Source organism: Stenotrophomonas sp. STEN033 (assembly GCF_056856655.1).
On the sequence record NZ_JBXFWM010000019.1, the window covers coordinates 1 to 57,671 of the forward strand.

The 57,671-nt window shown below is 64.1% G+C and carries 39 protein-coding genes and 3 pseudogenes (1 of these 42 running past the window's edge); 19 read left to right on the plus strand and 23 right to left on the minus strand.

Annotation, left to right across the window (positions count from 1 at the left end; all coding sequences use genetic code 11):
- Positions 1-107: 107 nt before the first annotated feature.
- The 3 genes from AC1VXC_RS08680 to AC1VXC_RS08690 all read right to left on the minus strand — a co-directional run bounded on the left by AC1VXC_RS08680 (position 108) and on the right by AC1VXC_RS08690 (position 7,100).
- On the minus strand, positions 108-2,081 hold the full coding sequence (locus AC1VXC_RS08680; protein ID WP_481538708.1) for a hypothetical protein: 1,974 nt from the start codon (positions 2,079-2,081) through the stop codon (positions 108-110).
- 316 nt (positions 2,082-2,397) lie between these two features.
- Positions 2,398-4,047 carry a M28 family metallopeptidase gene (locus AC1VXC_RS08685; protein WP_481538707.1) on the minus strand — a complete coding sequence of 550 codons (1,650 nt, stop codon included), beginning with the start codon at positions 4,045-4,047 and terminating at the stop codon, positions 2,398-2,400.
- 143 nt (positions 4,048-4,190) lie between these two features.
- On the minus strand, positions 4,191-7,100 hold the full coding sequence (locus AC1VXC_RS08690) for a TonB-dependent receptor (protein WP_482995029.1): 2,910 nt from the start codon (positions 7,098-7,100) through the stop codon (positions 4,191-4,193).
- Between the two features lie 13 nt (positions 7,101-7,113).
- Between AC1VXC_RS08690 and AC1VXC_RS08695 the strand changes: the two genes are divergently transcribed.
- Positions 7,114-7,335 (plus strand): hypothetical protein, encoded by a 222-nt coding sequence (locus tag AC1VXC_RS08695; RefSeq protein ID WP_482995030.1) that lies wholly within the window; start codon positions 7,114-7,116, stop codon positions 7,333-7,335.
- 217 nt (positions 7,336-7,552) lie between these two features.
- Here the strand turns inward: AC1VXC_RS08695 and AC1VXC_RS08700 are convergent, their stop codons facing one another.
- The 5 genes from AC1VXC_RS08700 to AC1VXC_RS08720 form a co-directional block, all read right to left on the minus strand.
- Complete coding sequence (locus AC1VXC_RS08700; RefSeq protein WP_481527791.1) at positions 7,553-8,800, minus strand: RNA polymerase sigma factor; 1,248 nt, start codon at positions 8,798-8,800, stop codon at positions 7,553-7,555.
- A 167-nt stretch (positions 8,801-8,967) separates the two neighbouring features.
- A complete protein-coding gene (locus AC1VXC_RS08705) occupies positions 8,968-9,324 on the minus strand; it encodes a DUF1428 domain-containing protein (RefSeq protein WP_481538705.1) in 357 nt (118 codons plus the stop codon).
- 13 nt (positions 9,325-9,337) lie between these two features.
- On the minus strand, positions 9,338-9,745 hold the full coding sequence (locus AC1VXC_RS08710; RefSeq protein ID WP_313173983.1) for a VOC family protein: 408 nt from the start codon (positions 9,743-9,745) through the stop codon (positions 9,338-9,340).
- 3 nt (positions 9,746-9,748) lie between these two features.
- The gene (locus tag AC1VXC_RS08715) at positions 9,749-10,186 is read right to left on the minus strand and encodes a VOC family protein (RefSeq protein WP_313173984.1); all 438 of its coding nucleotides are present in this window, start codon (positions 10,184-10,186) and stop codon (positions 9,749-9,751) included.
- Positions 10,187-10,216: 30 nt separating this feature from the next.
- Positions 10,217-10,648: a YciI family protein gene (locus AC1VXC_RS08720; RefSeq protein WP_313173985.1), complete on the minus strand. Its 432-nt coding sequence runs from the start codon at positions 10,646-10,648 to the stop codon at positions 10,217-10,219.
- 164 nt (positions 10,649-10,812) lie between these two features.
- Between AC1VXC_RS08720 and AC1VXC_RS08725 the strand changes: the two genes are divergently transcribed.
- Complete coding sequence (locus AC1VXC_RS08725; protein ID WP_481538710.1) at positions 10,813-11,187, plus strand: YciI family protein; 375 nt, start codon at positions 10,813-10,815, stop codon at positions 11,185-11,187.
- A 389-nt stretch (positions 11,188-11,576) separates the two neighbouring features.
- Positions 11,577-14,603, plus strand: a complete 3,027-nt coding sequence (locus AC1VXC_RS08730; protein ID WP_481538704.1) for a TonB-dependent receptor — start codon at positions 11,577-11,579, stop codon at positions 14,601-14,603.
- An 82-nt stretch (positions 14,604-14,685) separates the two neighbouring features.
- On the opposite strand, the gene AC1VXC_RS08735 is transcribed toward AC1VXC_RS08730, so the two are convergent.
- Positions 14,686-16,767, minus strand: a complete 2,082-nt coding sequence (locus AC1VXC_RS08735) for a gluconolaconase (RefSeq protein WP_482995031.1) — start codon at positions 16,765-16,767, stop codon at positions 14,686-14,688.
- Positions 16,768-16,854: 87 nt separating this feature from the next.
- On the opposite strand from AC1VXC_RS08735, the gene AC1VXC_RS08740 reads away from it, so the two are divergent.
- Positions 16,855-17,322 carry a hypothetical protein gene (locus AC1VXC_RS08740; protein WP_481538702.1) on the plus strand — a complete coding sequence of 156 codons (468 nt, stop codon included), beginning with the start codon at positions 16,855-16,857 and terminating at the stop codon, positions 17,320-17,322.
- A gap of 159 nt (positions 17,323-17,481) precedes the next feature.
- On the opposite strand, the gene AC1VXC_RS08745 is transcribed toward AC1VXC_RS08740, so the two are convergent.
- Positions 17,482-18,255 carry a lytic transglycosylase domain-containing protein gene (locus tag AC1VXC_RS08745; protein WP_313173989.1) on the minus strand — a complete coding sequence of 258 codons (774 nt, stop codon included), beginning with the start codon at positions 18,253-18,255 and terminating at the stop codon, positions 17,482-17,484.
- Between the two features lie 121 nt (positions 18,256-18,376).
- Between AC1VXC_RS08745 and AC1VXC_RS08750 the strand changes: the two genes are divergently transcribed.
- On the plus strand, positions 18,377-18,685 hold the full coding sequence (locus tag AC1VXC_RS08750) for an ASCH domain-containing protein (RefSeq protein WP_313494652.1): 309 nt from the start codon (positions 18,377-18,379) through the stop codon (positions 18,683-18,685).
- A gap of 400 nt (positions 18,686-19,085) precedes the next feature.
- On the opposite strand, the gene AC1VXC_RS08755 is transcribed toward AC1VXC_RS08750, so the two are convergent.
- Entirely contained in the window at positions 19,086-20,156 is a 1,071-nt protein-coding gene (locus AC1VXC_RS08755; protein ID WP_481538701.1) for a chitinase, read from the minus strand.
- Positions 20,157-20,344: 188 nt separating this feature from the next.
- Positions 20,345-21,280: a hypothetical protein gene (locus tag AC1VXC_RS08760; RefSeq protein ID WP_481538700.1), complete on the minus strand. Its 936-nt coding sequence runs from the start codon at positions 21,278-21,280 to the stop codon at positions 20,345-20,347.
- Between the two features lie 186 nt (positions 21,281-21,466).
- Between AC1VXC_RS08760 and AC1VXC_RS08765 the strand changes: the two genes are divergently transcribed.
- The gene (locus tag AC1VXC_RS08765) at positions 21,467-23,215 is read left to right on the plus strand and encodes an acyl-CoA dehydrogenase family protein (RefSeq protein WP_481538699.1); all 1,749 of its coding nucleotides are present in this window, start codon (positions 21,467-21,469) and stop codon (positions 23,213-23,215) included.
- Positions 23,216-23,613: 398 nt separating this feature from the next.
- On the opposite strand, the gene AC1VXC_RS08770 is transcribed toward AC1VXC_RS08765, so the two are convergent.
- Positions 23,614-25,107: a SulP family inorganic anion transporter gene (locus AC1VXC_RS08770; RefSeq protein ID WP_481538698.1), complete on the minus strand. Its 1,494-nt coding sequence runs from the start codon at positions 25,105-25,107 to the stop codon at positions 23,614-23,616.
- Between the two features lie 304 nt (positions 25,108-25,411).
- On the opposite strand from AC1VXC_RS08770, the gene AC1VXC_RS08775 reads away from it, so the two are divergent.
- From AC1VXC_RS08775 to AC1VXC_RS08790, 4 genes are all read left to right on the plus strand, one after another.
- Positions 25,412-26,254 (plus strand): class I SAM-dependent methyltransferase, encoded by an 843-nt coding sequence (locus AC1VXC_RS08775; RefSeq protein ID WP_481538697.1) that lies wholly within the window; start codon positions 25,412-25,414, stop codon positions 26,252-26,254.
- 181 nt (positions 26,255-26,435) lie between these two features.
- Complete coding sequence (locus tag AC1VXC_RS08780) at positions 26,436-27,077, plus strand: CDGSH iron-sulfur domain-containing protein (protein WP_481538696.1); 642 nt, start codon at positions 26,436-26,438, stop codon at positions 27,075-27,077.
- A gap of 27 nt (positions 27,078-27,104) precedes the next feature.
- Positions 27,105-27,401, plus strand: coding sequence for a hypothetical protein (locus AC1VXC_RS08785; protein ID WP_481538695.1), 297 nt, complete (start codon positions 27,105-27,107; stop codon positions 27,399-27,401).
- 197 nt (positions 27,402-27,598) lie between these two features.
- A complete protein-coding gene (locus tag AC1VXC_RS08790; protein WP_481538694.1) occupies positions 27,599-28,663 on the plus strand; it encodes an alpha/beta fold hydrolase in 1,065 nt (354 codons plus the stop codon).
- A gap of 107 nt (positions 28,664-28,770) precedes the next feature.
- Here the strand turns inward: AC1VXC_RS08790 and AC1VXC_RS08795 are convergent, their stop codons facing one another.
- On the minus strand, positions 28,771-30,036 hold the full coding sequence (locus AC1VXC_RS08795) for a serine hydrolase domain-containing protein (RefSeq protein ID WP_481538693.1): 1,266 nt from the start codon (positions 30,034-30,036) through the stop codon (positions 28,771-28,773).
- A 186-nt stretch (positions 30,037-30,222) separates the two neighbouring features.
- On the opposite strand from AC1VXC_RS08795, the gene AC1VXC_RS08800 reads away from it, so the two are divergent.
- A complete protein-coding gene (locus AC1VXC_RS08800; RefSeq protein WP_449301993.1) occupies positions 30,223-31,968 on the plus strand; it encodes a transposase in 1,746 nt (581 codons plus the stop codon).
- Here the strand turns inward: AC1VXC_RS08800 and AC1VXC_RS08805 are convergent.
- Positions 31,965-32,876, minus strand: coding sequence for a BrxR family helix-turn-helix transcriptional regulator (locus AC1VXC_RS08805; protein ID WP_482995032.1), 912 nt, complete (start codon positions 32,874-32,876; stop codon positions 31,965-31,967). The two genes, AC1VXC_RS08800 and AC1VXC_RS08805, sit on opposite strands and share 4 nt — an antisense overlap.
- A 61-nt stretch (positions 32,877-32,937) precedes the next feature.
- Between AC1VXC_RS08805 and AC1VXC_RS08810 the strand changes: the two genes are divergently transcribed.
- Positions 32,938-35,973, plus strand: a complete 3,036-nt coding sequence (locus AC1VXC_RS08810) for an N-6 DNA methylase (RefSeq protein ID WP_449301995.1) — start codon at positions 32,938-32,940, stop codon at positions 35,971-35,973.
- Entirely contained in the window at positions 35,970-36,638 is a 669-nt protein-coding gene (locus AC1VXC_RS08815) for a hypothetical protein (RefSeq protein WP_449301996.1), read from the plus strand. Before AC1VXC_RS08810 ends, AC1VXC_RS08815 begins: the two co-directional genes overlap by 4 nt.
- Positions 36,639-36,852: 214 nt before the next feature.
- On the opposite strand, the gene AC1VXC_RS08820 is transcribed toward AC1VXC_RS08815, so the two are convergent.
- Both AC1VXC_RS08820 and AC1VXC_RS08825 read right to left on the minus strand, forming a co-directional pair.
- Positions 36,853-38,013 (minus strand): RES family NAD+ phosphorylase, encoded by a 1,161-nt coding sequence (locus AC1VXC_RS08820; RefSeq protein ID WP_449301997.1) that lies wholly within the window; start codon positions 38,011-38,013, stop codon positions 36,853-36,855.
- A gap of 81 nt (positions 38,014-38,094) precedes the next feature.
- A complete protein-coding gene (locus AC1VXC_RS08825; protein ID WP_449301998.1) occupies positions 38,095-38,691 on the minus strand; it encodes a hypothetical protein in 597 nt (198 codons plus the stop codon).
- Positions 38,692-39,036: 345 nt separating this feature from the next.
- Here AC1VXC_RS08825 and AC1VXC_RS08830 point away from each other — a divergent pair, with 345 nt between their 5' ends.
- Complete coding sequence (locus AC1VXC_RS08830; protein ID WP_449301999.1) at positions 39,037-45,264, plus strand: toxin TcdB middle/N-terminal domain-containing protein; 6,228 nt, start codon at positions 39,037-39,039, stop codon at positions 45,262-45,264.
- Positions 45,192-45,954, plus strand: a protein-coding gene (locus AC1VXC_RS08835) for an IS5 family transposase (protein ID WP_150359743.1) whose coding sequence is annotated in 2 segments (ribosomal slippage) — positions 45,192-45,517 and positions 45,516-45,954 — 765 coding nt in all. Because the reading frame shifts where the segments join, the coding sequence is not laid out codon by codon here. The genes AC1VXC_RS08830 and AC1VXC_RS08835 overlap by 73 nt, the downstream gene beginning before the upstream one ends.
- 315 nt (positions 45,955-46,269) lie before the next feature.
- On the opposite strand, the gene AC1VXC_RS08840 is transcribed toward AC1VXC_RS08835, so the two are convergent.
- A complete protein-coding gene (locus AC1VXC_RS08840) occupies positions 46,270-47,805 on the minus strand; it encodes an ISCR element clade Ia family transposase (RefSeq protein ID WP_449302000.1) in 1,536 nt (511 codons plus the stop codon).
- A gap of 254 nt (positions 47,806-48,059) precedes the next feature.
- On the opposite strand from AC1VXC_RS08840, the gene AC1VXC_RS08845 reads away from it, so the two are divergent.
- Positions 48,060-49,121: a GlxA family transcriptional regulator gene (locus AC1VXC_RS08845; protein WP_449302001.1), complete on the plus strand. Its 1,062-nt coding sequence runs from the start codon at positions 48,060-48,062 to the stop codon at positions 49,119-49,121.
- On the opposite strand, the gene AC1VXC_RS08850 is transcribed toward AC1VXC_RS08845, so the two are convergent.
- The 4 genes and pseudogenes from AC1VXC_RS08850 to AC1VXC_RS08865 form a co-directional block, all read right to left on the minus strand.
- Complete coding sequence (locus tag AC1VXC_RS08850; RefSeq protein ID WP_449302002.1) at positions 49,118-49,591, minus strand: DM13 domain-containing protein; 474 nt, start codon at positions 49,589-49,591, stop codon at positions 49,118-49,120. The two genes, AC1VXC_RS08845 and AC1VXC_RS08850, sit on opposite strands and share 4 nt — an antisense overlap.
- 256 nt (positions 49,592-49,847) lie before the next feature.
- Complete coding sequence (locus AC1VXC_RS08855; protein ID WP_482995033.1) at positions 49,848-51,371, minus strand: ISCR element clade Ia family transposase; 1,524 nt, start codon at positions 51,369-51,371, stop codon at positions 49,848-49,850.
- 188 nt (positions 51,372-51,559) lie between these two features.
- Positions 51,560-51,757, minus strand: a pseudogene (groEL, locus tag AC1VXC_RS08860) (chaperonin GroEL); the annotation flags it as partial.
- A pseudogene (locus AC1VXC_RS08865) lies at positions 51,758-52,798 on the minus strand (circularly permuted type 2 ATP-grasp protein); the annotation flags it as partial.
- Between the two features lie 156 nt (positions 52,799-52,954).
- On the opposite strand from AC1VXC_RS08865, the gene cax reads away from it, so the two are divergent.
- Positions 52,955-54,010 carry a calcium/proton exchanger gene (cax, locus tag AC1VXC_RS08870; RefSeq protein ID WP_481539985.1) on the plus strand — a complete coding sequence of 352 codons (1,056 nt, stop codon included), beginning with the start codon at positions 52,955-52,957 and terminating at the stop codon, positions 54,008-54,010.
- A 248-nt stretch (positions 54,011-54,258) separates the two neighbouring features.
- Here cax and AC1VXC_RS08875 read toward each other — a convergent pair whose 3' ends face one another.
- The gene (locus tag AC1VXC_RS08875; RefSeq protein WP_482995034.1) at positions 54,259-55,800 is read right to left on the minus strand and encodes an ISCR element clade Ia family transposase; all 1,542 of its coding nucleotides are present in this window, start codon (positions 55,798-55,800) and stop codon (positions 54,259-54,261) included.
- Between the two features lie 70 nt (positions 55,801-55,870).
- Between AC1VXC_RS08875 and AC1VXC_RS08880 the strand changes: the two are divergent.
- Positions 55,871-56,434 (plus strand): annotated as a pseudogene (locus tag AC1VXC_RS08880) (transposase); the annotation flags it as partial.
- 242 nt (positions 56,435-56,676) lie between these two features.
- A protein-coding gene (locus AC1VXC_RS08885) for an alpha/beta hydrolase (protein WP_079862784.1) crosses the window boundary here: on the plus strand, positions 56,677-57,671 show its 5' portion. It continues 751 nt past the right edge of the window; only the first 995 of its 1,746 coding nucleotides appear in the window; its start codon is at positions 56,677-56,679; its stop codon lies beyond the right edge, outside the window.

A 57,671-nucleotide genomic window follows, 5' to 3' on the forward strand; every position in this document is an offset into this window, starting at 1 on the left:
CCGAGCATGGCTCGGCACTACATGGATCTATCGGTAGAGCCCCTGCCGAGCATGGCTCGGCACTACATGGATCTATCGGTAGAGCCCCTGCCGAGCATGGCTCGGCACTACCTGGACCGCCATTCGCCGGGCAGCGCCCAGCGCGCCACGCCATCGCCGCACAGGCCGATCAACGCATCACCCTGCGGTGCCCAATGCAGCTGGCGCAGGTCCCAGCAGGCAGAGCCGCTGGGATTCAACGCCAGCGACTGCCCCGACTCGAGATTCCACACCGCCAGCACCGGGGTGCCGCCATCGTTGCCGCCAAGGGCCAGCAGGCGACCGTCGGCGGAGGCGGTTGCCACATTCAATGCGTTCAGCCCAGGCAACGCCAACGAATACCGCGGCTTGCCGCTGGCCAGATCAAGCACATGCATGCCCGGATCGCGCCGGTTTCCTTCCATCAGCACGAAGCCGACCGCAACCCATCCGCCTTTGGCCGAGCCCAGCGGCGCTGGCACCCACTGCGCCATGCCGGCGTCATCGTTGCCGTCCACCTTGCCGAAGCGGCGCGGCAAGGCCAGCACGCGCTTGACCCGCCCGGTGGTGCCATCCAGCTCGGTCAAGCCTGCCGGGTCCTCGATCCAGAAACCCTGCCCCGGTCCGTCCCAGCGCACCGGCTTGACCAGCGCGTTGCCCGGATAGCCGCCAACCACGCCTTGCCGGGGCGCATCGAAGCGCGGCGCATAGATCCACGGCTCGCCATCGGCCGAAGCCATCGCCTGCGGCTGCAGTACACGCAGCACATCGCGGATCGCACCGCCACCGTCCAGGGCATGGTCGTACGGCACCGGCCTGCCCTGCATGTCATGCGTCCATTTCCAGCCGCCGCTGATCGGTTGACGTACACCGGCCGCCCAACGCAGCGGATGCGCCAGCGCACGCTGCTGGTCCAGGCTGTACTCCACGATCTGTTGCTGTATCGCCAGCCAGGCGGTGCGACCCTGCGGGTCCACGCTCAAGCCGGCGCGACCCGCATCGGCGCTGGCCTGCCACAGGCGCTGCGGCTTGTCGCCCATTCCCGGCGCCCAACGCCACAAGGCCTCGGGATAACTGCTGAGCAACAGTACGCTGCCATCGGCCAATGGCCGCATGTCGTAGTAGTCGCCACTGCCGAAGGGCAGCAGACGTTGCGCTGCGGTCGCGTCCTTGTTGCCGCCCGGTGCCGTCAAGGTCGGTTCGACGATGCGGGCGTCTGCCTGCGCCGGCAGCTGCCAATCACTGGCGCCGACCCCGATCTGCAGGGCTGCACCGGGCAGCGTACGCACGGCGTCGTACACCGGCGTGAACACCGCCTCCGGCACGCGACGGCGGCTCAGACGTGGCGAGGGCCCACCGCCCATCACATTGAACTCGCGCAGCTGGTCGACGATGCCACCGTTCGGATTTGGCCAGTCGTCGGTTCGGCTCAAGCTGATTGCCGTGGCCGGTTTGCCCAGCGCTTCGTCGACCTGCATCACCCGCACTTCGATCGTGCTTTTGGCGCGCCCGAGCACACCGTGCTTCTGCTCGGCACTGGCCTGCCAGCTGGCGAAGCTGCCCTGCAGTTCGGCCAGCTTGTCGCTCATCGCATCGACCGTGGCATCGCGCTGCAGGCGCTGCTCGCGCAGCGGCAGTTCCTCGGCCAGCAGGGCGCCCTGCTCCACCGCCGCTTGCAACGCAGGCATGCGGTAGCGACGGATGAACTTGGCCTTCAATTCCGGGCGGCGCGCGATCAGCACATTGCCCCAGCCGTGATCCATGTAGGCCACGCGGGTGCGCTGTACTGGCGCATTGAATTTGCCCAGTGGTGCCAGGCTGGCCTGCACCACCGGCAGCACCTGATCGAACGGTAAAGCGACCAGCAACTCAACCTGCGGCAGCGAGCGTTGGTTCTTTGCCAGCAGGGGCGCCTGCAAGGCCGAGGGCAGGCCTTTCTCTGTCTCCTGCTGGGATGTTGGCAGCATTTGCCAGTTGGTCGGCAAGGGCACAGCGTTCGCCCACAACGGTGAGGTCATGCCCGCCAAGCACAGGATTGCGCGGCAAGCGCGGGTCTTTGTCATGGGTCGTCCTTGATGGTGCTGTGAGAGGATTCTGAGGGGCAGCAGGTATCTGTGGGCCCCCGGCCCTCACCCCAACCCCTCTCCCGGTGGGAGAGGGGCTTGTAGTGCCGAGCCATGCTCGGCAGAGGCATTACCGATGACGCCCGAAGGCACGGCAGCGCTGCGCAGAAGCTGCCCTCACCCCACCCCCCGCTCCGCGCCCCGGCCCTTGCGCTGGCGCAAGGGCGTTCGATGAGCAGCGAACCTGTGGTTTGCACCCTGCACCTCTCACCCCGCGAGCGGGAGAGGGGCTTCAAAGCCTTCAAGCCTTCAAGCCTTACTTGCGCTCTGCCGCACTCGCGTCACGCGTCGCGCGGAAACTCTCTTCCGGGCTCCAGTTCGGCCAGTCACGTGAGTTGGCCAGCTTCTCGCCCAAGGTATAGAGCACTTCCAGGTCGCGCGCGGCGCCGGCGAAGGTCCAATCGGCCTGCCATTCGTCACCCTGCTGGTGATAGCGCTTGGCGGTGTACTCGTCGGAGGCCTTCTTGCCAGCGGCGACGCCGCCGTCGATCCAGTCCTGCCCCGCGCCATACGACAGCGCCGGCACGCCGCGCTTGGCGAACGGGAAGTGATCGGAGCGGAAGAACAGGCCGGCTTCCGGCTTGGTATCCGGGGTGTAGCGGATGTCCCAACCCTTGGCCACGTCCTTGAGCTGGTCCAGCAGCTCCACCTTGGCCGAGCCATAGATGCCGAAATCACGCGACGGGCTGTACGGCGACATGCCGTCCATGTTGATCACCGCCACTGTCTTGGCCAGCGGATACAGCGGATTGCTGGCGTAGTACTCCGAGCCCAGCAAGCCCTTTTCCTCGGCGGTCACCGCCAGGAACACCACCGAGCGCTGCGGCTTGGGCTGGGTGGCAAACCCACGCGCCAGCTCAACCAGCGCAGCGGTGCCGGAAGCATTGTCCATTGCGCCGTTGAAGATGCGGTCGCCGCGTGCATCCGGCTCACCCACGCCGATGTGGTCCCAATGGCCGGAATAGATGATGGTCTCGTCCGGATGGGTACTGCCTTCCAGGCGCGCGACCACGTTGTGCGAGGTGATCACCTCGGTCTTGACCTGGTAGTTGGCCGAGAAGGTTTCGCCCTTCAGCTCTACCGGCTGGAAATCGCGCGACTGCGCCTGCTTCTTCAGCGTTTCGAAATCCATCCCGGCGCGCTTGAACAGCTCCACCGCCAGGTCGCGCTGGATCCAGCCTTCCAGCGCCGGGTGCGCCTCGGCCGGGTTCTGCCGGACCACGTCGAACATCGTGTTGGTATTGGAGCCGGCCACCGTCGCCCAACCATAGGAGGCCGGTGCGGTCTCATGGACGATCAGCACGCCGGCGGCGCCCTGGCGCGCGCCCTCTTCGTACTTGTAGGTCCAGCGCCCGTAATAGGTCATGCCCTTGCCGTCGAAGTCACCGCTACCGGTCTCGAAATCCGGGTCGTTGATCAGCACCACGGCGATCTTGCCCTTCAGGTCCACGCCCTTGAAGTCGTCCCAGTTGCGCTCCGGCGCCTTGACGCCATAGCCCAGGAACACCAGCGGTGCATTGCTGATATCCACCGCGCTGGCACCGTTCATGGCCGCGCGCACGGCGATCTCCTGGCCCTGGGTCAGGGTCTGTGGCTTGCCCTGGCTGCTCAGCGACAACGCCGGCTTGCCAACGATGTCGCCCTTGAGCAGCGGCACCGCCTGGGTCCACAGGCGCTGGCCGTCCTTCAGGTCGCCGCCGGGCTGCATGCCGGCAGCGGCGAACTGCCTGCTCAGGAACGCGATGGTCTTGTCCTCGCCTGCGGTCGCTGGCGAACGGCCTTCATAGGCGTCGGAGGACAGCTCCTTGACGTCGGCCGAGATGCGGGCGCCGTCGAACTTGGGCGGGGCGGCCATCAAGGCGGTGGACACGGACATCGCCAACAGGCTGATCACGACTCGTTTCACGCGGTACTCCAGTGATAAGGCAACTCCCGGAGTGTAGCCAGCTGCGCGCGTCCGTGTGCAGTGCCCTGTTGCAGGGTTGACAGCAGACACAGCCCGGGCGTCTCACGGAACCCGGACCGCTGTCCTTCCACCTGCCGATCGGCTTACCAGTCGTAGGCCAGGCTCATCGTCACATAACGGGGCGTGGCGAATCGCAAGGGCAGGTTGTAGGTGTTGCTGACGGTTGCGATCTCTCCTTCGCTTGCGCCATCAATTGCGGTGGGTTTGCGCTGGTTGAACAGATTGAATACATCCAGCGACACCGCCAGCTTGCCATCGGCGAACGCCGGCCTGTAGCGGACCCCCATATCCAGGCGACTGGTCCAGGGCGTGTACCGCTGGCCCGGCGGAGACGCCTTGCCAAAGCAGGTGTGGTAGAAGGAACCGCCGTAGCCCACCGGATCGGTTTCATTCACCGCCGGGTCCCCGCCCTGGTCATTGAGGAACCCCCAGCAGGTGATCGGCATGCCCGACTGCATGCTCACATTGGCGCTGACCATCCATTCCGGTGTGATGGCATAACTGCCACGCGCCTTGATCTGGTGCCGACGGTCATTGGGCAGATACCCCATCGAGTGGAACATGAAAGCAGGCCCATCCCAGTTCACGCTGGTCGATACGCCATTGTCATGCGATGCCGAACCCTGGCCGGAATCCGAGTTCGCCGGCCCTTCCATGTTGCCTTCGCTCTTGCTCAGGGTGTAATCGATGCGAGCCTCCCATTTGCCGTTGAACGGATGTTCCAGGAACAAGTCGATCGCCTTGTAGGTGCGCTTCATCGGCACCGTCCAGCCCCAGTCCTGTGGCGTCATGCGGAACGAGGTGTAACCATTGCCGTCCTTGTTGGCGAAGCGGAATGTGTTGCTGTCACCCACGTTGACAATGAAGCAGCCACCATCGAGTCCCTCCGAACCGGGAATGGCGACCGTCGATGCGTCAATACCCATCTTCTCCAGTTTGGCTGCCATGGCGGCCGAATCACAGGTATCGTCCATCGCCGACTTGAGGTCACGGTAAGTGGCCTTTGCGCCATAGCTCCAGTTTTCGTTCAAGCGGGCCTGGAAGCCGACGATGAATTCATCCTGGTAGGAGGACTTCAAGTCAGTGGGCGCAAAGCTGCCGGCATCTTTCGGCTGGCCGGTTTCGTGGTTGGAGGACACCGGTCCGGCGGCTGCAGTGCCAGCCAGATTCAGGATAGGCTCCAGCCCGGTTGGCACGCCATTGGCGTCGATGCCGGTATAGGTGAAGTACTCGCTGGTGAAGGTTGAGGACGAAGCGCCGCGAACTGCGACTGCCTGCGGCAATGCCAGGTAGTAACGGCCCGCGTTGCCGAACAGCTTGAAGGAGGCATCACCGAAGACGTCCCAGCTGAAGCCCAGCCTCGGCGCCCATTGATCACCGGTATCCACATACGCTGCACCGGTGTTGTTCTTGTTGGTGAACTGGTCGTTGCGAATGCCCAGCGACAGCAGCAGATTGTCGGTTACCTGCCATTTGTCCTCCAGATACCAGCCCTTCTGCTCCAGCGACATGCTGGTGGAATTGCTGTAGATGTATTTGCGGACGAAGTAGCGGGAGCCCGGTGCACCAACGTCCAGCGCCGCGTTCACCGCCCGATCCGGCGCATTGGTGCTGTGGTAGATCCAGCGATCGATCAACATGTCGACACCTTCGTTCTTGGCCTCGAACTTCTGGTTGTCGATGCCGCCGGTCAAGGTGTGCCTGCCCAACACCCACTCCAGCTCCAGGCGCAGGCCGTCGCCATAGTCGTCCGCGCCCGGCGTACCATTGCTGGCCGCCTGCGGATTGGTGATGCCGCTGGCCGGCGTACCGGCCGGCCAGTACGCCGGATCCTGCAGACTGGCGCTGGAGACATGATCGAAGCCGGTGAGCGTTGGCACGCTGCTGTAGCGCAACCGCGAATGACCGTACATCGCGTTGAGGGTGAGCGTATCGGTGAGATAGCCGGTGTACTTGATGATGGAAAACTCGTTGTTCTCCTTCACCTCGTTCGGACTGGAGCCATTGCCTTCGCCTTCCACGTCTTCGGCGAAGTCGTACGCGTAGTAGTCTCCCTGGTAGCGCTTGCGCTGCGCCATGTAGGTCAGTTCCAGCAGGTTGCTGTCGTTGATGTTCCAGTTCAACTTCGCGTAGAGCTTGGGATTCTTGGTGGTGTCGTGCAGGCTCTGCGGGACCCCCAGGACAGTCGGATATGCCTTGGTTTCGGTTCGCTCCTGCTCCAGCGATACAAAGCCGAACAGCCGATCCCTGAGCAAAGGACCGCTGACATAGGCACTATAGGTTTCGCCCCAGCTTTCATTCCTGTCACCACGGCTGAACAGGCGTCCAACCAGGGTGTCGTCCTGGTACGCATATCCCTCGGGCAGCGCATCATTGGGCAGGTGCCGGTCCGGTGTACCTGCACGCAAGCCCCTTGGCGTCCAAGTGACCTGCGCGCCAAAGTGGAAGTCATTGCTGCCGCTCTTGCCAATCTGGTTGAGCACGCCACCATCGGATCGGCCGTACTTCGCGCTGTAGCCACCGGTATAGGTTTCCTGCTGCTCGATCGAGCCGTAAGGCAGCGTGTAGCCCCCCACGTTGGTCATTGGATTGCCGGTAAAGAACCCGTTGATGTAGTACGCGTTCTCGGCGACGCTGGCGCCTCCCAGGGAGACGGCGCTACCAAAGAAGACCGGGTTTCCCGCAACCGCACCCGGGGCCAACAAGGCAATGGATTCCGCCGTGCGCGCCAGCGGCAAACGCTGTATTTCCTGCGCCGTCATCACGGTATTGGTCGACACCGAGCGCACATCGATGCTGTCGGCCGCCGATGCAGTGACATTGATCGTCCCCAGGGTCGTCGCCCCGGTATCGGCAAAGGAAACGTTGCTGTTCCCGCCTACCGTCACCACGACATCGCGACGCCCTTCGCCCACCTCCACGGTATAGGGGCCCACCGGCAAGCTGCTGAGGGTGTACCGTCCCTTGTCATCGGCAATCACACTGCGACTCAAGCCACTATTGCTGGTGATCGTGACCCGCGCGCCGGCTGGCACCGAACCCGATATTGCACCGGTCGTACTTTGTGCGTGTACCGCACCAACAATGCAGATGCCCAGCGCCGCCGTCAGCGTACGTTTGGCGATCCTGTTGCAGACCCTTTCCATTTTCATCCTGCACCCCATGAATAAAGTGAAGCAAGCCAGCCGTGTTGCAAGGCCAACACTTTTTGAAGCACAGGAAATATAGGTTGCACACCGGCATCGCCAATCAACATAAGTTGAGGCTTTTCCGCACACCAAGCTGGATACAGTTCGACGCACGCCACGCCCTTGCGCGTGGCGCGCCCTGCTGAATATTCTGTTGGGCTGGCAGCAATACGCGCGGACACAGCCCGCGGTGCAGCAGGAAAACAGCCGCATGAAACTGCGACATGTCGCGGCTCTGGCGCTGTCGGCAGTCCGCGCTAAAGTCGTTCCGCCCGTTGCAACAATGCACTGCGCTCGCGCAGGTTGGATGTCATCGCTGCTGCCTGTTGAAAGGCGTCCTTGGCCTCGCGCAGCTGTCCGCGCTGCGCAAGCAATTCACCACGCACGGCCTGCAACGGTGCATAGGCGCGCAGCTGTGGATCATCGATGAGTTGCTGCAACAGCGGCCATGCCGCGGCCACGCCCTGGGCCTGTGCCACCGCGACCACGCGATTGAGTTCCACCACCGGCGAGGGCATCACCTCCACCAAGCGCGCATAACAGGCAGCGATGGCCTGCCAATCGGTCTGCACGGCCTGACGCGCACGCGCGTGACAGGCGGCGATGGCAGCCTGCAACACATAGGCGTCATTGCCACCACCCAGTGCCAGCGCGTGATCCAGCAGCGCCTGGCCGCGTGCGATCTGCAACCAATCCCAACGGCTGCGGTCCTGCTCCAGCAGCAATACGGCCGAACCATCGGCGGCGGTCCGCGCTCGCAGGCGCGAGGCCTGGAGCTCCATCAGCGCCAGCAGGCCGAGCACAGGCACCGTATCGGGCATCAACCCGGCCAACACGCGGCACAAGCGCAACGCCTCTTCGCAGAGCGCCGGTCGCATCCAGTCTTCACCGCTACTGGCCGCGTAGCCCTCGTTGAAAACCAGATAGACCACATCCAGCACCGACTGCAAGCGTGCGGACAGTTCCTGCAGGCGCGGCACTTCGAACGGCACCTTGCGTTCGGCCAACAGCCGCTTGGCGCGGACGATGCGCTGGGCGATGGTGGGTTCTGGAACCAGATAAGCACGGGCGATCTCGGTGGTGCTCAAGCCACAGAGCAGGCGCAGGGTCAGCGCGACCCGCGCATCGGCAGGCAATTCGGGATGGCAGGCGACGAACACCAGCCGCAGCAGGTCATCACCGATGTCGTCCAGATGGTCGGACGGGTCCGCGCCCATGCTGTAGTCCTGCTGTTCGTCGATGATCTGCGCCTGCCGCTGCGCATGCAGGCGCCGTTGCCGCAGCCGATCGATGGCCCGCCGCTGCGCGGTGGCCATCAGCCAGGCGGCAGGATTGTCCGGAATTCCCTGTTTTGGCCAATGTTCCAGGGCCGCAACCAGCGCGTCCTGGGCCAGTTCCTCGGCGCTGTCGAGGTCACCCAGCATGCGCGCAAGGCGTGCAACCAGGCGCGGCGATTCCATGCGCCAAAGGGTGTCCAGCAGTCGTTGCAGGTGTGGATCGGTCATAGGGCGTGATCACAGCATCGCGGTGCGATTGCTGCAAGCAAGCAGCGCACATGCAGGACCGGCGGTAGTGCCGAGCCATGCTCGGCAGGGGCCTGCTCCAGTGATGCGAAAAGCCAACCCCTCCCCAGCCCTCCCCTCCACCTCCGGCGCAAGGGAGGGAGGCAGCCTCACAACTGCACGAACGGCGTGAATCCGCCCCAGAACATGCGCTTGCCATCGAACGGCATGTCCTTCGGCCCCATGCCGGCCAAACGTGGATCGGCCATCGCCTTGGCATTGACCTTGTCGCGATGCGCGCGCGAGCGGAACACCACGTAGGCGAATACCACCACCTCATCCTCCTTCAACTTCACCGCCTGCGGAAACGAGTTGCGCTTGCCCGGCTTCACATCCTCCGCCACCGCTTCGACGTAAGCGAGGGCGCCATGCTCTTTCCACACCTTGCCAGCCTTGCGCGCCATGCGCTTGTAGTCGTCCAGCCTGGCGCTGGGTACCGGCAATACATATCCGTCCACGTAAGCCATGTTCGTCTCCTGGTTATTGGCCCGGCTCGCCATCCATATGGGCGATTTCCCACAGGTGGCCATCAAGATCGGCGAAGCCGCGCTGGTACATGAAACCGTAGTCACGGGCCGGCATCGGCTCGCTGGCGCCGGCGGCCAAGGCCTTGTCCACCAGTTCATCAACCGCGGGCCTGCTGGCCGCAGACAGGCAGGTGATCACCTCGGTCTGCTTGCGTGCGTCGCTCAGCGGTTTGGTGGTGAACGTCTTGAAGAACGGCTCCACCAGCAACATCACGAAGATGCTGTCGCTGATCACCATGCAGGCGGCGTTGTCATCGCTGAATTGCGGGTTGAAGCTGTAGCCCAGCGCGTCGAAGAACGTCCTCGACGCCTGCAGGTCGCGCACCGGGAGATTGACGAAGATCATCTGCGGATTGCTCATGCCTCAACCCTCCGCCGGCATCGGCTTCATGCAGTTGACCATCCACGGCTTGCCGTAGCGGTCCAGCAACATGCCCCAACGGTGTGCCCAGAAGGTTTCCGCCAGCGCCATCTGCACCTGCCCACCTTCGGCCAGGGCCGCGAACACGCGCTCGGCTTCCTCGATGCTGTCCACGTCGACATTGATGGTGGTGGCGCTGGCACCGGCACCTTGCGGGCCATCGGCGGCCATCAGCGTTGCCCCGCCAGCCTCGACCTGGCAATGCGCGATCTGCTCCGGTTGCGGCATGAACCCACCACAGCCTTCCGCATCCATGTCCGGACTCGGCGGCATGTCGCCGTACTTCATTTCCGACACCACCGTGCCCCCCAGGGCCTTGGCGTAGAACGCCATCGCCTCGTGGGTCTGGCCATTGAAGCCCAAAAACGGAATCAATTTCATCGTCCTGCTCCTGCTGCTTGGGGTTGGATTTCAGTTGTTGCGTTCGATCTGTTCGCGTAGACGCTGCTCCTGCGCCTGCAATTCCGGAGTGAAGGCCTCACCGAAATCTTCAGGTTCGAAGAACGGCCGGATCTCCACTTCCACCGCGCTGCCGTTGGAGGGGGTGAACGGCGCGCGCTTGAGCCACTCCACCGCTTCCTCCAGCGAGCGCACCTGCCACAGCCAGAAGCCGGCCACCAGTTCGCGGGTTTCGGCGAAAGGCCCATCGATGACGCTGCGGCCCTCGGCCGCGAAACGCACCCGCGCCGCATGCGAGGTAGGCTTCAAACCGTCGCCGGCCAGCATGATGCCGGCCTTGACCAGTTCTTCATTGAAGGCCCCCATCGCCGCAATCTCGGCCTGCGTGGGCATGACCCCGGCTTCGGTCTCGGGAGTCGCTTTCACCAGCACCATCACTTTCATCGCCTTGCTCCGTTGCAGGCCGCATGCCCGCTTCACAACAGGTACGACGAAGCACGGCCATCAACCTCGACACGCGCGCGTCGCCTTTTTATGAATCAGTTCATGCGGCAATGCAGCAGGCGTGATGCGACATGATGCGCATCCATGTGCGTGAGACCGGCCCCATGAAGTTCATGTTGTTGATCTATATCGACCCACACCTGCTGCAGACGTTGCCTGCCAGCGAGTACGACACCTTGATGCGCGGCTGCCTCCGCCATGCCGACGCGCTCCAGGCCGCAGGCACGCTGGTGATGTCACAACGCCTGCAGCCACCGACCAGCGCACGGACCCTGCGTCGCCGCGACGAGCTCACCAGGATCATCGATGGCCCGTTCGCCGAAACACGCGAGATTCTCGCCGGCTTCAACCTGATCGAAGCCGCCGATGCCGATGAGGCGATGCGCATCGCCCAGCAGTTTCCCTGGGCGGCTTACGGCAGCATCGAAGTGCGCCCGGTGGATGACCTGGACGCAGAGCGGGTGCGACTCGGAGCCTAGCCTCCCCCCTCCCAGCAGGCAGCCACGCAGGCCTGCGCAGTCGACTGCGGGGGGCCGGGCACCGCCTGCAGCTCCAATCCCATCACCCACAACACCTGTGACCGCGCGCTGGGAGCCGACGCCTGCGTCGGCTTTTTCTTGGCCTGAAACAAAACAAGACGGTAGCGTACGGAGCCTGCGAACAAGTGAGAGCCTTGAAAATGAATGAGGACAAAATCTCACGCAGCTGAATTTTAGATAACAATTTCAACGACTTAATTTTGGTTTCAGCTGATATTGTAAAACCGTTAGCAGTGAAATTAATATTTCGTTCAGCTGTAATGAAACCTACATTTCACTGCAGCGCGGTTGCAACAACAGTCTGCATATCAATGAACCAAGGAAATTTGATGACCCGCAGCTCCCAAGTCACCCGGCTCAAGCGCACCGCGCTGGCTATCGTCCTCACCTCGGTCATCGGCGCCGCCGCTGCCCAGAGCACCACCGGCTCCCTGTTCGGCAACGCCCCGTCGGCCGCCGGCGCCACGATCACCGTCCAGAACGAATCCGGCCTCAAGCGCAGTGTCACGGTTGACACCAACGGCCGCTACAACCTCGGCTCGCTGCCGGTCGGCAAGTACTCCATCCGCCTTGAGCGCGATGGCCAGGTCATCGACAAGCGCGAGAACGTGCTGCTGCGCGTCGGTGCCGGTACCGAGGTCTCGTTCGGCGGCGAAGGTGCCACCACGTTGGATGCGGTGACGGTCACCGCCGCCAGCATGCCGAAGATCGACGTCAGCAATACGGTCTCCAAGTCCGTCATCACGTCCGAACAGCTGGACGTGCTGCCACTGGGTCGCTCGGCCGAAGCCATCGCCCTGCTCGCCCCGGGCGTGGTGAGCGGCAGTGGCTTCTTTACCAATGGTTCGCGCTCGGTACTGTCGTTCGGTGGTTCCAGCGTCACCGAGAACGCGTACTACCTCAACGGCTTCAACACCTCCAACCCGCTGAGCAACATCGGTGGCGTCAGCCTGCCGTACGGCTCCATCGACCAGCAGGAAACCTATACCGGCGGCTACAGCGCGCGTTACGGCCGTTCCACCGGCGGCGTGATCAACCAGCTCGGCAAGCGCGGCACCAACGAGTGGCATTTCGGCTTCCAGACCACCTGGGCACCGGATTCGCTCGCCGCCTCGCCGCGTGACATCTGGTATCCGAACAACACGCTGGGCCCGGGCTACCGCTACTCCAGCGCGAAGCTCCCGGGCACGCTCTACCGCTACCGCAACAACGACACCGCCACCCGTACGACGGTCAGTGGCTATGTCAGCGGTCCGCTGATCGAAGATCGCCTGTTCGTGCACCTGGCCGCCGAGACGGACAAGAAGGACGGCGTCTCCACCAACAGCGCCGCCTCCGCCGCCCAGGCCCGCAACAACTACACCATCGATACGCCGAAGTTCTACGGCAAGATCGACTGGAACATCACCGACGATCACACCCTGGAATACACCCGTATCCAGAACACCGACCGCACCAGCGGCTACTACACCGCCTTCGACTATGAAACCCTGAAGGAAGGCGGGCGTACCGGTTCGTTCTCCGACACGACCAAGATCAAGGACGACTACGACATCTTCAAGTACACCGGCTACCTGACCGATGACTTGACCCTGAGCGCCGTCTGGGGCCGCAGCACGCAGAGCAACCTGCAGTACAACCCCGGCGAATCGGACAACCCGTACCTGAGCGGCGTGAGCCTGCAGGATCCGAAGATCACCGGCGGCAAGCCGATCCGCAACGACCAGGCCAGCCGCGACACCAAGGCCGACAACGCAGGCAGCACCACCCGTGGTCTGCGCGTAGATCTGGAATACCGTCTGGGCGATCACCAGCTGCGTGCCGGTATCGACAACATGTACTACAGCGCGAAGAACGAAGGCCAGGAAATCACCGGCCCCGGCTATGCGTGGTATTACTCCAGCATCGACCCGAACAAGTCGCCGAGCCCGGGTTTCAACATCACCCCGCCGGGCGGTGATGGCTACTTTGCCTACAAGTACGTCTTCGCCACCACCACCAGCATGTCGGTCGAGCAGAAGGCCTACTTCATTGAAGACAACTGGCAGGTCACCCCGAACCTGTTGCTGAGCATTGGCGTGCGCAACGACAAGTTCACCAACTTCAACAGTGCGGCCGTTGCCTACGTGAAGAGCGGCGACCAGTGGGCCCCGCGTCTGGGCGCCAGCTGGGACGTGTTCGGTGATTCCTCGCTGAAGGTGTTCGCCAACCTGGGCCGTTACTACCTGGCCCTGCCGAACAGTGTGGCCATCCGTGGTGCCTCGGCTTCCACCTTCACCCGCGAGTACTTCACCTATACCGGCATCGATGCCAATGGCGTTCCGACCGGCCTGACCGCGCTGGGCCCGGGCCCGGTTTCCTCCAACGGCGAGTACGGCCTGACCCCGGACCCGGCTGGCGTCGCGCCGACCGATCTGAAGTCGCAGTACCAGGATGAACTGATCCTTGGTTTTGAAAAGACCCTCGGCCAGTCCTGGAACACCGGCGCCAAGGTCACCTACCGTCGCCTGCAGACCGCGATCGACGACATCTGCGACCCGGACCTGATGGAAGCCAAGCTCCAGTCGATGAATGTCGACACCAGTGGCCTCCAGATCCCGGGCTGCGTGATCTTCAACCCGGGCAAGACCAATACCTTCCTGGCCAAGCATGTGGATGGCTCGGGCTATACCTCCTTCACCATGAATGGTCAGGACTGGGGTTACGGCAGCACCAAGGCCAAGCGTGACTATGTTGCAGTCGATCTGTTCCTTGAGCACCCGATGACCGACAAGTGGTACGGCCGCGTGGATTACACCTGGTCGCGCAACTTCGGCAATACCGAAGGCCAGGTGAAGTCGGATATCGGCCAGGATGACGTGTCCAAGACCCAGGATTGGGACGCAGCCGCACTGATGGAGTACGCCGGTGGCTACATGGCCAACGATCGTCGCCACCAGCTGAAGGGCTTCGGTGCATACCAGTTCAACGACGAATGGACCGCATCGGCCACCCTGCGCATCATGTCGGGCATGCCCAAGACCTGTCTGGGCTTCTACGGCACCGACCACAGCGAGCCGGTTGCCGGCTATGGCGCTTCGTACCACTACTGCGATGGCAAGCCGTCGCGCCCGGGTGATGCAGGCCGTCAGCCGTGGACCAAGCAGCTGGATCTGGGTGTGATCTACCGTCCGTCCTTCGCTGATCACAAGCTGGCCCTGGGCCTGGATGTGTTCAACGTGCTGAACGAACTGAAGCAGGTCCAGTCCGATGCCCGTTTCGAGGCCAACCCGTACACCGTATCCAACACCTACGGCATGGGCACCTACTACACCGCGCCGCGTTCGGTGCGCCTGACCGCGTCCTACGACTTCTGATCAGGTGCTGAGCAACAACGCAATCTCTCTTGAATGATGTACTTGAAACCCCGGCCCAGCGCCGGGGTTTTTTTATGCACGGCTAGAACACGCGCAACGGAAGCTCGCGCCCCGCGACAGCTTCATTGCCGCTGAAATCCCGGGCGCTGACGCGGATGGTGTAGTCGCCGGGCGCGAGCACGGCGGGATCCAGCGCGCCCCCAGCCAACAAACCGTCACGCACCGTATTGGTCAGCACATAGCGGAAGCGGGTGCTGCTGCTGCCATGCACGGTGATGCCGCTATCGGCGGCGTAGGCCAGCTTCACCGCCTCACGCTGCGGCGGCATGCGATTGAAGATGATGTTGGTGCGCGGCTGTTCGTAACCGGCCAGGGCGCGACCGTCGGCACCAAGTATCTGGAAGCCCAGGCTGTACAAGCCAAGCCGGCGCCGCGGCAGGTTGTTGTCGACCTGGTCCCAGGCTTCCACCACCAGTTGCAGGCCGCCAGCATCGCGTGACACGCGCAGACGCCCATTTACCTTCTCGCTCAGGCGCTGGTTGTTGCTGTCGAGCAGGGCGATGTCGTCGATCTTCGGTGCGATATGGTCGGCATAGTTGGAGAAGCCCAGCCGCACCGCGTTGCGCTCATAGCCCGATGGCCCCACCGCGAGATGCACATGTGCCTGGTTGTTGATGCTGCCCAACGCATCGCCGGGTTGGAAACGGGTGCCGCGACGTACCCGCACCCTGTCCAGCTTGCCGCTGTCGTCATAGACCAGCTGCATGCGGGCAGGGTCCAGCGCGCGATTGCCGGCATCGCGGCCGACCTTCATGTGGATGTAGTCGAGCTTGTCCAGCGACAGGCCTTCGGCCTGGCCGCCCAAGGTCCAGGTGGAGGCCGGGCTGCTGACCTTGGCGCTGGCGATGGCCAGCACGATCTGGCCAACGTCGCCGCGCACATCAAAACCACTGTGCAGGTGGTGTCGGCTCTCGCCACTGAAGTTGCCGCGCACCTCGCCCAGGGTGCCGGTGACTTCGTGCCAGCCCCGCTGCGGCGCCAGCGGCCAGCGGCCCTGGTTGCCAGGCAAGGGATTGTCCGGCGACGGCCCGAGTTGCGGCGGTACGTCCGTGGTTGTCGCAGTCCGCGGCAGCAGATGATGGAGGCGATAGGCGTCGGCATCACTCAGCAACAAGCTGCCATCGGGCGCCAGCACCAATCCGGCCGGGCGTGCGAAGCGCTGTGCATCGCTACCCGCCACGGCAACGAGGTGGCCCTGCGCTGACAGCTGCACCACGCGACCACTCAAACGCTCCCCCACATAGACCACGTCATCATGGGTGATGGCCAAGGCCATTGGCCCCCACAGCACACGATCGCCATTGGGAATGCCAATGCGGGTGCTGACCATGCCGGCAGGGCTGACCGTACGCAGCGCGTTGTTCTGCAGATCGGCAACCCAGAGGTTGCCGTGGCTGTCGAACTTGAGGTCAGTGGGCGTATCGAAGCGCGCCAGCGCCCCCTGCCCGTCCTCCCAACCCGGCAGGGCGCCGCCGGCCAGGGTGCTGACCGTGCCATCGGCAGCGATGACACGGATGCGGTCATTCCAGGTATCGGCGACATAGACACGACCGTCCGCGCCTACCGCAACACCCATCGGTCCATTGAAACGTGCCTGCGCGCCGCTGCCGTCCGCGAAGCCTGGCGTACCGTCACCGGCCAGGGTAGTGACCTGGCCTTGCGTGGTGATCCTGCGGATGGCGTGGTTACCGGTATCGGCCACGTACAGATTGCCCTGCGCATCCAGGGCGATGCCCGATGGAGTATTGAATCTGGCCGCGCTGCCCTGCCCATCGGCGAAGCCTTCCATGCCACCGGCCAGCACCTGGAAGGCGCCGTCCAGGCCGCGATACAGGATGCGGTTGTTGTCACCGGCATCGGCGACGAACAGCACACCGCCCCCCATCGCCAGCCCCCAGGGATCACTGAAACGGGTTTGTGCGGCCTTGCCGGCACTGTTGCCAGCCACGCCGTCGCCGCCCAGCAAGGCGATCTGCGCCTGCCACCCCAGTGGCGTCGGCGGCGCAGCAGCCGGTGCGGGCGCTTGCGGCGCCCACAGGAAACTGGCGCCCAGCGCGGCACCGGTAACGGCGATGACGGCAATCACCCAATGTTTGCGATCCATGTACACCCAACCAACTGCGGACCCGGCACGATAGACGCTCGCGGCCCGCGGCGAAACCGCCGAAAGCCCTGCATGGTGGAGAAACGTATGCATCTGTATCTGCAAGAAGAACTGATCCGCCTGCGTGCCGGGCATAGCACCGACATCAGCCTGCCACTGTCGCTGTCATCGCTGCTGGACGCGGGCCTGCGCCAGTTTCCGCCTTCCGGGTCGGCCATGGAGCAGGCCATTGCCAGCACCGAGGACGCCCTGATGCCGTGGATTCCGGCGCTGCGCCAGGAGACGTTGGAGGTATTGGAGTGCGCCGATGCGGTGTTGGCACCGTTGTCAGGGGTGCTGGGCTATCCGCAGCAGGCAGTGCTTGAGCTGGATATCGAGGAAATCGAACGCGCATTCCAGCAACTGGCACAGGTAGCGGCGGGGATGCCGGCAAAGAGCCAAGGCATTCCGGAACGGGAAGATTTTGTCGCCGCGCTGGTGGTGGTGCGGGAGCTTATGCACCACGTTGGCTGGCAGCAGCTGCGTTTGCCTGGGCCAGAGGCCGGGCTTGATTGAGGCAGGGGCGATAAAGCCAGGGCAAGGGCACCCCCTCCCCAGCCCTCCCCTTGCCTGCGGCAAAGGGAGGGGGCGAAAGCTGACGCCGTGCGCTGTTCCGTCTCTTGCGCAGCACGGGAGGACTGGGGAGAAGTAGGCTGGTTCAACCCACCTAGCCAACTACAGCGCCGGCCGCTCCGGCCCGGTGCCCATCGCTTCGCGGTAGCGGCTGTACAGGGCCAGCACCTTGTCCACGTACTGCCGCGTCTCCGCATAGGGCGGTACGCCGCCGTAGCGCGCGACCACGCCGATACCTGCGTTGTAGGCCGCCGCCGCCAGCGTGCGGTCGCCGTTGTAACGGCGCAGCAGGGACTTCATATAGCGTGCGCCGCCGTTGATCGACTGCGCCGGTGACAGCGGATCGCTCACCCCGTACTCGCTGGCGGTTTCTGGCATCAGCTGCATCACGCCCTGCGCGCCCTTGGGCGACACCGCTTTTTCATCGAAGGCGCTTTCGGCATGTGCGACGGCCCGCAACCAGGCGTCATCCACGCCGGTTGCCTTGGCGGCGGCGCGGAACTGCGGCGCATGCCGATTCAACTGCGGCGTGCCGACCCTGCCCAGGCCCGCGTGCGCGGGCTCACCCGGCGGCGTGGCCACGGTGAAGCGCAGGTAGGGCGTGGACCCGGGCAGGTTGCGGGTGGAGTAGACCTTGCTGCCGTCCTGCTCACGCTCGTACAGGGTGCCGCTGAACACGCCGAAGTTGCCCCACAGGTTGGGGGTCTGCACAGCGTTGTCATCGATCACGATGGCCTTGCAGCTGGAGCCGGGTTCCGGTGCGGTGGCCATGCTGACAGTGCCCTTCTGCACACAGCGGTACACCGTGCGCGCCTGCAACGGCGCACACAGCCCGTACAACAGCAGCAACAGCGCAAGAGCAGCCGCGCGTGGCATGGCCGGATCCGGTCAGAAGAAGGGTGATGATGCTGAGCCTGCCTGCTTGAACGGCAGGTGATGAAAAATGCGCCAATCGCGCCCAGAATGAATGGACGCTTTCCCACCCTGCCCCACGCCCATGACCGCGCCCCTGCTAGGCTTCGACAACCCCCGTTTCCATACCGGTCGCAACACCAGCGTACGGCGCGGAGCGCGCTGGCATGGGGTGGCGCAGGCCTGCATCGCACTGGCGGACGGCCGCCAGCTGGGACCGCTGGCACTGCAGACCGAACTGCGCGGTTTTGATGCACTGGAGGAAGCGGATCTGCGCGATGAGCATGACCCGGCTTGTCGCACCCCTGCTGGCCTGTTGCGGGTGATGCAGCAGCTCTACCCCGGGTTCCGCAGCGATGAGCTCGTGACCTTGGTGCATTTCTGGGTGGAGTGAGCGCGGCAAGCGGCATGCCTGCGGCCGCTTTGGCTTTGGCTCTTGCTCTGGCGTTGGCTGTGGCTTTGGCTTTGGCGCTGGCCATTCCCTTCACCCGTTCACGGGAGAAGGTGGTGCGAAGCACCGGATGAGGGCAGCTTTTGCTTCTGCCCCTGACAAAGCGGGCAACCCTTCAACAGCTGCGCAGCCCTGAAACTGCATAGCAATACTTGAGAAAAGCGCCTTCCAAGCTTCAAGCAAGACAGGAAGCAAAAGCGCCCCCATCCGCCCTGCGGGCATCCCCGCCTTCGCGGGGACAGGCTCTTCCCCCGCAGGCGGGGGAAGGGAATGCATCAATCAGTTACCTGCTCAGAATGCATCAAGCAGTGGCCTGCTCGGAATGCAACTAGCCGCTACCCGCTCAGCGCGCCTGCGCAGCCCGCAGATGTTCCCCCACCGGTGCGGAGAACGCGCGCGCATCGGATACATCCCAGTTGATCGACCAGGTCATCACCCCGCGGAAATCCGGATGCGGCTGGCTGGGCTTCACCTCATCGCACTGCGTGGCCGTGGTAAGGCAATCAAAAGCGCGATTGATATCCGCCGGCGTCGCATACCCATTGCCCGCAGCACGCAGCCCCGACGGCAAGGCCAACGCCACCTGGTCGGCACGCAGGCCCTCGAAACGCCCCTTGCCGCCAGCCAGATCAAAGCCTTCGATCAGCATCTTCGCCGAGCCCACCATCATGTCGACACTGCCACCCGGATACTTCTCGGCGCGGTACGGCGTCGGCAGGCCACCGTTGTTGTAGAGCTGCACATGCAGCAGGTCCAGCTCCTCACGCAGGCCGTCGATCAGCGGCAGGTAAGCACCCCAGATGCCTTCCATCGACACAAAGCCGCCCTGCACATACGGGTGCTCCGGTGCCATCGACACATACAGGTTCGGGTACATGCCGTGCAGGCGCTTCACCGCCGAGATCAGGTGCGGGGTAACCGGCGCACCGTGCACCACGCCGGCGATCTTCTCCAGATCCACGTCGATGCCATCAAAGCCGAAGGTATTGATCGCCTCTGCGGTGGTGCGCACGAAGTTGTCTTCGTCACGCTGCGTGTTCAAGGTCACCGTGCCCAGCTCGCCACCAAAGGACAGCACCACGATCTTGCCCTGCGCACGCTTGGCGGCGATGTCGGCAATCAACTGCGCGCGATCCAGGGCAGGGTCCGGATTGAACGCCACCTTGCCCTCGCCCATGTCATCGGCAAACGCCAGCACGATCACGTCCCAGCTGTCGTCGACCTTGCCGACCGGCAACAGGCCCTGGCCGTTGTCGAAGTTGTGCAGATAGCCGACCAGGGCGTGCTTGGGCAGCGCATGGCTATGACCGGGAGCAACGCCCACACCCGTGGCAGCGGACGGCGTGGGTGCAGCCTGGCAAGCAAACGTGGAAGCCAGCACCACTGCGGAGAACAACAGACCAATCGACTTCATCGCGATACCAGAATGGGAAGACGCCCGATTCTAGGCATGCAGAAGCCGTAAAAAGCCATTAAAAGACAATAACTTAGCAATGTTGTCCTGATTTGTCCCGGTTTGTCCGAGCGATGGCCCGCAACGCGGTCGACACGCAGTTTCGATGTCGATGGCAGGTCCTGCAACTGGCCTGCGATGACCGCCGCTCAAGTGCACATTTTCATGCGCCGCTCGGCATCCCACAGGGCGCGCCGGGCCAGGTCATAGGCACTGTCTGCGGCGCTGGGCAGGCTGTGCTCGGCCTCCACCGGGTCTGCGCCATTGTTGTAGCGATACTCCACCCGCTGCAGCGCCTCCAGGTGCTGCTGCGCGATGCCCAGCCAGCGCCGGCGTTGATCGGCATTGCAGCGCGGGTAGCGCTGCTCCAGCGCGCCTATCGCCACGCGGATGCGGCGGCTGGCCTCGCCCTTCATGTCCGGCGCCTTCTCGTAGCGGATCGGTGCGGCCTTGTAGGCATCGCCCGTTGCTTCACTGCCCAGGTCGGAGGGCCGCTCATGTAGACGCGGATTGAAGGCGATATCCGGCGGTCGTCGGGCTTCAGCAGCCTGGATGTCCTCGCCATAGAGCAGGCGCTCGGAGCGTTTCTGCCGCGTTCCCGCACGTTCGCGCGAAAACAGGTTGGCAGTCGCGCGTTCTCCCACCTGCGTGGCCAGCTCGTCACGATGCTCGAACACACGCTCAGCTGCGCTCTTCTGGCGCGTATCCGTGGCATCCGGGATGGCGAGCGTGCCGTCCTTGCCGTATAGCCGCTGCGACCAGGCGGTCTGCGGGGCTGCCGCGGTGGCAGCTGGTGCAGCCGGAAGAACCGGAGCCACGGTTTCGGATGCGGGTGAAGTACTGGATGCCCGCTTGGAATCCATGGGCGTTCCGGGCGCGACTGTGATCGTCGGCTGCGGCACGGCCAGATCCTGCCTGGAGGCATCCGGCGAGAGCCACCGCAGCTGCACACGCGTCTGCTCGCCGCCCGTGTTCAAGGCGGGCACCTGCAGCATCAGGCGCGTTACGCCGAGCATGAACGCCAATGCAACCACGGCAGCGGTCACGCGGGTCCACAGCGGCTCGGCAGAATGGTCAGAACGCATGCAGCTCCATCGGAAACATGGCCCGGAAGGCATCAACCGGCCTTGGCGAAGTACAACCCCAGCATGCAGAGACCAACAAGGGCACACCGAGTTCAACAATTGTGTCCCACGAATAGGTGAACCTGTGGCAAGACTGGGCCATCATCGGCCAGACGCCGTCATCGTTCGCAGCACAAGGAGCCGTTCGTGAATACCGTTGCAGCACAGAATCTGGATGAAAGCATCGCCAAGCAGCTGTTCTTTGGCCATATCGCCGAAGAGGTGTTGTTCCCCTACCCACAGATCCGCGAGCGTGACCGCGAGATGCTGGGCGCGATGACCGATGCCATCGACCAGTTCCTGGCCGACAAGACCGCCGACCTGCGCCAGTACGACCGCGATGCCGAGCAGCCAACGGAGTTCATCCAGGCGCTGCGTGACATGGGCCTGTTCGGGCTGATCATCCCCGAGGAATTCGGTGGGCTGGAGCTGTCCAACGGTGCCTATGCGCGCGTGCTGGGCCAGACCAGCAGCCACGACAGCTCGGTGTCGCTGACCATCGGCGCGCACAGTTCTATCGGCATGAAGGGCCTGCTGCTGTTCGGCAACGACGAGCAGAAGCGGCGCTACCTGCCCAGGTTGGCCAGTGGCGAGATGATCGCCGCCTTCTGCCTGACCGAAGCCGGTGCCGGCTCCGACGCCGCCGCCATCCGCACCAAGGCCCACCGCAACGATGACGGCAGCTGGACGCTGAGCGGCGAGAAGATCTGGATCACCAACGGCGGCATCGCCGACTTCTACACGGTGTTCGCGCGCACCGACACGGCGGAGGGCAAGGTCACCGCCTTCATCGTCGAAGCCGGCTGGGACGGCGTCAGCCATGGCCCGCACGAAGACAAGATGGGCATCCGCGCCTCATCCACCACCACCGTCGCCTTCAACGAGGTGCGGGTGCCGGCCGCCAATGTGTTGGGCCCGGTCGGCAAGGGCTTCAAGGTGGCGATGAACATCCTCAACAGCGGCCGCACCGGCCTGGGCGGCGGCGCGGTGGGCGGCATGCGCGCGCTGATCCGCATGGCCTGTGCACAGGCCAGCGAGCGCAAGCAGTTCGGCCAGGCCATTGCCGAGTTCGGCCTGGTGCGCGAGAAGATCGCGCAGATGACCGCCGACTGCTTTGCTGCCGAAAGCACGGTGTGGATGGTGGCGCACCTGATCGACAGCGGCCGCACCGACTATTCGGTGGAAGCGGCGATGAGCAAGGTATTCGCCAGCGAGGCCGTGCAGCGCAGCTGTTATGAAGCGCTGCAGATCGCCGCCGGCAACGGCTTCATGCGCGAGCTGCCGTACGAACAGATGACCCGCGATACCCGCATCCTGTCGATCTTCGAAGGCACCAACGAGATCCTGCGCCTGTATGTGGCGCTGAACGGACTGAAGGGCGTGGGCGCGACGCTGAGTGAACTGCAGAGCGCGGTGGGCGGCATCTTCAACGACCCGATCAAGGGCTTCGGCGTGCTCAGCGACTATGCCGGCCGCCGCATGCGCGAAGCCACCGGCTACGGCACCGGCCGCATCCGCGCGCCGCTCGATGATGCGCTGCGGCCGCTGGCGCGGCTGTGCGAGAAATACACGGTGGAGCTGTCCAAGGCCTCGGACCGGCTGCTGCGCAAGCACGGCAAGAAGATCGCCGACCAGCAACATGCACAGAAGCGCGTGGCCGATATCGCCATCGACCTGTTCGTCGGCCTGTGCGTGCTGTCGCGGGTGGAGAGCCTGCTGCAGGCCAAGCACCCGGCCGCCGATGACGCGGTGAAGATTGCCCGTTTGTTCGCCCGCCAGGCACGCCGGCGCATGGCGCGTAATGTGCGTGGACTGGAGCGCAACGAGGACGAGATCGTCGAATCACTGGCCGCCTCGGTGCTGGAGCGCGGCGGCTACGCCTGGGACGTGATGTAAGCGCCCTTGTAGGAGCGGCGTAAGCCGCGAAGCTACCGGACCGTCCGCCGAAGCAAAGCCCGCAATTGCAGCTTCCCCGGCAATCGGCACCTGCATCAGCTTCGCGGCTGACGCCGCTCCTACAACAACATCAGCGCGCCACTCCCTTGTGGGAGCGGCGTAAGCCGCGAAGCTACCGGACCATCCGCAGAAGCAAAGCCTGCAATTGCAGCTTCCCCGGCGATCGGCACCTACATCAGCTTCGCGGCTGATGCCGCTCCTACAACAACACCAGTGCGCCCTCCCTTGTGGGGGCGGCGTAAGCCGCGAAACTACCGGACCATCGGCCGAAGCAATGCCAGCAATTGCAGCTTCCCCGGCGATCGGCACCTCCACCGGCTTCGCGGCTCACGCCGCTCCTACAACGCCGGGTCTTCCACTGCCAGCTCGCCCTCGCGCAACACCCGCCGCAGCAATGCCCGGCCCTGACGATCCAGGCCCAGCACGCGCGGCTTCACGCCGTGATGGCGATAACGGCTGACCACCTTCTCCAACGCAGCCACGGCGGTGATGTCCCACAACTGCGCGCCGGACAGATCAATCACCACCGCACGCCCCTCGGCCACACGCGGATCGAAGGCATCGATGAAGGCATCCGCAGAAGCAAAGAACACCTGCCCGCGCACCACATAGCGCAGGCTGCCGTCGGCCTGTTCATGCGGCTCCACCTGCAGCAGCCGCGCCACCTTCAATGCGAAGAACACCCCACTCAACAGCACGCCGATGCCAACACCGGCGGCCAGATTGTGCGTGCCCAAGGTCACCGCCACCGTCGCCAGCATCACCACGCCGGACAGGCGCGGATGCCGCACCAGCGCGCCCAGGCTGCGCCAGTCGAAGGTGGACACGCTGACCATCACCATGATTGCCACCAGCGCGATCACCGGCACCTGCCCTACCCAGGGCTTCAGTAACACCATCAGCACCAGCAGGAACACGCCCGCAAACAAGGTCGATAACCGGCCCCGACCACCGTATTTCACGTTGCCCACGGTCTGCCCGATCATGCCGCAACCGGCAATGCCGCCGAACAGGCTGGCGGCGATATTGGCCACGCCAAGGCCGGTGCATTCGCGGTTCTTGGAACTGGGCGTGTCGGTGAGTTCGTCCACTACCCGCGCAGTCATCATCGATTCCAGCAGGCCGACCATCGCGATGGCCAGCGCCGGCATGGCGATGATCCGCAAGGTATCCAGGTCAAACGGCAGCGCGGGCAGGCCCATCCACTGCGACAAGGCCTGGGGCAACTTGCCGAGATCATCGACGGTGGGCAGCTCCAACTTCAGCCACGACGCCAGCAGGCTCAGCACCACGATGCAGATCAGCGGCGTGGGAATCGCGCGCACGCCGGGCAGGGGCAGGCGCGGCAACCCGTAGATCACCAGCAGGCCCAGCGCCAGCATCGGCCAGGTGGCGGTGGTGGCGCCGTGCAGCTGCGGCAACTGCGCGGAGAAGATCAGGATGGCCAGCGCATTGACGAAGCCGGTACGTACCGAGCTGCTGACAAAGCGCATCAACACCCCAAGGCGCAGCACCCCGAACACGATCTGGATCACGCCGGCCAGCAGCCCGGCCGCGAACAGATACGGCAGGCCATGTGCACTGACCAAGGGCGCTGCCACCAGTGCCACCGAACCGGCGGCGGCGGTGATCATCGCCGGCCGGCCACCGAACACCGCGATCACGATGCTCAGCACGAAGGAGGCGAACAGGCCGACCTGTGGGTCCACCCCGGCCACGAACGAGAATGCGATGACTTCCGGAATCAAGGCAAAGGTGGCCACGGCACCGGCCAGCATTTCGCGCAGGGGATTGGCGCGCCACTGCGCCAGTTCAGAATGCAGAAAGGACATACGGGCGGATCGCCGGTGCTGGCCCGCAGGGGCGGCAGCGCAAGCGCAATCGAGGGGAGGGGCGCGAATTATGCCTGTTGATCGTTGACCGGCGCGTGTGGAGTTGGATTTCCAGCAAGGCGCAAACGTCCAAGGCTACCCCTCCCCGGCCCTCCCCTTGCCTTCGGCAAAGGGAGGGAGCTTTTGGCCCCCTCCCTTTTGCGGAGCAAAGGGGAGGGCTGGGGAGGGGTGCTCTTCGCGCACAACTCAACCCCCAAAACCCAGCTGCGGTAGCATTCCCACCCTCGCACCACCTGCAGCCCCCATGCCCCACTACACCGGCCCCCTGCTCACCCGCCCTTTGCTCGAGCAGCTGCACAGCGCCCTGAAGAAGGGCAGCAGCGAAATCAGCACCTCGCTCGACCTGGGCCGCAGCCAGCAAACCGTTGGCATTGGCAGCGACAGCTTTCAGTTCCGCGGCCAGCACTACCTGTGGCCGGCCAAGCTCAAGGACCGCACCATCTACTACTGGGATGGCGAGGAGTTCAGCGCTGCCTCGCGCTTCGGCAGCGGCCTGTACAAATTGGTACCTACCGACTGGGGAATCCCCACGTTCGAGATCGACGGCATCAAGATGCTGGTCAGCGCGCAGATCTCGCCACTGGACGACGCCCGCCGCAAGGTGGCACTGGTGGAGCCGCGCGGCAAGCAGATCCTGGACACCTGCGGCGGCATGGGCTATTTCGCCGCCTCCTGCCTGGACGAAGGCGTGGCCGGCATCCGCTCTTTCGAGAAGAGCCCGGAGGTGCTGTGGCTGCGTACCCTCAACCCGTGGTCGCCGGACCCTGACAGCGCCGCTGCGGGCGGCCGTCTGCAGCTGAAGCAGGGCGATGTGTCCAAGGAAATCGAACACATCGCCGATGCCTCGATGGACGCCGTGCTGCACGACCCGCCGCGCTTCGGCATTGCCGGCGAGCTGTACTCGCAGGTGTTCTACGATCAACTGGCGCGCGTGCTGCGCAAAGGCGGCCGCCTGTTCCATTACACCGGCGCCCCCAACAAGCTCACCAGTGGCCGCGATGTACCCCGGGAAGTGGCCACACGCTTGCAGAAAGCCGGCTTCAAGGCCGAGCTGGCCCTGGATGGCGTGCTGGCCGTACGCAGATAGCCCGCTTCTGCAGGAGCGGCGCAAGCCGCGAAGCATGTACCCCCATCAAGCCTCGGCCCGATGAAAATCTCATTGCCCCCGGCTTCGCAACTCACGCCGCTCCCACAAACCCACCCAACTGTATACGCCCGGCCTTAACGTCTTCCGCGCGACACTGCGCCTTCCGAAGCGGAGGCAGCCCATGGCAACCGAAACCGTACGCGGCAAGACCGTCACCATCCATTTCGATGGTGAACGCTGCATCCACTCACGCAACTGCGTGCTCAGCCACCCGGACGTTTTCGTGCCCAATGTGGTGGGCGAATGGATCCACCCCGACGCCGTGCCTCCGGAGGAAGTGGCGCTGATCGCGCGCAACTGCCCATCCGGCGCCATCCGCTACGAATACAACGACGGCAGCCACGCCGAACCCGCACCGGTGGTGAACCTGGTGCATGTGCGCGAGAACGGCCCGCTCGCCTTCAACGCACCGCTGTTGATCGCCGGCAGCGACGAAGGCATGCGCGCAACCCTGTGCCGTTGCGGCGAGTCACACAACAAGCCCTTCTGCGACCACCGCCATGTCGACTGTGGCTTTACCGCAAGCGGCGAACCGGCGGAAAAGAAGTCCGAAGCCTTGCCGCAACGTGATGGCCCGCTGCAGGTCAACCCGACCAAAAACGGCCCGCTGCACGTCATCGGCAACCTTGAAGTCGTCAGTGGCACCGGCCGCACCATCGACCGGGTCACCGAGACCTGGTTGTGCCGCTGCGGCCATTCCAACAACAAGCCCTTCTGCGATGGCAGCCATAGAAAGGTTGGCTTCCAGGCTGACGGCGAATAACACATCCCCCCCCCAAAGGAGCTGCACATGGCAAACCTCGAACTCCGCCTTACCGCCGACGAAGGTGTTACCCAGGCCTTGCTCGACATGCTCAAGGGCATGGACGATGTGGATTCAGCCGAGGACATCACCGAACCCGCATTCGATGCCGACGACGAAGACAGCAGCTCGGCGGGCCTCAGCGACAACGAAGGCCCGGGCTACCGTCTGATCCAGGTGGAAACCATCAGCGATCAGAGCCTGGCGCGGGTGCTGGATGCAGCGCAGGCCTTGGCCGAGAGACTGGGTGCGGTATTGGAAATCGAATCCGATTCGCAGGACTGAGGTGAGTGGCCTGCGACCACGGTAAAGATATGCGACAGCTGCGGCCAATGCTGCAAACCTGTCCGAGATGTCGTTGCGGAGCGCACATGGCATGCTTCATTCCTGCAATTGACACCGAAGCTGGGAAGCCAATGAAGTTGCTGCCGCTGTTTCTGCTCTGCATTGTTGCTGGCGCCTGCCCTGGCGCAAGCGCCGCCGTGCCTGAAGCTCCCGCGCCACGTAACCGGGCGCAGGCCACCGCCATCGTGGCAGACATGCGCCGCGTGGTAGCCGACAACGGCATCGAGCGCCTGGAGAAGGTCCGCATCGGCGGGATCGATCAATGGGTATCGATCCGCGGCAACGATGCGCGCAACCCGGTTCTGCTGATGCTGCATGGTGGGCCGGGTTGGGTCGCCATGCCCACCAGCTGGTACTTCCAGCGCGGCTGGGAGGAGTACTTCACCGTCGTGCAGTGGGACCAGCGCGGTGCGGGCAAGACCTTTGCGAGCAACGATCCAGTGCAGTTGGCCCCCACCATGACCCGTGAGCGAATGGTCGCCGATTCACTGGAAATGGTGGCGTGGCTGCGCCACGAATTCGGCAAGCAGAAGATTTTCCTGCTCGGCCAATCCTGGGGCAGCTATCTGGGCCTGGAAGTGGCCAAACAACGCCCGCAATGGCTGCATGCCTATATCGGCATGGGCCAGATATCCAACGCGCCGGAGAGCGAGCGGCGCGGCTGGGCATGGACGATGCAACAGGCGCAACAAGACCACAACGCACAGGCCATCGCTGACCTGCAGGCAATAGCGCCATATGCCCAGGGCAATACCCCGGTTGCATTGGATGCACTGTTCAAACAGCGACATTGGTTGAACCACTACGGCGGCATGGTCCACAACCGTCGCGGCGGCGATGCCGAGGCCGCAGCCTTTGCGCTGTCACCCGAATATGCCGACGCAGATATAGCCGCGGCCTGGAAGGGCAACGATTTTTCCATGCAGCATCTGCTCGCGGATGTGCTGACCCTCGACATGAGCAGCACCCGCCAGCTCAAGACGCCGTTGTTCCTGTTCCTGGGCCGGCACGATTACAACGTGTCCTCCGAACTGGCAGCCGAATGGTTCGCCAGCGTGGATGCGCCGCAGAAGAAACTGATCTGGTTTGAACAGTCCGCGCATGAAGTGATGAATGAGGAGCCGGGAAAGACCTTGCTGAGCCTGGTGCAGGAGGTCCGACCCATCGCCGAGCAGGCCGGCGATGGCGTTTTCGAGCAGTGAACTGCCGTGCGGCAACGACAACACGCGCGGCCCAAGTCCACTGGCAGCGGGTTCATCGCAAATGAAACAAGGCTGCGGATGCATGGGTAACGGATACCCGCACTCAATCAAAGATCGTACGAAAGCAGATCGTATCCGGTCGCAGCACGCACCACCCGCTGGTGCACGAATGAACCGCTGCCGCCATTGGTCAACACCACGATGCCGCGCCCGCGCTGCGCGTCGCCCAGTGCGAAGTTCTTGAAGATGCCGCTGTTGCTGCCGGAGTGGTAGAACATCGGCCCATCACGGGTCTGTTCGGTATTCCAACCCAAACCTTTCTCGGTCCATCGTCCCGGCAAGCTGATCTGCGGTGCCAGCATGGCTTGTCGCGCACTCTCACTGATCTCCCATGCCGCAGCTTGCCGGCCCGCCATCATCAAGCTCAGGAAGGTCGCATAGTCCTGCACGGTCGTGCGCAGGCTGGCGGCGGCATTGGCGAGGATGTCACCCGCCCAGGTCACCAAGCCTGGCGGCGACAAGGCCTGCACTTCCGGTAACGCGCGCTCGGCGTCTTCATACTTCCATGCAGACAGCGGCTTGCCCCAGCGCTCGGCGACGCGCTGCGCTGCACTCCATTGTTCGCGCAGCACCTGCGGCGGCACGCCCCCATCGACACGATCGTGTGCGCGATGACCAAACACAGAGCGCGCGGCCAGATCCGCATTCCAGGTATAGCCGCTGTCTTTCATCCCGGCAGGACCGAACAGAGAGGCCTGCATCGATTCGTCCAGGCTCTGCCCGGTGATCGCTTCAACGACCAGCTGCAACCAGACGAATGCCTCGCCGGAATAATTGATGCGCGTGCCGGGCTTCACCATCGGCACCAGTTTCTCGGTCGCGGGCGATTTGCGCCAATCGGGCAGCCCCGTCGTATGCCGCAATACGTCGCGCGCGGTGATGAGTGCCACCCATGGATGATCGCCAAGGTATTCAGGGCGCCGATACCGAACCAGCGGTATATCCAGCTCGATCCGCCCCTGCCCCACCAGCTGCATCACCAGATAAGCGAACACCGGTTTGCTGAGCGAGGCGTCCTCAAACACCGTGCGCGCATCGACAGCTCTGCCAGTCTGTACATCAGCCAAGCCAAAGCCTCGACTCCATGCCAGGGCACCACCTTCAACCACGGCGATGCCCACGCCAGGGACCGCAAAGGCCTGCATGATCCGCGGCAGTTCGCCGAGGAAGGTATCGTCAGGGACCCAGGAACTGCTGGCGGTGCTTTTACACGACGCAGCCAATGCTCGGGTTGAAGGCAACGTCGCAAGAATCCCCAACGTGGCGGACTGCGCGATGAAGCGGCGACGACCTGGAACCGTGCATATCGACATTGCCAACAGCCTCCGTTACGAAAGCCCAGCTTAGCCGGTGTTCCCCGAAAAGTTGGTCGGCATAAGGTCTAGAACAATCCGGTGCCCGATCGAAGCAGGTACCGTGCAGGCTAGCCGTTCCGACTACCTGTTGATGCTCGTGGCCGTTAAAATCAGCCCCATAGCAGGCAGTGGGGCTGATTTTTCTTGGAAATTGAGAAGTTGCGACGGCCCAGCCGGGTGCCCGTCGAGGTGGCCGGCCTGCAGGTGAATTACTGCCGCAACACCCTGTGCTCGAACTTTGGCGTCACCCCGGGCGAGCGAGACCGGCGTAATAGGAGCGCAGCGGCCCAAGATCCTGCATACGTGATGACGGGTGGCGCGGGCGCGCTGATGCCTACCGCCACCTGCGGCCTGTGCAAGGAGTCCTTCCCACTCAAGAGCAATCTGGCGGTGGCAGAGGAGATGGCGAGGCTGAGCGCCTACTTGGCTCCCATCCCGGAACTTGGTTGTCCTGACCAGGAGTGTGCCCACTGGGGCAAGGCCGTCAGTACCCACCCTAAGCTGTACCAGGGGTTTGGCAGCACCTCGGCAGGGTCCCGTAGATTTCGATGCAAGCACTGTACAAAGCTGTTCTCCATCCCCACATCGAGCACGCCTCGACAGAAGAGGCCTGATGTCAATGCCTTGGTGTACCGCCTGCTGATCAACAAGATGCCCATGCGTCGCATTTGCGAGACGGCGGGGATCGGGCCGCAGACGCTGTACACCAAGCTGGAGTTCATTGCGGAACGCGCGCGGGCCTTCGCGCGCGAGCAGGAAAGCCAACTGCTCCGGGGCAAAGTGCTCCCTCCGCTGCTGCTATCGACGGACCGGCAGGACTACTTGCTGAATTGGGGCACCAGCGCGGATCGCAGAAACACCCGTCTCCATGGCGTCGGCACCGCGGACAATCGATCATCCTACGTTTTCGGCATGCACTTGGACTATGACAGCCGCTTGGACCCTGGTGATATCGAACTCGCCGCCTTGGAGTGCGACGACTACGGCATACTGCCGCCCTTCAGGACCTTCGCACGGCTTTGGCTCAAGCGTGATTGGAACTCCCAGCAAATGATCCAGCGCCGTCGCTACGGTGCGGCCAAGAAGCGTGGAATTGCGGTTGCCGAGTTGGATGAGGAAGTTCAGTCTCCCAAGTGGGGCGGAGATGACACCAAGCTGCCGGGGCGGGGCATGAAGGTGCGCGATGACTACAGCGTCTTCGGCCATCTTCACCTGATCGCTCAGCTCACGGCAGGCAGCCCGCACGTGGCACTCTACATGGACCTTGATCCTGGGCTGCGTGCCGCCGCCCATACGGCGTTCCGTGAGAAGATCCTAGAGGGGCGTGCGGACACCTTCCAAGTACGCATCAACAAGGACATGACCATCGACACGAAGAGCTTGGCTGTGGCTCAAGCTAAGCAGAGGATGGCGAGGTTCGCGAGGGAGCGCGGCATCGAGCAGGCGGCGGCGAGCCGGTGCTTCCTCGAAGAGCACCTGTCCCGCCGGGGTTTCGTGGAGCGCTGGCAGGATCGGTGGGTGGATCATCCATCGCCAGATCAAGGTGAGCCTGAGAAGTCCTTGCTCCACCTGACCGATCGCCCCGATTTGACCGATGCCCGGCGTGCTGACCTGCATCTATGGGGCAGCCTGCACGGCATTGATCGCTTCTTCATGGTGCTGCGTCGCCGCCAATCGCTGCTGGAGCGCCCGATCAGCAGCGCCAGTTCCTCGGGACGCACCTTCATGGGCAACAACCCCTACCGACCTTGGGTGGTGGAAGCAGTGCTGGATTTGCTGAGGGTTTCCTACAATTTTCATCACGTAGGAAAAGACAAGAAGACGCCAGCCCAGCGCCTTGGGTTGGCAGACCGGGGCTACGCCCTTGAAGACATTTTGGCCATTGATTAGCCTTCCGAATCCTCAAAGGATCTGGCCTGCAGCGATTCCAGATTACGGGCGATGACCGGGGCTCGCGCAGCCGGTCGTCGCAAATGGTGCTGCTCAAGGAAGTAAGGAATTAGGGCCCGACGCATCTTGGCAGGCCATAGCCATTGCTGCCGGGTCATGGTCATCCCCCATTCCCGTGCGACGATGGCCTGCTGTGCCGGAGACAGCTTGGGATTGGGGACCACCTCTACGGTAGCCTCAGTTTCCCACTCCGTATCGCGCGCGGCCTGCACAGGCGTGGCCTGTTCTGAGGATGAGGCTTCGGTGATGCGCGCAACCACCAGGTCAGCGAATCGTTCGCGCTTGGCATCGTAAGCCCGTACATGCCAGCGACCAGCCACATGCACGAGGTGATGTGGCCAGATCAGACGAGCGGTGGGTTCAGGGGTACGCAGCGATTGGTAGACGATCTGGGCGCCAGCACGCTCGCGCAGCGCGTTGGTCAGGATACGCAGCACCTGGCCGTTGATGGCTCCCTGTGGCATCGGTAACCCCATGATGGGAATGCCCTCCGCCCAGGTCGGAATGCCCGCGCGCGCCTGCGTTTCCAGGCTGAGCTTGAGTAGGGCCAGATACTCATCGGCGCTTCCCAGTGCAAACAGCGGACGGAACTTGGCCGTGGGGCGATAGGCCCTGCGCGAAACGTCGTATTCAAGATTTCCAGGGCTGAGCGAGCGATAGAGCGACAAGTCGCGCGTGACGTGATTGGCGGACACGTCGAAGACCTCGCATACGCGCTGGCGCTGCACTACTCCCTCCCACTGAGCAACCGACTCTACGAATTGCAGACGTTGCCGCTGCGCATAGGGCAGCGAGTCCAAAGCTTGTCGGTCAGGCTTCATAGTCCGCATTATATGTACTATACGCATTCACATTGCAATACATATTTAATGTGGTATAGTCGGGAGACATCAGGTTAGGCTCTACGACATGGAACAGGCAGGGACTGAGCATTGGCTGCACGAGCTCGGCTACGCCCAGCACGGCGCGTCGTTGTTCCGTGCCGGTGAACATGTGCCGGCCACGCATCGCTATGCGACCGAGCTTCGTGCGCTGCTCGCGCCTGATGGCCTGATTCGCGCCAAAGCGGTATTCGATGTCGATGGCACGCCCACGGTGGCATTCATCGAGAACACGCCCGGCGTGAGTGTCGATGCGATCCGTCAGCGGATCTGGAACCAGAATCTGGTAACCATCGTGCTTGAGGTCGGCAACGACACCGCGAGTGCTTATTCGCCTCAGCGTGACGAGAAGCCGATCGCCCTCACGCTGGAGGCCGCCAAACCTGATGGTCGCTGGTCAGCCAAGGACATTCAGTCCGGCGATATCGCCCAGCGCGTGCCGGCTTGGTTCAGTGCCGAGCAGCGCGTTGATCATGACTTGCTGCGCAACCTGGGAGCAGCAGTCCAGTTGCTGCGCGAACAGGGCTTGCCCAAAGAGGCCGCCCAGTACCTGATTGGTCAGGTACTGTTTGTCTCCTACTTGGAGCACCGCGGCGTCATCAGCGATGTCTATCGGCAGCGCCATGGCGTGGGCGAATTGGCCGCGCTTATCGAAGCGCAAGACCGGCAGGGCCTGATCGCACTATTCACGCGCCTGAAGGCGGACTTCAATGGCGACTTCCTAGCCGCGAAGGTGGCCAAGGAGGCCGGATGGATTTCCTTACCTGCGGCGGCCTTTGGTGTGCTGCATCGCTTCATGGCGCGCGTTGACCTGCACACGGGTCAGGGCTCCTTGTGGAACTACGACTTCCGCTTCATTCCCGTGGAGTTGCTCTCCGGCATCTACGAGACTTTTTTGGGCGAGGAGCGTGATGCGCTGGGCGCGTTCTATACGCCTCGCCACTTGGCACAGCTCACCGTGGATATGGCCTTCGAGGGCATCGCCGATCCTTCGCAGGAAACCGTTTTTGATGGAGCGTGCGGCTCGGGCATCCTGCTGACCACCGCCTTCCGGCGTATGCTCGGACACGCCCAGGCCGGACGTAGCATTCCCCTCCCGTTGAGCGAGCGGATCGAGTTGCTCAAGACCCGCATCTTCGGCTCGGATCTGTCCGAACCGGCTTGTCGGGTCACTGCCTTCAGTCTGTATCTGTCCTTGCTTGAAGACCTGGTGCCTCGCGACCTGGCCGAGCTGACCAGTGATCCGGCCGTCAAGCTGCCCGAACTGCTGGGCAGCAATCTTATTGCTGGCAAGTCAGGGGACTTCTTCGCCGCGGCCAATCCGTTCGCCGGCAGGGCATCGTTTTCGATTTTGCTGTCCAATCCGCCTTGGAGCGAGCCCGCATTGTCAGGTACGGGTCAGGGCTCACTGAGCTACGAGGCGTGGGCCGAGCGCGCTGGACGGGCACTGGTGCGCCGCCAGATAGCCGCCGCCTATGCGCAGCGGGCAGTGGACTCGGTCAAGCAGGCCGGTCGCCTGGTCCTGATTCTGCCGGCCAGTTTGCTGTTGGCGCCCACCAGTCGTCCCTTCCTGGTCGACTGGCTCAGTCGCGTGCGACCAGAGCGCATCGTCAATTTTGGTGACATGCGGCGGCAGCTGTTCGCTGCAGCTGACCATGGCTGTGTGGTGGTTGTGGCCCATCCTCGCCATCCCGACGCACGGCCGGTGGTGCCGGTGACGGAGGTCTTTGACTATTGGGTGCCCAAGGTCGACATCAGCCTTGCCTTCGGTCGCCTGACCTTACACACCAGTGATCGGGCACGTGTGCAGACCCAGGACCTGATCCAGGACAACGCCGTGCTTCGGCATCGCACCTGGGGCACGGAGGCCGACGTGCGCTTGGTGCGCAGACTGTTGCGTGAGGGGACGATCGGCGCGTTGGCCGAGGCTCGCGAGTGGCGCATCGGTAAGGGCTTCCACAAGACCGACCGCAGCGCCGAGAAGCTCAGCCCGGCACGCTTTCGCAAGATACCCTACCTCAATGCACGGGCGATTCCCCGTCATTGGCCGGTACTGCCCGAGACCTCGCTGAGCCGCTTCCCCAAGGAGATCGACTCAGTCACCACCTATGGGGCGCACGAGGGAACCATCTACAGCGGTCCTCGTGTGCTCTTCCCGGACGGACTGTCTGCCGATCTGGAGATGCGTGCGACCTACGCCGAGGGCGCCTTTTCCTTTCAGCACACTGTGGCCGCCATCTGCGGACAGGAGGGCGACGAGGACATGCTGCGCTTCCTGGCGATCTACTTGCGCTCGCCGCTGGTGCGCTACTTGGCTATGCAAACCGCGTTTTCTCCCTCCAGTGAACGCGAGCGCATCACAGTGGCCGAGGTCAGCGCCTTGCCTTTGGCGCAGCCCGACACGCCTGAACGGCGCAAGATCGTGCGCCGGGTGGCCACTATCTCCCGCTCGCTTGAGCGCCAAGTCAACCAGATCCTGGTGGCTGAAGAGCCGGATCTGAGTGAGGCCTACGAACTGGTCATGGCCTACATGGGCCTTAGTGATATGGAAGTCGGCCTGGTCCACGACATCACGCAATGGGCATTGCCGAGCCGCCAAAGCAGCGTCAATGGCGCCGCACTGACACCTTGGCAATCGGCCCCGGATCAGCGCGACCTGCTGGCGTATGCCCGTGCGCTGCAGCGCGAACTGATGAGCATGCGCGATGCGCGCCGTGGCAAGGGGCAGTTTGAGGTGACGGTGCATGCTGGGCGCCGATTCTCCCGTCGGGGGGTCGGCGTGATCGAGGTCAAAATTCACAACGCCGGTGGCCCACGCGCCTCCCGAGTGGACAACCAGACACTGGAAGCAGTTGAGGCGCTGGTGGCCCGCCTGGCCAAGGAAGGAGTGATGCCGATGGAGGTCGTCGAGAACCTGTTCCTCAGCAGCGATGTTTGCGTGTTACACGAAGATCATGCTTACCTGATCAAGCCGCTTGCGTGCAGGCTGTGGCGCATTGGCCTGGCTTCAGAAGATGCGGCACGATTGGTTGCCGGCGCCGCAGCGCAAGGGCCCGCTGCATGAGCCTGAAGGATGCGTGGCGGGAGGCGTTTCCCGCGCAATCTGCCGGGCGCGTGGTGGAGTACATGCTGGCAACCTGGAATGAGCTCGCCGCCCGCAAGCTCTATCACTTCTCTTGGGCACAAACCGAGCCCAAGCTCACCTTGGCGCTGAAGGAAATCCTGAAGGACAACGCCCATACAGTGGGACTACAAGGGTTCTGGGGCGGAGAGGACCAATCCGTCAAGCTGGATCCAGCTACCCTCAAACCGCTGAAGGGCTATCGCACCGACATCATTTACCACAGCGATCTGGAGGGGCTGTCCCTTACATTTGAGTGGAAGAAGCTCAAGGGTACCTCCGCCAGCCGCAAGGCCTTCTATGGCAAGGAAGGGATGGGACGATTCCTGGAAGACGACGGCTACGCCAAGCGACAGCCATTCGGGTTGATGGTGGGGATCATCGAGTCGCCACGCCATCGCAAGGATACACAGTCCTTGATGGTTGCAATGAACAAGGATGACATCCTCGCACTGCTGCACATGATTCCAGATGACGGCGGCGTGCATTTGCGAGCGCCCTCGCGTGAACTTCCTGGGCTGGCCATGTTTGACACGCAACATGTGCGGCACTCTGGGGGATTCTCCACATTCACTTTCAGCCACCTCTTCGTTGAGTTCCCCGGGTAAGACAGCGTTCAGATCGCTGCTCATCGATCAGCGGCAGTGAGGAAGCATCCTTTGCCCAAAGCAGCCCGCCAGCCGACTCAGTGAAACTGGCTGCCGCTATCGCCTGCCTATCGCCCATGCATGCCACGAATCGCTGGATGTCCCTGTCGTGGACGTCATGCTCGATGACTGTATTCCTAACAAGATGCCTCTCGATACGCATGTTGCCAAAATCTCATTTTCCGGCGCCGGCAAAAATTACGCCCTGATAGCTGCCTACGTACCTATCCTCTGGAAATACAACGAGGTTCTTTCCGCCGGCTTGCAGGGTGCTCGGATAAATCAAGCCGCCCAACCTCGTCCCGGGTGTCGGTTCAAAAATCTGAGCCAGATACTCGCAGATCACCTGAGTTGGAACGTAGTCAATGTGCTCACTTCCGTCCTTCGTTACGGGGACACTGATTGCATCGACGAATGCGCGAATGAACAGAGCCTGTTCACGTGCCTCCTTGTTGGCGAGATCAAAGAGTGATGGGACAGCGGGAAGCAAGGTGAGGTCGATGACCTGTAATGGCGCAGAGAGCAGGAATGTGGCTATGAAGACCGTATGGCTCGTGCGCCCTGTGATGCCGGCTTCGAGGCGGGCCGTCGACCTTTCAAATGCGGTATATAGATAAGGAATACCTGCGGGATTCATCCGACCCGCGGACGCGACTTCCTTTGGGGGTGCCCCCATCTCTTTCGCAGTCGGTTGCCAAGCTTGGCCACGTCGTCGTACTCGCGCCCGATAAACCTGCGTGCCTGCCGCGAGATTGCGGATGAGCGGGCGTAGGCGGAATGCAATTGCAGGCAGCACCTCGCGAACGTCGATCTCGTAAGGCGACATCACATCGGCTTGTGGTCCTTCGGAAAAATGAAAGCGCGTTTCGTGCTTCACGGTATGGACGAAAGAACGCCATCCGAACGAGAGCACTTCGTGTGGATGGCTTCCTGCCCAATATCCATCGGCCGCGGGCACGAAATGGTCGCCATTGACTTCAGCGTCAACTACGGCTTGAACGAAATCCGGATGCCCATCGAATCCCAGGTTGTACAGGACGTGGTCGATGCCGATCGGCTTAATGACGAACCCGTGTTCATAAGGGACACCGCCCGCCGCCGGCTCACAGTAGTAAGTGTGAACAGCATCGTATATCGCCTGAATGACAACCTCGGCCGAGGTCGCGATGCCCGTAATGTCATGTCGGTCGCAGTAATCGCAGGTGTTAGCGCAAACGGCCCCTTTGATCAGCTCCTTTAGGTATGGATCCTCCACACAATCGGCGCACACAAACGTCTCGGGCGCGGACCAGCCTCGTTCCTGGACCTCCATCCATTCGGTCTTCGCACCGCCCATTAGCAGTCCTTCACACCTCTTTCGGCCCAACCCCACTGACTGTAGCGAGTCGCACCGGGCCGCCTTGTCTCGCCCGGGCTTTCACTTAAATCGAATTTTGACTTGTCCGTAGGGACCATACGGGACCGGGATCGTGTGATACCCCGTATAAACGTCAACGGCGCCCTCCAAGCTCTCAGGGTGCACGTACACAATGGCATATCGAGCGTTGCTCAGGTCCGTGGTCAGGACGGTAACTCCATACAAGCCAAAGCCATTGAGTGTGTCCTGCGGAGACAACTTTGGTCCCGGCAGATCCTTGATCAACTGCTTGTTCCCATCCAGAAATTGTTGGGATGGGTGCAGCACAATCAGTTCGAAGTACGTCATTCCACCCTTCGCATCCGAGTGCATCTCCATGGCTCGCGCGCCTTCAGGGATGCGAACGCATATCGCAGCAGCATTCATCCCGCTGGGAAGCCTGACAACTGGCGTGCTGGGCGTGAAGTCGAACATGGTCCATGCCGTGCCCGCATTGGGGGTAGTACACGGCTCGGTGGCATCAGGTGCGGTCACCTGAGCGATGGCGCCGCGATACTGTTGCGAAAGCTCGGCATGCTTGAGGTCGCGATCCACCTGCATGCTCGCGCAACCCGTTATCGGCAATAAGAGCAGGCCCAAGGCCAGCCGCCACGTCATTCTCATTCGGTTTCCCCTGTCGATTTCAATTCCGAATTGCTCGCCAGACCTGAAGCGCTCGATTACAGCGAGCCCGGGCGAGCCGCCTCCCGCAAACCAATGTATCCGTCCGCCCCTCCACCGACAACGATTGGGCTAGGCGCCACGTACACGCATTTACTTGATACCTCCTGTTGCGCCTTGTTCGATCACTGCGGATACTGCCGCCACGCGGCCGCGCGCGTGACCACGGTCGCAGTCTGTAATCCCGGTGGGGGCCGGTCGCAGTAGGGCTTCAACGGGGATTGTCGTTGCCACCGTGACGTACCGCGCGGGCACTGACCGCTGCGGAAACGGAGTTCCGCCATGCCCGATCAAGCTTCCTCGCGCATTTCCGTCGGCGCTGCCGCGCTGCTGTTACTGGTCTCTAGCCTCATCCTGACGCCCTTGGGCTTCTTTGCGTTCGAGGTGGTTGCGAGGGTGACCGGCGGCAACCTGCCGCCGCAGGTCCTGGTAAGTCCCGATCCGCTCTCTGACAGCGTGTCGGCCTCGGCGGGCGAGTTCCGGGTTGACGAGTCCGGCGCAGCCACTTACAGCGTACCGATCTACGCCGTTCCTGGCACGACGGGGGTGGCGCCCCAGCTCGCCCTCACATATTCCAGCCAAGGCGCCTACGGCGCGCTGGGCAAAGGCTGGGCTCTATCGGGGCTGTCCTCAATCACACGGTGCCGGGCCACCCGAGAAGCGGGCGACTTCCTTGGTGGTGCCACACCGGACGGCAACCCCCGGCCCATCAGCTTTGGTGAGGCTGATCGTTTCTGCCTGGACGGACAGCGGCTCATTGCTTCCAGTGCTTCATGTCCCTCGGCCGGCGGCATGAGTGGCTTAGCGCTGGCCACTGAGCTTGAGAGCTTCACGCGCGTTTGTGCCTACACACCTACTGGCGTTACGACCGGCCCGGCGTTCTTCACCGTCGAGCGCAAGGATGGTTCAATCAGCTGGTACGGCGACCGGGACAGCAACAGCGGTGGAGCCACCCGTCCGGATGGATACGTGGAGACCACGTCTCCGCTCAACCCCGGCGCTGCGATCAGCTGGGCGCAGACCCGCTTCCAGGATTCGACGGGCAACTACATCGATTATCTCTACAACGAGAACCCCTCCGGCGCCGGCACGGGGGAGCACCATATCCGGGAGATCCGCTACACCGGCAAGGTAGCCCTGGCCGGACAGTCGGTCTCCAGTGCGCCCTACGCCAAGGTGCAGTTCAACTACAGTACGCTGCCCAGCGCGCAGTGGAGTCGCGGCTACTTCGCCGGCGGTATGGTCACCGCCACGCAACGCCTGGAAAGCATCACCAGCTGCGCCAGTGCCGGTACCGGCTGTCCCACCGACCAGCAGGCACGGCATTACGTACTCACCTATGCCCCTTCGCCCTCGGGCAGTGGCCAGGACACGCTCGTCGGACTGCAGGAGTGCCGGGACAACACAGGCGCTGTCTGCTCGGCGGCGACCATGTTCGGCTGGAGCACGGCTACCCACGCGTTCGCCACGTACGAGGCGCCGCCCAATCTGACGTTGGCTACCGATCACTTCAAGAACTTCAAGCTGGGCGATATCAACGGCGATGGTCGCCAGGACCTTGCGGTGTTGTACCTGGCAGGTACCGGGTGCTCGGGTGGCAGTTGGGTGATCTCGATGCTGGGCACGCTCAATGCCAGCGGGCAGCCGTCCTACGCCAACGCGACGTGGAATTGCGTGCCGGCCAACATCACCGACCGTGGTGAGGGCGCCTGGCATCTGTTCGACTACAACGGCGACGGGCTGGATGACCTGTTCGTTTCCAGCTTCACCGGCCAAGGCTGGCGCGTGCACCCCTCCAACGGCGTGCATTTCGACATGGCCACCAACCTGATCGCGGGCCTGTCTCCGATCGTGCCCTCCGCCACGGCTGAGTCTTCCCAAGTGCACCTTGCCGATCTCAACGGTGATGGCTTGACCGACATCGTGTATCCCACGACCGGTACCTTGCGGGCACGATTGATGGAGCGCCAGGCCGGCGGGTTCGCTTGGGGTGCCGAGCGGTCCGTGGTCGTGGATGAGACGACATTGCCGCCGCCGGCACTGGGCTGTGATGATCCGTTCGACAACATGACGCGCAACTGCGAGCGCACCATCTCCGGCACCCTGACCACCAAGACCGGCTTCATGCAGATGGTGGACTTCAACGGTGATGCGGCATCAGACCTGCTGATTCGCATCACCACCCGTGCCGATGTGTTCACCGGCTTTCCGGGGTGTGAGATTGGGCCACTGGAACGTCGTGTCAATGATGGCAGCACGCCAGGCTTCATTTCGCGCTTCCACAATGATGAGGAGGACGCGGGCACCGCGGTCGCGTTCTCCGTGCCGAATGATCCGTGCTGGGAACGGGTCACCTCCGACTCGCTCTATGCGCTGACCGTGCAAGCGCAGACAGCCAGCCAAGTGTCATTGGCGGGTTTTGATGTCGTCTCGGTCGGCAATCCTCATGCCGTGGTGTTCGCCGATTTCAACGGCGATGGTCTGAGCGATCGTGCTGTGCGCAGCACCTCGAACTCCGAGTGGGGCTATGCCCTGAACAACGGTCGTTACTTTGTCGGCGGCGGTGCGTTGACGTTGACCGACTACCGAGACCAGGCGCGCTTTTTGGATGTGACTGGCGATGGCCGCGCCGACATGCTGTATCTGGTCAACTACGGCACCCACAAGGGCTACGCGGTGCGGCGCGCTCTGCCCGAAGGCGGATTCGCGAGCGGCGCGACGCTGCCAGGTGGCAATGCGCGCCTGTGCCAAGGTAGCGGCTGCGACCAGAACAAGCACGTCCCCATCTTCGGGGACGTTGATGGCGATGGAAACATGGATTTCCAGGCGCTGAGCTTTTCCGGCAGCACGGTTGGCACGGCGTTCTCGCGTAGCGCCCAAGCGTTCCAGCCGCGCGATCTAATTACCAGCATCACCAATGGCCTGGGTGCCACCACGCAGCTGCAGTACGCCCCCCTCACCAACACGGCGATCTACCGCCGCAGTACGGGCTCGCGCAATGGCCTGAACTGGGGCCGGGGCTCGCCCGTCGTGGATCTGCTGGCGCCGACCTACGTCGTGGCCAAGGCCAGCAGCAGCGCACCACGGGCAGGCAATCCGGGCGCCATGGCCAGCCTGTACTACCGCTATGCCAATGCTCGCGTACAGGCCGGTGGTCGTGGCTTCCTGGGCTTTGGCAGCATCGAGACGATCGATCCTAACCAGACCGGTGGGCATGTGGTGACGATGAGCACCTACGCCCAGAACTTCCCCTTCACCGGCATGCCGATGCAGACCGTCAAGAAGGCGGTGACCAGTCCGTATGCGGTGTCCGCTTGTTTGACCGACACACCGGGCAATGGCTGCTTTGGTGGGCCTGGTGCGACGCACCCTGACCTGGGCGGGCAATGGTTCTCCAACAGCGTGCAGAGCTGGGAGATGGCTCCCACCTCGCTGGCCACCCAGATACCGATCCACGTCCGTACGCAGGGCAGCGAGGAGTCGCTGCGCGATCCCTTCACTGGTGAGGTCACCAGCAAGTTCGCCACGGCGTTTACCTATGGCAGTCACGGCAACGTGACCCAAACCGTGGTGGACACCTACACCGGCGCTTCGACCCTGACGGCCACGCAGATCACCCAGAACACGTACAGCGACGATGTCGGTGCCTGGCGACTCGGACGCCTGACGGCCAGCACCATTACCCATCGGCGGCCAGGCTACCCGGATGTGGTGCGTACGGCCGCCTTTGGCTACGCGATGAGCGGTGCCAAGACAGGATTGTTGACGCTAGAACAGGCCCAGCCAGGCGCCGCGGCGAATCTATCGTCGGCCAGCGCCTATGTGCTTGACGAATACGGCAACCGCCTGCAGTCCGTGACCTGCGCTACGCCCGCCACGGACTGTTCGTTGTCGGGTTTCGTGTTCAAACCTTCGAGCCTGGATGCCATCCGCCGCTACTCTCGCGTGGAGTACGACGCCCAAGGCCGCTTTCCGGTGGCGACCTACGAGCCTTTCTCGGACGTAATGGGGAGCCAAGAGCGTCGGACCACCTACGTGGTCTCCCGCAACATCTTCGGCGAGGCCACCGACGTGCTGGACGTCAATGGCGTGCGATCGGTGGCGATCAAGGGAGCGTTGGGCCGAGACTACTTTAGCTGGACCCAGACCATGCCCGGTGCATCACCAGGAAATGGCGGCGTTACCGGCACCACCACGTACCGCTGGTGCAGCGGCACAGGTGCCGTGCCATGCCCGGCCGGTGCGGTCTTCCGGCAACAGATCGCAGCCACGGCATCTCCACGCCAGTGGACTTGGTTCGACGTACTGGGCCGTCCGATCATGAAGGCCAGCGAGAGCTTCAATGTCGGCGTGATCGACCAGGACGTGTCGGCTACCTGCACGGAGTACGACAGTGCCGGACGCGTGGCGAAAACGTCCGTGCCGTTCTTCCTGTCTGGTACGGCGGGCACCACCGGTCCGACCGACGTGGGCAGCGTCTGCAGTGCGCCCTCCCGATCGTGGGCGACCACCACGTACGACCTGCTGGGACGTCCCACGCTTATCCAAGCGCCCGATGGATCCCAGCAGAGCACCCAGTACGCTGGACGGACTACTACGGCGTGGGATCAGCGCAGCAACCCGACCGTGCAGGTGATCAACGGCAAGGGTGAGGTGCTGTCCATGCAGGATGCCAGCGGCTTTACCACCCAGTTCACCTATCAAGCCGATGGCAACGTGGCGAGCGTGACCCGCAACGCTGGCGCCGGCATCATCACCAACACCTTCGTCTACGATGTATCGGGTCGCAAGATTCAGCAGGTCGATCCTGACACGGGCACCACCACGCTGGAGTACAACGCGCTGGGCGAAGTGATTGCCCAGACCGACAATGGCGGCTATCGCACCGAGCGCGAGATCGATGCGCGAGGACGTGCCTGGCGGATCACCGCCAAATTGCCGGGCGGTACGATCGAAAGCCAGACGACGACTCAATACGACACTCAGGCAAATGCCAGCGGTCAGCCTGTCATGGAAACGACCACGGGCCAGTACGCCGCCTGGGCGGGTCAGGCGGGTACAGCGACCCAGTACGACCGACAGTTCCAGTATGACCCCATGGGGCGGCCCGCCGGCATGAGCATCATGGTCGAGGAGGGTATGTTCGGTACTGAGGTGCAGTACGACACGCTCGGCCGACCATGGAAGTCGCGCGATGCCAGTGGTGCTTGGAGCAAGACCGAGTTCGGTGCACGCGGGGCCCGGGCCACGTGTTCCAGCGATGCGCTCGACGCGGATCCAACGTGCAGCAGTGCGGTCGACACCTACAACCGCACGCTGGCCACAGACGCCTGGGGCAATGTCAGCCGGGAGATTCGTGCCGGCCAGGCGAACATGGAGGTGCGCAAGCAGTATCACGCCACCAGCGGCCGCTTGACCCAAATCTGTGCAGGCACCACCTCCTGCAATCTGGTGCAAGAAAGCTATGTGTGGGATGGGGCAGGCAACCTGGCCTCTCACCAAAAGGAAGGCCGGTACCTTGAGCAGTTCACCTACGACAGCCTCAACCGGGTGACCGAGGGACGGCTGACGATGGCCAACGGCATCACCGTCAACCAAGTGCTGCTGGCTAATGCCTATGACCAGCTCGGCAATATCTGCAGCAAGGATGGGTTGGGCTATGGCTACCCCGGCGCCGACGGGTGTGTGGGCGCGTTGCCGATGGCGCAGGCGGCGACCGTCCCTTCGCTGGCCAGTCAATCAACAACGTCGCCCTCCCTGTTTTCAGGCGCTGCGACACGCTCTATCTCCCCCGTGCTCAATCGCGGCCAAATGCTTGCGCCGGAAGGCCGCTACCGCCGCTACAGCGCGGACAGTGACCGGCCAAGTTGGGATGACGAAGCCGACAGTTGGTCGCTTGGCTTCAAGCAGCCGCAGGGCGGCGGTTGGCAGCACAGAACCAAATCGGCACGAGCGACTCCACAGCAGATCGCGCTACCCACCGCGGGCGCTCAATTGGCGACGCTGACGCGCACGGCCACGACCGCAGCGGCGGTCACGTCCGTGGCCAACAGTCCCCACGCGGTCAACAGGACCGGCGACGGCGCTACCGCCACGTTCTACTACTATGATGATCGCGGCAATCAGACGCTGCGCGACGCGCCAGGCAGCAGCAATGACCGGACCATTCGGTACACCGCCGACGGAAAGGCCCACGAGATTCAGATGGGCAACGGGCAGACCACGCGATTCTGGTACGGCCCGGACGGGCAGCGCTATAAGCGTCAGGACGGCACCACCACCACGCTGTACATCGGCGGGGTGGAGATCCTGATCCAGAACGGCCTGCAGACCGCGCGTCGCTACGTGGCCGGCGTAGCGCTCCAGACCGTCGTCGGTGGCCTAGGGCGTGTTAACACTAATGGCGACGGCGACGATTGCGCCAGAAAATCTCCGACATGGAGATCACGCCCGAACAATTCGCTACCATTGAACACTGCCTGCCCAGGCAGCGTGGCAACGTCAGCCTGAGCAATCTGCAGGTGGTCAATGCGATCCTCTATGTGGCCGAACATGGTTGCAAGTGGCGCGGACTGCCCAAACGCTTCGGCAACTGGCACACGATTTACACGCGCATGAATCGCTGGACCAAAGCTGGCGTCCTGGATCGCATGTTCGAGGAGTTGCAGCGTGCGCAAGTCGTGCGTATCAGGATCGAAGCCGTCTCGCTGGACTCCACAAGCATCAAGGTCCATCCCGACGGCACAGGGGCACTAAAAAAAAGGTCCGCAGTCCATCGGAAAGTCCCGAGGCGGATGGAACACCAAGATTCATATGGTTGCCGCGGATGCTCGAACGGCCGTGACGTTTTGCCTCTCGCCTGGGCAGGCGCACGACGCACCCGAAGGCCGGCGCCTGCTCAGCAGTCTTGGGCCGACCAGCAGACCGGTGCATTTGTTGATGGACCGTGCCTACGAAGGCAACGAGACACGGCAGCTGGCACTGGATCTGGGTTTCATTCCGGTGGTGCCACCAATGAAGACGCGGATCGAACCGTGGGACTACGACCGCGAGATGTACAAGCGCCGCAATGAGGTGGAGCGGTTGTTCCGTCGACTCAAAGGCTATCGCCGTATCTTCTCGCGGTTCGAGAAACTCGACCTCATGTTCCTGGGCTTCATCAGCTTCGTGCTCGTCGCTGATGGACTGAGGATGTGTTAACAGGCCCTAGTAAACGGCAGCGGATTTATCGAGCTTTGTTGGTTTTGCCCACCAGAGGTGGGTATAGGAAGTTCAACCGCCCTTTTTGGCGAGTCTGGCGGGTAGGAAGCGGCCGCGCAAGCGCCGCTTTGGGCACAGATCGGGCACAGATCGGGGGTTCATGCGTGGGTTTTCGACATCGCGGGGCCACGCAGCGGCTCAGTGCGTAGCCATTTCTCACCGAATCCCGGCACAGGGCCGAGCGCAGCCCTGCGGGGTCGTGGCCGCATCGGATCGGACTCTGGCTTGGCTGCCGGCTGTGTGGCCGGCGCCTCATCACGCGGCGGGCGGCGGGGCGCGCGCTGCGGGCCGGTAGTGCGCTTGCTCCAGCGCGCCGTGTTTCTCGAAGTGGGCGAGGATGGCGCGAATGGCCTTGGGGTCTTCGATGCTGGCGACGATCCGCACCGCGCCGCCGCAGTGGGCGCAGGTGGTGACGTCGATGGAAAAGACCCGCTTGAGCCGTTGCGCCCAGCTCATCGCACGGCGCTTCTGCTCGGGGCTGCGCGGCTCGTCGTGGGCGCTGACGTCCACTGGCACCGCATCGCCCGCAGGCCGCTTGCCGCGCCCCGAGGGCGTCAGCTGCGCGCGCAGGTTTGCATTCGGGGCAAACACACCGTGGAAACGGGTCAGGTGGGCGCGAGGTGGCGGGACCAGTGCGGCCAGTTTCGCGATGAAGTCGACCGCATCCCATTCGACATGGGTGGTGCCATTGCGCCATGGCGTCTTGAGCTGGTAACGCACCCTGCCCTGTGGCGAGATCGATAGCCGCTGCTCGCTGATCGCCGGGCGCGTGATGTAGCGGCACAGCTTTTCGAGCTTGTGGCTTTCGTGTGCTTCCGCGGCCACGCCGGCATGCAGCGAGAAGCCGCCGACCTTGCCGGCATCGCCCTCCAGCGAGCCTGCGTCACCGGGCAATGTTTGCAGCGTGACAACCTTGCGGCCAGCGTCGCGACCGGTGGCGATGCGGTAGGTCATCGAACTCATCCGCAGCCCATCCATGCCGTCGTCGCTACCCGCGCTGTCGGACAGGAACACGGATTCGTCTTCGCCTTCGAGCCAGCCGCGGCGCGACAGGTGCCGGCACACGCGATGCGCGATGGTGTTGGCGAGCTGCGTCAGTTGCGCAGAGGTGGGGGCGCGGCGCAGGCGCGGCTTGCGCCGCGGGGGCTCGACGTTCGCGTCGTACACGCCGTCGAGCCACAGCATGTGGAAGTGAACATTCAGGTTCAGCGCGCTGCCGAAGCGCTGGATCAGGGTCACCGCACCGCATTGCGCCGTATCCCGCGGCACGCCGGCCTGATCGGCAAGCCAACCGGCGATCACACGATGCACGATGCCCAGCACCGGGCTGATGGCCTCCGGCTTGCTGGCGAACAGGAAGCGCAACGGGTAGGGGAAACTCAGCACCCATTGCCGCACCGGCCGCGGGCCAAACACCTCCTCCACCAGGTGCCGCGCGCTCTCGGCCATGCGCCGCGCCCCGCAGCTGGGGCAGAAGCCGCGCTTCTTGCAGGAGAAGGCCACCAGCCTCTCGGCCCGGCACTGCTCGCACACCACGCGCAGGAAACCGTGCTCGAGCACGCCGCAGCGCAGGTAGGTCTCGAACTCCTCGCGCACATACTCGGGCAGCGGGCGGTCTTCTACCTCACGGCGCGCGAGAAAGTCCGGCCAATGCGCCTGCACCAGCGCATACAGCAACGTGCGCTCGGGACGGTGAGGCGCATAGCGAGCCGTGGGCAGATGCGCTGCCGGCGACGTTGCGTGCGCCACGGCATCCTGCAGCTGCGACACGGTCGCGGCGAGGCGCGGCACGAAACACTCCGGTGCAGGGAATGGCTGCTCAGGCTTGCGCCCACCCCGGCCGGTTCATATCGGCCTTTTCCGGTTTTCGTATCGGACATCGCCGCGCTTAAGACAGGGCGTTTCCCACGTCGGAGGCCAGAAAGCAGTGATGTCGCGCTCCGCACGCGTGCTGATGCGCGGCGAGGTACTGGTGCCGCCGGCGGGCTGATGGCGACGGCGCCAGTCAGCCCTTCAGCGTCTGCCGTCAGCGGCTGGCGTTGGCAGTGGCCGTTTCGGCTGGTGCGTCCGGCACCGCCGAACCCGCCCACATCGCCATTCTGGCCATGCCCGAGGTCACGGCCTCGGTGCTGTACGGCCTGAGCGACCTGCTCATGGGCGCGGGGCGCGACTGGCCGCTGGTGGTGGAAGACCGCCCCGGCGAATCGGCGCTGCGGGTGCAGATCGTCTCTGCCGATGGCCAGCCCCTGACCGTGGCCAACGGCGTGCCCGTGGTGCCGCATGCCGCACTGGCCGACGTTCCCGCCCCGCAGGTGATCTGCATTCCCGAGGTGTTCGTGCTGCCCAGCGCCGATCTGCGCGGCCGGTTCGAGGCCGAGGTTGCGTGGTTGCGGCAGGCCCATGCCGGCGGCGCGGTGATCGCCACGGCCTGCTCGGGCGCCTTGCTGATGGCCGAAGCCGGCCTGCTCGACGGCGAAGACGCCACCACCCACTGGGCCTACTGCGACGCGCTGGCGCAGCGTCACCCGCGCATCCGGCTGCACCGGCAGCGCGCCCTGGTCACGGCCGGCGAGGGCCAGCGGCTGGTGATGGCCGGGGGTGGCACTTCGTGGCAAGACCTGGGCCTGTACCTGATTGCCCGGCTGGTGAGCCTGGAAGTGGCCATGCAGATGGCGCGCATCTACCTGATCGACTGGCACGACAGCGGGCAGCAGCCCTTCGCCCGGCTCTCAGCCAGTCGCCAGTCGGACGACGCCGTCATCACGCGCTGCCAGCTGTGGGCCGCCGAACACTACCGCGAACCCAGCCCAGTGGCCTCCATGACCCGCGTCTCCGGTCTGTCCGAGCGTTCCTTTGTGCGGCGCTTCCAGCAGGCCACTGGCCTGTCGCCGCTGCAGTACGTGCACCACGTGCGGCTGGAGGAAGCCAAGCAGCTGCTCGAATCCACCGACGACCCGATCGAGGCCGTGGCCGAGCAGGTGGGCTACGAAGATGCAGGCTACTTCGCGCGCCTGTTCAAGCGCGAAGTGAACCTCACGCCGGCCCAGTACCGCCGCCGCTTTGCCGGCCTGCGGGAAGTGCTGCGGTATGGCAGCGCAGGCGCCTAAGGCCGGTACTGCGCAGCGGTGATGAACTCGCCGAAGCGCTCGCACCAGACGATCACCGTGGTGTAGTCCGACGGGTCCACCCCGGCCGGAACCGGCACCAGAAAGTTGTTGAAGGTCTTCACGTCGCCCACCCGCACCATGCGGTCCTTCAGGCGCAGGAAGTCGGCTTCGGTTTCGACGAACTCGGGCGACAGGTAGAGCTTGTAGTCGGGCCCGGGCGCAAGCCTGCCCATCAGCCCGATGCTCTCAGGCCCCACCGACACCGTGCCCTCGCCCCAGTGCAAGGGATCACTGCCCTTGAGGTCGCGCCGGAACTGGCCCTGGTAACGGGCCTCGCCCGCTTGCGCCACCACAGCTTCGGTTTCAGGCGCTGGCGGTGCAATCAGAATGGGCAAGGTGTAGATGCCGATGGCAAAGCCCACCACCAGCACGACGGTGTGGGAGAAGAGGAGCAGAAGTGCCTTTTTCATGGGTATAGGAAGTTCAACCGCCCTTTTTTGCGAGTCTAGCGGGTAGGAAGCGGCCGCGCAAGCGCCGCTTTGGGCACAGATCGGGCACAGATCGGGGGTTCATGCGTGGGTTTTCGACATCGCGGGGCCACGCAGCGGCTCAGTGCGTAGCCATTTCTCACCGAATCCCGGCACAGGGCCGAGCGCAGCCCTGCGGGGTCGTGGCCGCATCGGATCGGACTCTGGCTTGGCTGCCGGCTGTGTGGCCGGCGCCTCATCACGCGGCGGGCGGCGGGGCGCGCGCTGCGGGCCGGTAGTGCGCTTGCTCCAGCGCGCCGTGTTTCTCGAAGTGGGCGAGGATGGCGCGAATGGCCTTGGGGTCTTCGATGCTGGCGACGATCCGCACCGCGCCGCCGCAGTGGGCGCAGGTGGTGACGTCGATGGAAAAGACCCGCTTGAGCTGTTGCGCCCAGCTCATCGCACGGCGCTTCTGCTCGGGGCTGCGCGGCTCGTCGTGGGCGCTTGCGTCAACCGGCGCCGCATCGCCCGCAGGCCGCCTGCCGCGCCCCGAGGGCGTCAGCTGCGCGCGCAGGTTTGCATTCGGGGCGAATACGCCGTGGAAGCGGGTGAGATGCGCGCGAGGTGGCGGGACCAGTGCCGCCAGCTTGGCGATGAAGTCCACCGCATCCCATTCGACATGGGTGGTCCCATTTCGCCACGGCGTCTTGAGCTGATACCGCACCCTACCCTGCGGTGAGATCGACAGCCGCTGCTCGCTGATCGCCGGGCGCGTGATGTAGCGGCACAGCTTTTCGAGCTTGTGGCTTTCGTGTGCTTCCGCGGCCACGCCGGCATGCAGCGAGAAGCCGCCGACCTTGCCGGCATCGCCCTCCAGCGAGCCTGCGTCACCGGGCAATGTTTGCAGCGTGACAACCTTGCGGCCAGCGTCGCGACCGGTGGCGATGCGGTAGGTCATCGAACTCATCCGCAGCCCATCCATGCCGTCGTCGCTACCCGCGCTGTCGGACAGGAACACGGATTCGTCTTCGCCTTCGAGCCAGCCGCGGCGCGACAGGTGCCGGCACACGCGATGCGCGATGGTGTTGGCGAGCTGCGTCAGTTGCGCAGAGGTGGGGGCGCGGCGCAGGCGCGGCTTGCGCCGCGGGGGCTCGACGTTCGCGTCGTACACGCCGTCGAGCCACAGCATGTGGAAGTGAACATTCAGGTTCAGCGCGCTGCCGAAGCGCTGGATCAGGGTCACCACGCCGCATTGCGCCGTATCCCGCGGCACGCCGGCCTGATCGGCAAGCCAACCGGCGATCACACGATGCACGATGCCCAGCACCGGGCTGATGGCATCCGGTTTGCCGGCGAACAGGAAGCGCAACGGGTAGGGGAAACTCAGCACCCATTGCCGCACCGGCCGCGGGCCGAACACCTCGTCCACCAGATGCCGCGCCGACTCGGCCATGCGCCGCGCGCCGCAGCTGGGGCAGAAGCCGCGCTTCTTGCAGGAATACGCCACCAGCCTCTCGGCACGACAGTGCTCGCAGACCACGCGCAGGAAGCCGTGCTCGAGCACGCCGCAGCGCAGGTAGGTCTCGAACTCCTCGCGCACATACTCGGGCAGCGGGCGGTCTTCGGCCTCAAGACGCGCGATGAAGTCCGGGTAGTACGCCTGCACTAGCGCGTACAGCAGCGTGCGCTCGGGCAGGTGGCGCGCGTAACGCGCAGCGGCGTGGGCGGCCGGCAGTGGCGCGCACACCTCGGCCTGCCGCCGGGGTGCGGTCAGGCGCGGCACGCAGCGCTCCGTTGCAGGGACGGCTGCTCAGGGTTGCGCCCGCGAGCACGCGTTCTTATCGGCGTTTTCTGATCTTCGCGTCAGACATTGCCGCGGGGCGGGTAGGAAGTCTCCCGCCTCGGACGCCAGAACGCACAAAGCCCGGCACGAGGCCGGGCTTTGTGGTCTTGCTTGATGGATCGCGGGGCTTAGAAATCCATGCCGCCCATGCCACCCATGCCGCCCGGCGGCATCGCCGGCTCTTCCTTCTTCGGCAGCTCGGACACCATCGCTTCGGTGGTGATCATGAGGCCGGCGATGGACGCGGCGTTCTGCAGCGCGGTGCGGGTGACCTTGGTCGGGTCCAGGATGCCGAACTCGATCATGTCGCCGAACTCGCCGTTGGCATTGGCCAGCACCACGTTGCCGGCGCGGTAGGCCGACAGCAGGCCCGGTACGCCGAGCATGGAGTCCGGATTGAAGGCCAGCGGATCGAGGAAGGCGTCGTCCAGGCGACGGTAGATCACATCCACCTGCTGCGGGCCGGCGGTGGTACGCATGAATACCTTCTCGTCGCGGACGAACAGGTCGGCGCCCTCCACCAGCTCCACGCCCATCTCGCGGGCGAGGAAGGCATGCTCGAAGTAGGCGCTGTTGAAGTGCCCGGGCGTCAGCACCACCACGCTGGGGTCATCCACCGGACTGGAGCTTTTCAGGGTCGACAGCAGCAGGCTCGGGTAGTGGTCGATCGGCGCAATGCGCTGGGCGGCGAACAGCTCGGGGAACAGGCGCATCATCATCTTGCGGTCTTCGAGCATGTAGCTGACGCCGCTGGGGGTGCGCAGGTTGTCTTCCAGCACGTAGTAGCTGCCGTCGCCGTCGCGCACCAGATCGACCCCGGCGATGTGGGCGTAGAGATTGCGGTGCAGGTCCAGGCCCTGCATCGCCATCTGGTAGCCCTCGTTGGCCAGCACCTGCTCGGCCGGAATGATGCCGGCCTTGATGATGCGCTGGCCGTGGTAGAGGTCGGCTAGAAACAGGTTCAGCGCCTTGACCCGCTGAATGCAGCCGCGCTCGACCACGCGCCACTCGCTGGCCGGGATGCTGCGCGGGATGGTGTCGAAGGGAATCAGGCGCTCGGTACCCTGGTCATCCCCGTACACGGTGAAGGTGATGCCAGCGCGGTGGAACAGCAGGTCGGCCTCACGGCGGCGCTGGGCCAGTTGCTCGGGCGGGGTATTCGCCAACCAGCGGGCGAATTCGCGGTAGTGCGGGCGGACAGCGCCACTCGCGTCGTACATCTCGTCATAGAGAATCCGGGCCATGCCGTACTCCTTCTCGCTGCAGGCGCAGAAGACATCGCAAGGCCCGTGCCAGTTAAATTCCCGTTCTAAATCAGCATCTTGAAAATACCCACAAAAAACAGGCACCAAAACAAGGCATGCCATGAGGGGATTTTTCCGGCCGCGGCACCAAAGCGAGGCAGCGCCGCCGCGGATTGTCTGGCTCGCGCCTGCGCGCCTTGATTACACTGTCTTCACGCGAGTGTTTAACCAATTGTGTCCGCTCGTCCCCATCTCACTGCCCGAAGGGAGTTCCACGGCATGCTCAACTGGTTGCTGCTCTGCGTACCCGTCACCCTGGTCCTGGAGTACCTGGCGCCCCAGCAGCATCTGGCGATTTTCATCGCCGCCGCCATCGCCATCATTCCGCTGGCTGGCTGGCTGGGCAAAGCCACCGAGCAACTGGCCGAACGCAGCGGCGAAGGCGTCGGCGGCCTGCTCAATGCCACCTTCGGCAACGCCACCGAACTGATCATCGCCATCGCTGCCCTGCGCGCGGGCCTCCATGACGTGGTCAAGGCCTCCCTGGCCGGCTCGATCATCGGCAACATCCTGCTGGTGCTTGGCGCCTCCATGCTCTGCGGCGGCCTGCGCTTCAAGGAGCAGCACTTCAATTCCGATGGTGCTCGGGCCGAAGCCAGCCTTTTGACCCTGGCCGCCATCGCCCTGGTGCTGCCGGCGGTGTACATGATGCGAGCCGAAGAGGCGCCGGCCCTGTTGGGCAAGGTGCAGCACCTGAGCAATGCGATTTCCGTGGTGTTGCTGCTGGTCTACGGCCTGTTTCTGTATTACTCGCTGGTGACCCACAAGGCCCTGTTCGCCGGCAATCGCCAGGATGACGGCGAGGCCCTGGACCTCTGGCCGATGGGCAAGGCCATCGCGATTCTGGCTGTGGCCACGGCCCTGATCGCCTGGGTCAGTGAAATCCTGGTCGGGGCCATCGAGCCCAGTGCCAAGGCCTTCGGCCTCTCCAACCTGTTCATCGGTGTGTTCGTGGTGGCCATTCTCGGCAACGCCGCCGAGCATGCCTCGGCCATTACCGCGGCGATGAAGAACCGCATGGACCTGGCACTGTCGATTTCCATCGGTTCCAGCCTGCAGGTGGCGCTGTTCGTGGCGCCAGTGCTGGTGCTGAGCAGCCTGTTCATCGGCCCGACTGCCATGAACCTGGCCTTCACCTCCGGCCTCACCTTGACCATGCTGCTGTCGGTGCTGATCACCAGCCAGATCGCCGGCGATGGCCGCTCCGACTGGCTCAAGGGCGTGCAACTGCTGGCCGTGTACCTGGTCTTCGCCCTGGCCTTCTTCTGGGTATAGGAAGTTCAACCGCCCTTTTTGGCGAGTCTGGCGGGTAGGAAGCGGCCGCGCAAGCGCCGCTTTGGGCACAGATCGGGCACAGATCGGGGGTTCATGCGTGGGTTTTCGACATCGCGGGGCCACGCAGCGGCTCAGTGCGTAGCCATTTCTCACCGAATCCCGGCACAGGGCCGAGCGCAGCCCTGCGGGGTCGTGGCCGCATCGGATCGGACTCTGGCTTGGCTGCCGGCTGTGTGGCCGGCGCCTCATCACGCGGCGGGCGGCGGGGCGCGCGCTGCGGGCCGGTAGTGCGCTTGCTCCAGCGCGCCGTGTTTCTCGAAGTGGGCGAGGATGGCGCGAATGGCCTTGGGGTCTTCGATGCTGGCGACGATCCGCACCGCGCCGCCGCAGTGGGCGCAGGTGGTGACGTCGATGGAAAAGACCCGCTTGAGCCGTTGCGCCCAGCTCATCGCACGGCGCTTCTGCTCGGGGCTGCGCGGCTCGTCGTGGGCGCTTGCGTCAACCGGCGCCGCATCGCCCGCAGGCCGCCTGCCGCGCCCCGATGGCGTCACCTGCGCGCGCAGATTCGCGTTCGGGGCGAATACGCCGTGGAAGCGGGTGAGATGCGCGCGTGGCGGCGGGACCAGTGCCGCCAGCTTGGCGATGAAGTCCACCGCATCCCATTCGACATGCGTGGTGCCATTTCGCCACGGCGTCTTGAGCTGATACCGCACCCTACCCTGCGGTGAGATCGACAGCCGCTGATCGCTGATCGCCGGGCGCGTGATGTAGCGGCACAGCTTTTCGAGCTTGTGGCTTTCGTGTGCTTCCGCGGCCACGCCGGCATGCAGCGAGAAGCCGCCGACCTTGCCGGCATCGCCCTCCAGCGAGCCTGCGTCACCGGGCAATGTTTGCAGCGTGACAACCTTGCGGCCAGCGTCGCGACCGGTGGCGATGCGGTAGGTCATCGAACTCATCCGCAGCCCATCCATGCCGTCGTCGCTACCCGCGCTGTCGGACAGGAACACGGATTCGTCCTCGCCTTCCAGCCAGCCTTTGCGCGTCAGGTGCCGGCAGACGCGATGCGCGATGGTGCCGGCCAGTTCCGTCAGTTGCGCCGATGTGGGCGCACGGGTGCGGTGCAGGCGCGGCTTGCGCTGCGGACGCTCGGTGGTGTCCTCGTACACGCCGTCGAGCCACAGCATGTGGAAGTGGATGTTGAGATTCAGCGCGCTGCCGAAGCGCTGGATCAGGGTCACCACGCCGCATTGCGCCGTATCCCGCGGCACGCCGGCCTGATCGGCAAGCCAACCGGCGATCACACGATGCACGATGCCCAGCACCGGGCTGATGGCATCCGGTTTGCCGGCGAACAGGAAGCGCAACGGGTAGGGGAAACTCAGCACCCATTGCCGCACCGGCCGCGGGCCGAACACCTCGTCCACCAGATGCCGCGCCGACTCGGCCATGCGCCGCGCGCCGCAGCTGGGGCAGAAGCCGCGCTTCTTGCAGGAATACGCCACCAGCCTCTCGGCACGACAGTGCTCGCAGACCACGCGCAGGAAGCCGTGCTCGAGCACGCCGCAGCGCAGGTAGGTCTCGAACTCCTCGCGCACATACTCGGGCAGCGAGCGGTCTTCTACCTCACGGCGCGCGAGAAAGTCCGGCCAATGCGCCTGCACCAGCGAATACAGCAGCGTGCGCTCGGGACGGTGAGGCGCATAGCGAGCCGTGGGCAGATGCGCTGCCGGCGACGTTGCGTGCGCCACGGCATCCTGCAGCTGCGACACGGTCGCGGCGAGGCGCGGCACGAAACACTCCGGTGCAGGGAATGGCTGCTCAGGCTTGCGCCCGCCCCGGCCGGTTCATATCGGCCTTTATGAGCTGCACCTCACACCGCTGGAGCTGATCGACCGCATTGCCGCGCTGGTTCCCCCGCCACGCACCCACCGGCACCGCTATTTTGGCGTGTTGGCACCCAACTCGCCGCTCAGGGCTGCGGTGACGGCGCTGGCGACACCGGCGCAAGCCGCTCCCGTGCTGGGCGCGTCGATCAGCACGGGGGAGTGCGCGCCTGGTGTGGTACCGATGAGCAGCGCGCTGCCATCCCAGAGCGAGCCGGTGCTGCCCAAGCGTGCAGCGCACTACCTGTGGGCGGTGCTGATCGCCCGCATCTACGAGGTGTTCCCCCTCTTGTGTCCGCTGTGTGGCGGGCATATGCGCATCATCGCGTTCATTACGCACAGCGCTGACATCCGGCACATCCTGGACCACATCGGGGCAGATTCAGAGCCACCCCGCATCTCCCCGGCGCGCGGGCCACCGCTGTGGGATGACTGTAGTGATGCGCAGATGGATGACGGGGCGCAAACCGAGCCAGCAGACTGGGACCTAGCGGCGCAACCGGCACCGGACTTTGAGGTCGATCAGCGCATCAGTTGGTGAATGAACAAAGCGGCGATTTTGACTTGCCGCGAACTGGCTCTGCGCCCGGTACACGCCGAGCGCCGCAAATCACTCTCCTGAACGCCAAACCCTGGTGGTGAACCTGACACCTGGGCGGGAAAATCGAGTGTCTCAGCCGGCTTGATGGCGCTTCCGCGGTGCGATACTTGGCCTCATGCGGTTAAAACGCCTATCCGTGTCCGGTATATTGGCCCAAGGGGACCACTCGCAGGGGATACTTGATGCGACAGGACGACGACGCTGCACTCGCTTCCGGTACTACATCCGATGGCTGGTTCACCCGGCTCCGGCGTTCGCTGCTGGCGCGCCTTGGCAATACCGGGCTCGTGCTGGGGACGTTGTTCTTCGCCGCCTCGCTCACGCCCAGCCTCACGCCACGGATCACGGTCGCGCAGGCGGTGCTGTCGGGCATGTGCCTGGCCGCCGGCTACGGCCTGGGCGTGCTGCTGCGCTGGCTGTGGGGATACCTGGAGCTGCCGCTCCCCGGGCCGGCGGGACAGCCGCGTCGCCGCCGTATCGCGGTCGTCGCCTGCGCGGTCATCGCCGCGCTCGCGCTTTGGCGCAGCCAGCATTGGGAAAACATCGTCCGCGAACTGATGCACCTGGCTCCCGCCGGTCCATCGCGCATCCTGGGCGTACTCGCGGGTGCGGCGGTCGTGGCGCTGCTGCTGGTCGTGCTGGGCCGCATCGCGCTGATGATCATCAAGGCGGTGATGCGCCTGGTCACCCGCAAGGTGCCGCGACGGATCGCGCACGTGGTCGGTGCGATCGCCGGCGTGCTGCTGCTGGTGGGCCTGGTCAACGGCGTGATCCTGTCCTCGTTGCTGGACACCCTGGACGCCTCCTATCGCCAGGCCGATGCACTGATCCCGCCCGACATGCCGCCGCCGACCGAATGGGACAGCCCCGGCAGCGCGCAGTCGCTAGTGGCCTGGAACCAGCTCGGGCGCATGGGCCGGCGCTACGTCGATGCCCGCCCCACCGCCGACGAACTCGCCGCCTACGCCGGTCCCGGCGCCAAGGCGCCGCTGCGCGTGTACGCGGGCCTGCCCACCGGCGACACGCCCGAAGAGCGCGCCCAGCTGGCGCTGGAAGAACTCAAGCGCGTCGGCGGCTTCGAGCGCAAGGCGCTGATCATCATCACTCCGACCGGCACCGGTTGGGTCGACCCGTCCGGCATCGACGGCATCGAATATCTCTACCGCGGCGATGTGGC

Bases quoted from the DNA above. Each gene is read 5' to 3' on its own strand.
- AC1VXC_RS08820 (WP_449301997.1), bottom strand. From the start codon at position 38,013: ATGGGCGGTGCGAAGACCGAATGGATGGAGGTCCAGGAACGAGGCTGG.
- AC1VXC_RS08795 (WP_481538693.1), bottom strand. From the start codon at position 30,036: ATGTCGATATGCACGGTTCCAGGTCGTCGCCGCTTCATCGCGCAGTCC.
- AC1VXC_RS08775 (WP_481538697.1), top strand. From the start codon at position 25,412: ATGCCCCACTACACCGGCCCCCTGCTCACCCGCCCTTTGCTCGAGCAG.
- AC1VXC_RS08720 (WP_313173985.1), bottom strand. From the start codon at position 10,648: ATGAAAGTGATGGTGCTGGTGAAAGCGACTCCCGAGACCGAAGCCGGG.
- AC1VXC_RS08715 (WP_313173984.1), bottom strand. From the start codon at position 10,186: ATGAAATTGATTCCGTTTTTGGGCTTCAATGGCCAGACCCACGAGGCG.
- AC1VXC_RS08825 (WP_449301998.1), bottom strand. From the start codon at position 38,691: ATGACGTGGCGGCTGGCCTTGGGCCTGCTCTTATTGCCGATAACGGGT.
- AC1VXC_RS08850 (WP_449302002.1), bottom strand. From the start codon at position 49,591: ATGAAAAAGGCACTTCTGCTCCTCTTCTCCCACACCGTCGTGCTGGTG.
- AC1VXC_RS08745 (WP_313173989.1), bottom strand. From the start codon at position 18,255: ATGCCACGCGCGGCTGCTCTTGCGCTGTTGCTGCTGTTGTACGGGCTG.
- AC1VXC_RS08750 (WP_313494652.1), top strand. From the start codon at position 18,377: ATGACCGCGCCCCTGCTAGGCTTCGACAACCCCCGTTTCCATACCGGT.
- AC1VXC_RS08725 (WP_481538710.1), top strand. From the start codon at position 10,813: ATGAAGTTCATGTTGTTGATCTATATCGACCCACACCTGCTGCAGACG.
- cax (WP_481539985.1), top strand. From the start codon at position 52,955: ATGCTCAACTGGTTGCTGCTCTGCGTACCCGTCACCCTGGTCCTGGAG.
- AC1VXC_RS08710 (WP_313173983.1), bottom strand. From the start codon at position 9,745: ATGAGCAATCCGCAGATGATCTTCGTCAATCTCCCGGTGCGCGACCTG.
- AC1VXC_RS08830 (WP_449301999.1), top strand. From the start codon at position 39,037: ATGCCCGATCAAGCTTCCTCGCGCATTTCCGTCGGCGCTGCCGCGCTG.
- AC1VXC_RS08755 (WP_481538701.1), bottom strand. From the start codon at position 20,156: ATGAAGTCGATTGGTCTGTTGTTCTCCGCAGTGGTGCTGGCTTCCACG.
- AC1VXC_RS08740 (WP_481538702.1), top strand. From the start codon at position 16,855: ATGCATCTGTATCTGCAAGAAGAACTGATCCGCCTGCGTGCCGGGCAT.
- AC1VXC_RS08770 (WP_481538698.1), bottom strand. From the start codon at position 25,107: ATGTCCTTTCTGCATTCTGAACTGGCGCAGTGGCGCGCCAATCCCCTG.
- AC1VXC_RS08805 (WP_482995032.1), bottom strand. From the start codon at position 32,876: ATGCGTATAGTACATATAATGCGGACTATGAAGCCTGACCGACAAGCT.
- AC1VXC_RS08730 (WP_481538704.1), top strand. From the start codon at position 11,577: ATGACCCGCAGCTCCCAAGTCACCCGGCTCAAGCGCACCGCGCTGGCT.
- AC1VXC_RS08680 (WP_481538708.1), bottom strand. From the start codon at position 2,081: ATGACAAAGACCCGCGCTTGCCGCGCAATCCTGTGCTTGGCGGGCATG.
- AC1VXC_RS08815 (WP_449301996.1), top strand. From the start codon at position 35,970: ATGAGCCTGAAGGATGCGTGGCGGGAGGCGTTTCCCGCGCAATCTGCC.
- AC1VXC_RS08735 (WP_482995031.1), bottom strand. From the start codon at position 16,767: ATGGATCGCAAACATTGGGTGATTGCCGTCATCGCCGTTACCGGTGCC.
- AC1VXC_RS08700 (WP_481527791.1), bottom strand. From the start codon at position 8,800: ATGACCGATCCACACCTGCAACGACTGCTGGACACCCTTTGGCGCATG.
- AC1VXC_RS08810 (WP_449301995.1), top strand. From the start codon at position 32,938: ATGGAACAGGCAGGGACTGAGCATTGGCTGCACGAGCTCGGCTACGCC.
- AC1VXC_RS08705 (WP_481538705.1), bottom strand. From the start codon at position 9,324: ATGGCTTACGTGGACGGATATGTATTGCCGGTACCCAGCGCCAGGCTG.
- AC1VXC_RS08780 (WP_481538696.1), top strand. From the start codon at position 26,436: ATGGCAACCGAAACCGTACGCGGCAAGACCGTCACCATCCATTTCGAT.
- AC1VXC_RS08760 (WP_481538700.1), bottom strand. From the start codon at position 21,280: ATGCGTTCTGACCATTCTGCCGAGCCGCTGTGGACCCGCGTGACCGCT.
- AC1VXC_RS08785 (WP_481538695.1), top strand. From the start codon at position 27,105: ATGGCAAACCTCGAACTCCGCCTTACCGCCGACGAAGGTGTTACCCAG.